The organism is Nitrosomonas ureae (assembly GCF_900108305.1).
GTDB lineage: Bacteria > Pseudomonadota > Gammaproteobacteria > Burkholderiales > Nitrosomonadaceae > Nitrosomonas > Nitrosomonas ureae_B.
Map to the genome: position 1 here is coordinate 1 of NZ_FNUX01000023.1, position 47,248 is coordinate 47,248.

43 protein-coding genes and 1 tRNA gene are annotated in these 47,248 nt (G+C 44.3%); 16 read left to right on the forward strand and 28 right to left on the reverse strand.

Features of this window, described 5'->3' with window-relative positions:
* Nucleotides 1–145 precede the first annotated feature (145 nt).
* The 5 genes from C4S39_RS11555 to sucC all read right to left on the reverse strand — a co-directional run bounded on the left by C4S39_RS11555 (nt 146) and on the right by sucC (nt 4,748).
* On the reverse strand, nt 146–736 hold the full coding sequence (locus C4S39_RS11555; RefSeq protein WP_103967149.1) for a CBS domain-containing protein: 591 nt from the start codon (nt 734–736) through the stop codon (nt 146–148).
* A 127-nt stretch (nt 737–863) separates the two neighbouring features.
* Complete coding sequence (gene dacB / locus C4S39_RS11560; RefSeq protein WP_103967150.1) at nt 864–2,306, reverse strand: D-alanyl-D-alanine carboxypeptidase/D-alanyl-D-alanine endopeptidase; 1,443 nt, start codon at nt 2,304–2,306, stop codon at nt 864–866.
* A gap of 24 nt (nt 2,307–2,330) precedes the next feature.
* Nucleotides 2,331–2,639, reverse strand: a complete 309-nt coding sequence (locus tag C4S39_RS11565; protein ID WP_103967151.1) for a hypothetical protein — start codon at nt 2,637–2,639, stop codon at nt 2,331–2,333.
* 28 nt (nt 2,640–2,667) lie between these two features.
* Entirely contained in the window at nt 2,668–3,543 is an 876-nt protein-coding gene (sucD, locus tag C4S39_RS11570) for a succinate--CoA ligase subunit alpha (protein ID WP_103967152.1), read from the reverse strand.
* A 44-nt stretch (nt 3,544–3,587) separates the two neighbouring features.
* Nucleotides 3,588–4,748, reverse strand: a complete 1,161-nt coding sequence (sucC, locus tag C4S39_RS11575; protein WP_103967189.1) for an ADP-forming succinate--CoA ligase subunit beta — start codon at nt 4,746–4,748, stop codon at nt 3,588–3,590.
* A gap of 255 nt (nt 4,749–5,003) precedes the next feature.
* Between sucC and C4S39_RS15360 the strand changes: the two genes are divergently transcribed.
* The 3 genes from C4S39_RS15360 to C4S39_RS11590 all read left to right on the forward strand — a co-directional run bounded on the left by C4S39_RS15360 (nt 5,004) and on the right by C4S39_RS11590 (nt 7,666).
* Entirely contained in the window at nt 5,004–6,368 is a 1,365-nt protein-coding gene (locus C4S39_RS15360) for a hypothetical protein (RefSeq protein ID WP_181023813.1), read from the forward strand.
* Between the two features lie 206 nt (nt 6,369–6,574).
* Entirely contained in the window at nt 6,575–6,952 is a 378-nt protein-coding gene (locus C4S39_RS11585) for a hypothetical protein (protein ID WP_103967154.1), read from the forward strand.
* 201 nt (nt 6,953–7,153) lie between these two features.
* Nucleotides 7,154–7,666 (forward strand): DUF1993 domain-containing protein, encoded by a 513-nt coding sequence (locus tag C4S39_RS11590; RefSeq protein ID WP_103967155.1) that lies wholly within the window; start codon nt 7,154–7,156, stop codon nt 7,664–7,666.
* Between the two features lie 186 nt (nt 7,667–7,852).
* Here C4S39_RS11590 and C4S39_RS11595 read toward each other — a convergent pair whose 3' ends face one another.
* On the reverse strand, nt 7,853–8,542 hold the full coding sequence (locus tag C4S39_RS11595; RefSeq protein ID WP_103967156.1) for a VIT1/CCC1 transporter family protein: 690 nt from the start codon (nt 8,540–8,542) through the stop codon (nt 7,853–7,855).
* 227 nt (nt 8,543–8,769) lie between these two features.
* Between C4S39_RS11595 and C4S39_RS11600 the strand changes: the two genes are divergently transcribed.
* Both C4S39_RS11600 and C4S39_RS11605 read left to right on the forward strand, forming a co-directional pair.
* Nucleotides 8,770–9,498, forward strand: a complete 729-nt coding sequence (locus tag C4S39_RS11600; protein WP_103967157.1) for a hypothetical protein — start codon at nt 8,770–8,772, stop codon at nt 9,496–9,498.
* A gap of 603 nt (nt 9,499–10,101) precedes the next feature.
* On the forward strand, nt 10,102–11,766 hold the full coding sequence (locus C4S39_RS11605; protein ID WP_103967158.1) for a diguanylate cyclase: 1,665 nt from the start codon (nt 10,102–10,104) through the stop codon (nt 11,764–11,766).
* 47 nt (nt 11,767–11,813) lie between these two features.
* Here the strand turns inward: C4S39_RS11605 and C4S39_RS11610 are convergent, their stop codons facing one another.
* The 6 genes from C4S39_RS11610 to C4S39_RS11635 form a co-directional block, all read right to left on the reverse strand.
* Nucleotides 11,814–12,761 carry an alpha-L-glutamate ligase-like protein gene (locus C4S39_RS11610; RefSeq protein WP_258039423.1) on the reverse strand — a complete coding sequence of 316 codons (948 nt, stop codon included), beginning with the start codon at nt 12,759–12,761 and terminating at the stop codon, nt 11,814–11,816.
* 28 nt (nt 12,762–12,789) lie between these two features.
* Complete coding sequence (locus C4S39_RS11615; RefSeq protein WP_103967160.1) at nt 12,790–14,340, reverse strand: inactive transglutaminase family protein; 1,551 nt, start codon at nt 14,338–14,340, stop codon at nt 12,790–12,792.
* Nucleotides 14,340–15,044, reverse strand: coding sequence for an ATP-dependent zinc protease family protein (locus C4S39_RS11620; protein ID WP_258039424.1), 705 nt, complete (start codon nt 15,042–15,044; stop codon nt 14,340–14,342). Before C4S39_RS11620 ends, C4S39_RS11615 begins: the two co-directional genes overlap by 1 nt.
* 178 nt (nt 15,045–15,222) lie before the next feature.
* Entirely contained in the window at nt 15,223–15,627 is a 405-nt protein-coding gene (locus tag C4S39_RS11625) for a hypothetical protein (protein ID WP_103967162.1), read from the reverse strand.
* Between the two features lie 64 nt (nt 15,628–15,691).
* The gene (gene lpdA / locus C4S39_RS11630; RefSeq protein ID WP_103967163.1) at nt 15,692–17,449 is read right to left on the reverse strand and encodes a dihydrolipoyl dehydrogenase; all 1,758 of its coding nucleotides are present in this window, start codon (nt 17,447–17,449) and stop codon (nt 15,692–15,694) included.
* Nucleotides 17,450–17,470: 21 nt separating this feature from the next.
* The gene (locus C4S39_RS11635; protein WP_374953032.1) at nt 17,471–18,709 is read right to left on the reverse strand and encodes a glutamate-5-semialdehyde dehydrogenase; all 1,239 of its coding nucleotides are present in this window, start codon (nt 18,707–18,709) and stop codon (nt 17,471–17,473) included.
* A gap of 281 nt (nt 18,710–18,990) precedes the next feature.
* Between C4S39_RS11635 and C4S39_RS11640 the strand changes: the two genes are divergently transcribed.
* On the forward strand, nt 18,991–19,854 hold the full coding sequence (locus C4S39_RS11640) for an HDOD domain-containing protein (protein ID WP_103967165.1): 864 nt from the start codon (nt 18,991–18,993) through the stop codon (nt 19,852–19,854).
* Nucleotides 19,855–20,325: 471 nt separating this feature from the next.
* Nucleotides 20,326–20,856 carry an FxDxF family PEP-CTERM protein gene (locus C4S39_RS11645; RefSeq protein WP_103967166.1) on the forward strand — a complete coding sequence of 177 codons (531 nt, stop codon included), beginning with the start codon at nt 20,326–20,328 and terminating at the stop codon, nt 20,854–20,856.
* A gap of 118 nt (nt 20,857–20,974) precedes the next feature.
* On the opposite strand, the gene C4S39_RS11650 is transcribed toward C4S39_RS11645, so the two are convergent.
* The 3 genes from C4S39_RS11650 to glk form a co-directional block, all read right to left on the reverse strand.
* Nucleotides 20,975–21,355, reverse strand: a complete 381-nt coding sequence (locus tag C4S39_RS11650; protein ID WP_103967167.1) for a VOC family protein — start codon at nt 21,353–21,355, stop codon at nt 20,975–20,977.
* Nucleotides 21,356–21,401: 46 nt separating this feature from the next.
* Nucleotides 21,402–23,954: an alpha-glucan family phosphorylase gene (glgP, locus tag C4S39_RS11655; protein ID WP_103967168.1), complete on the reverse strand. Its 2,553-nt coding sequence runs from the start codon at nt 23,952–23,954 to the stop codon at nt 21,402–21,404.
* An 81-nt stretch (nt 23,955–24,035) separates the two neighbouring features.
* Nucleotides 24,036–25,034: a glucokinase gene (gene glk, locus C4S39_RS11660; protein WP_103967169.1), complete on the reverse strand. Its 999-nt coding sequence runs from the start codon at nt 25,032–25,034 to the stop codon at nt 24,036–24,038.
* Between the two features lie 184 nt (nt 25,035–25,218).
* Here glk and C4S39_RS11665 point away from each other — a divergent pair, with 184 nt between their 5' ends.
* The 5 genes from C4S39_RS11665 to C4S39_RS11690 all read left to right on the forward strand — a co-directional run bounded on the left by C4S39_RS11665 (nt 25,219) and on the right by C4S39_RS11690 (nt 29,974).
* Nucleotides 25,219–26,733 carry a helicase HerA-like domain-containing protein gene (locus C4S39_RS11665; protein WP_103967170.1) on the forward strand — a complete coding sequence of 505 codons (1,515 nt, stop codon included), beginning with the start codon at nt 25,219–25,221 and terminating at the stop codon, nt 26,731–26,733.
* 436 nt (nt 26,734–27,169) lie between these two features.
* On the forward strand, nt 27,170–28,252 hold the full coding sequence (locus C4S39_RS11675) for a D-alanine--D-alanine ligase family protein (protein ID WP_103967172.1): 1,083 nt from the start codon (nt 27,170–27,172) through the stop codon (nt 28,250–28,252).
* Nucleotides 28,253–28,271: 19 nt separating this feature from the next.
* Nucleotides 28,272–28,742 carry a GNAT family N-acetyltransferase gene (locus tag C4S39_RS11680; protein WP_013647291.1) on the forward strand — a complete coding sequence of 157 codons (471 nt, stop codon included), beginning with the start codon at nt 28,272–28,274 and terminating at the stop codon, nt 28,740–28,742.
* A 28-nt stretch (nt 28,743–28,770) separates the two neighbouring features.
* A complete protein-coding gene (gene dapF / locus C4S39_RS11685) occupies nt 28,771–29,598 on the forward strand; it encodes a diaminopimelate epimerase (RefSeq protein ID WP_181023814.1) in 828 nt (275 codons plus the stop codon).
* Nucleotides 29,599–29,662: 64 nt separating this feature from the next.
* Complete coding sequence (locus tag C4S39_RS11690; protein WP_258039425.1) at nt 29,663–29,974, forward strand: hypothetical protein; 312 nt, start codon at nt 29,663–29,665, stop codon at nt 29,972–29,974.
* 95 nt (nt 29,975–30,069) lie between these two features.
* On the opposite strand, the gene hflX is transcribed toward C4S39_RS11690, so the two are convergent.
* The 12 genes from hflX to rnr all read right to left on the reverse strand — a co-directional run bounded on the left by hflX (nt 30,070) and on the right by rnr (nt 43,772).
* Nucleotides 30,070–31,419 (reverse strand): GTPase HflX, encoded by a 1,350-nt coding sequence (gene hflX / locus C4S39_RS11695; protein ID WP_103967174.1) that lies wholly within the window; start codon nt 31,417–31,419, stop codon nt 30,070–30,072.
* A 191-nt stretch (nt 31,420–31,610) separates the two neighbouring features.
* On the reverse strand, nt 31,611–33,716 hold the full coding sequence (locus C4S39_RS11700; protein ID WP_103967175.1) for a RelA/SpoT family protein: 2,106 nt from the start codon (nt 33,714–33,716) through the stop codon (nt 31,611–31,613).
* Nucleotides 33,717–33,759: 43 nt separating this feature from the next.
* Nucleotides 33,760–33,891: a hypothetical protein gene (locus tag C4S39_RS15875; RefSeq protein WP_258039426.1), complete on the reverse strand. Its 132-nt coding sequence runs from the start codon at nt 33,889–33,891 to the stop codon at nt 33,760–33,762.
* Between the two features lie 149 nt (nt 33,892–34,040).
* Nucleotides 34,041–34,247: a DNA-directed RNA polymerase subunit omega gene (gene rpoZ, locus C4S39_RS11705; RefSeq protein ID WP_103967176.1), complete on the reverse strand. Its 207-nt coding sequence runs from the start codon at nt 34,245–34,247 to the stop codon at nt 34,041–34,043.
* A gap of 91 nt (nt 34,248–34,338) precedes the next feature.
* A complete protein-coding gene (gmk, locus tag C4S39_RS11710; protein ID WP_103967177.1) occupies nt 34,339–34,956 on the reverse strand; it encodes a guanylate kinase in 618 nt (205 codons plus the stop codon).
* 39 nt (nt 34,957–34,995) lie between these two features.
* Nucleotides 34,996–36,612 (reverse strand): HDOD domain-containing protein, encoded by a 1,617-nt coding sequence (locus C4S39_RS11715; protein WP_103967178.1) that lies wholly within the window; start codon nt 36,610–36,612, stop codon nt 34,996–34,998.
* A 194-nt stretch (nt 36,613–36,806) separates the two neighbouring features.
* On the reverse strand, nt 36,807–37,277 hold the full coding sequence (gene msrA, locus C4S39_RS11720; RefSeq protein WP_103967179.1) for a peptide-methionine (S)-S-oxide reductase MsrA: 471 nt from the start codon (nt 37,275–37,277) through the stop codon (nt 36,807–36,809).
* A 10-nt stretch (nt 37,278–37,287) separates the two neighbouring features.
* Nucleotides 37,288–37,923, reverse strand: a complete 636-nt coding sequence (locus C4S39_RS11725) for a thiol:disulfide interchange protein DsbA/DsbL (RefSeq protein ID WP_103967180.1) — start codon at nt 37,921–37,923, stop codon at nt 37,288–37,290.
* Nucleotides 37,924–37,994: 71 nt separating this feature from the next.
* Complete coding sequence (locus C4S39_RS11730; protein WP_103967181.1) at nt 37,995–38,801, reverse strand: SPOR domain-containing protein; 807 nt, start codon at nt 38,799–38,801, stop codon at nt 37,995–37,997.
* Nucleotides 38,802–38,825: 24 nt separating this feature from the next.
* A complete protein-coding gene (gene argS, locus C4S39_RS11735) occupies nt 38,826–40,586 on the reverse strand; it encodes an arginine--tRNA ligase (RefSeq protein ID WP_103967182.1) in 1,761 nt (586 codons plus the stop codon).
* A 111-nt stretch (nt 40,587–40,697) separates the two neighbouring features.
* On the reverse strand, nt 40,698–41,438 hold the full coding sequence (rlmB, locus tag C4S39_RS11740; RefSeq protein WP_103967183.1) for a 23S rRNA (guanosine(2251)-2'-O)-methyltransferase RlmB: 741 nt from the start codon (nt 41,436–41,438) through the stop codon (nt 40,698–40,700).
* 108 nt (nt 41,439–41,546) lie between these two features.
* Nucleotides 41,547–43,772, reverse strand: coding sequence for a ribonuclease R (rnr, locus tag C4S39_RS11745; protein WP_103967184.1), 2,226 nt, complete (start codon nt 43,770–43,772; stop codon nt 41,547–41,549).
* 56 nt (nt 43,773–43,828) lie between these two features.
* Between rnr and C4S39_RS11750 the strand changes: the two genes are divergently transcribed.
* The 4 genes from C4S39_RS11750 (at nt 43,829) to C4S39_RS11765 (ending at nt 46,197) form a co-directional block, all read left to right on the forward strand.
* Nucleotides 43,829–43,913 (forward strand) — tRNA-Leu (locus C4S39_RS11750).
* A gap of 363 nt (nt 43,914–44,276) precedes the next feature.
* Nucleotides 44,277–44,873: a DUF2523 domain-containing protein gene (locus C4S39_RS11755; RefSeq protein ID WP_103967185.1), complete on the forward strand. Its 597-nt coding sequence runs from the start codon at nt 44,277–44,279 to the stop codon at nt 44,871–44,873.
* Entirely contained in the window at nt 44,870–45,820 is a 951-nt protein-coding gene (locus C4S39_RS11760) for a zonular occludens toxin domain-containing protein (RefSeq protein WP_103967186.1), read from the forward strand. Before C4S39_RS11755 ends, C4S39_RS11760 begins: the two co-directional genes overlap by 4 nt.
* Before the next feature lie 173 nt (nt 45,821–45,993).
* Nucleotides 45,994–46,197 (forward strand): cold-shock protein, encoded by a 204-nt coding sequence (locus C4S39_RS11765; RefSeq protein ID WP_103967187.1) that lies wholly within the window; start codon nt 45,994–45,996, stop codon nt 46,195–46,197.
* Between the two features lie 264 nt (nt 46,198–46,461).
* On the opposite strand, the gene C4S39_RS11770 is transcribed toward C4S39_RS11765, so the two are convergent.
* Nucleotides 46,462–47,142, reverse strand: coding sequence for a hypothetical protein (locus C4S39_RS11770; RefSeq protein WP_103967188.1), 681 nt, complete (start codon nt 47,140–47,142; stop codon nt 46,462–46,464).
* Nucleotides 47,143–47,248 lie beyond the last annotated feature (106 nt).

The window sequence follows — 47,248 nt, forward strand, 5'->3', positions numbered from 1 at the left end:
CAGCGCCATTTTAACATCTTCGGTCGCTATGATCACTAACATACAGTGCATTTATAACTAATATCAAATGCTTAAGGGTTTTTCAGAATCGACTAATTAAACAAACCAGCACAAACGAAACTGCTGACTGGTTTGTTTGTTTTTTCTAGCTTGCAATCAATGTTGATTCTATTTCCGCAAAACTCCGGGCTACATTGTTCTGTGGAATAACTGTATCGAGCTGTTTCTCAATTTGAGTCCAAGAAAAAATGCCGCATATTCTGGGCACCCCGATAGTGAGATCGTCGATTGCTAACGCATGCAAGCGACCGCTCTCGCGTAAACTTGTGACGATATTGCCTACTCTGGCGTGCATCACTTCCTCCAGTGGGATGGCTTCCAGCATATTTAATGGCGTCATCATGTCCATTACCAGGATTTCGCTGTGCTTTATACCTCTCTCTTGAATAAAACGCATGGGCTTCTCACCTAGAATATCAGTCGCAGTGATAATCCCTGCCAAAGAATTATCATCATTCATAACCAGCAATGTGCGCACACCGCGTTGCATCATGTATGTATTGGCTATTTCCATTGTAATACTAGGTGATATGACGGCTGCTTGCACGGTACGCAAATCGGTCATTACCTCGGAAGCTGGAGAATCATACGTTACCGGATTGGGTAATACGGGGTTGGAAATGTGTACCGTGCCTGTCAGATACTGCACAGCGAGAGACTTATATTCTTTCATCATTTTGTGCGCTCCTCAATCTTGGTTTGAAGGGAATCACCTGATTTCAAGATAGATCATTAATCTTGAGTATGCACTTTACGCCCAAAATAATTTTCAATCAATAGTGCTGATTCCATTAGGGGAATACCTATTTCCGGCGATAGATCCATTGTATCAATCTATCCATGACGGCATGTGATTGTTCGGCCTGATCATGATTAATAAAAAAAACGACAATAACGCGCCGTCCCATTTCGTCAATCAAATACCCTGCCAATGCACGCACGTTATTCAATGCCCCGGTTTTCATATGTGCCAGCCCCTTCACCGGCGTATCGGCAAAACGATTTTTCAGAGTTCCATCCACTGCGGCAATCGGCAATGATGCGATAAACTCCGGCATCACCGAACTATTGAAAGCAGCAAGTAATAATTTTCCCATATGCCTAGCGCTAATCCGTTCTCTGCGCGATAATCCAGAGCCATTCTCGATTACTAATTCTATAAAATTCATTTGCTTGCTGGCTAACCATCGTTTGACCGCTGCATCCGATTTAGCCAAAGTGGCTGGTGAGTTATCAATTGACGAATTTCCGGTGCCCAATGCAAGATACAATTGACGTGCTGCAATATTATTGCTGAATTTATTAATACCGCGGACGATTTCCGCCAACGGCGGTGATTGATGAATTTTGAGCGGGAGCAGGTATTGGGGCGCTTGTCCAAAGATGGCATTACCATTAAAGATGCCGCCTTGCTGTGTCCACAATTGCTTGAACAAATCACCGGTATAACTCGCGCTGTCTTGCAGACTCAATATATACGATTGCTTTCCGCAATATTGGGAGAAACTTCCATTCAGAACAACTGTAAAGTTATTTTCACTCTCTTTATTAGCAATCGCTTCAATTGTCATGGAATTCTGCCATGTACCGCATTTGTCTTGTGTAAGTTTTAAATTATTTTGTACTCGCAAGGATTCTGGAACCGGGTCAATCGCAACACGTACAGAATTTTTCTCAGGTTGTGGAAACAAATGGAAGGTAGATGCGCGGTAATTGATTAACAATGCTTCCGGAGGCACGTTATAGGTACGATAAGGTTGTCCGTCAAACTCACCGGGATCTTCACGAGGAATCTCATAATGTGAATGATCCAGGATAAGATTGCCTTTAATTTCACGCAATCCGGTTTGGCGCAGGCGATGAATCAACAGCCAGAAATTTTCCAGATCCAGCTTGGGGTCACCATAACCTTTGATAATCAAGTCTCCATATAAAACATCATCAGTAATTTTTCCATTGGCATAAAGAATGGTCTGCCAGGTATATGCCGGACCTAATAATTCCAGCCCGGCATACGTGGTCAGCAATTTCATCACCGAAGCCGGATTCATACCGGAATCGGCGTTGATCGTGAGCACTGGCTGGCTTGAGCCAATTTCATGTACATATACGCCAATCGCCGTTTCCGGAATGGCAAGTTGAAGGAGTTTTTGTTTAACTACGAAGGGCAATTCATCAGCGAATAGCGGGGTTGCTAATGCCGTCAGTTCGATTAGAAAGCCAAGACATAAACAGACTCTGGTCATTTTAATGGCTGAGATTCAGAATAATTACCGTTTATCTTTGCACATGGAAAATCCATCATCCCATCCCATTCGATATTGTCCATCCTTGTCATAGCGGTTCAGATCTTTAAAGGCCCAACTTGTTCTTTTGGCGGTTTCGCAGCCATCGATATAACCTTGTTGAGTACTCACCGGATAACCGGTCAAGTTGTATTTGGGTTTTACGCTCTCAGGGATAGGGCCTGCCGGTCTCTCGGGTTTTCTGACAGGGAGCGGTTGCTTGGTGGAGATTCCGCTACAGGCAGAAACAATGAGCATGGTTAGAATAATAAGGAATGATAAACAATAACGCATAGCAGATACCTTCAATAATCCCCCTGGACTACAAAACCGATTTTAATAACTTACCCATCTCAGCCGGATTGCGCGTGATTCTGATGCCGCACGATTCCATCACTTCAAGTTTCTCCTGAGCTGTTCCTTTACCTCCGGAAATAATTGCACCGGCGTGTCCCATGCGCTTACCGGGTGGAGCTGTCACACCAGCAATAAATCCGACCACAGGTTTACGCATATGATCTTTTACCCAGCGCGCGCAATCCTCTTCATCCGTACCGCCGATCTCGCCGACCATCAGCACGGCATCGGTCTCGTCATCGTCATTGAACAGCTGGATTACATCCAAGTGTTTCAAGCCATTTACCGGATCACCACCAATACCGATGCAAGTGGACTGTCCCAAGCCCATCTCCATTAATTGCGCCACTGCTTCATACGTCAATGTACCCGAGCGCGAAACTACCCCAATCCGGCCTTTTTTATGAATATATCCCGGCATAATTCCGATCTTGATCTCGTCCGGCGTAATAATTCCTGGACAATTTGGACCAATCAGCCGGGTTTTCTTACCTTGCATTTTATAGCGGGTACGGATCATATCGCGTACCGGAATACCTTCAGTGATGCAGATCACCAAATCCAGCTCAGCTTCAACGGCTTCGTCAATCGCTGCAGCAGCAAAAGGAGGAGGAACATAAATTACCGAAACATTGGCGCCGGTTTCTTGTTTGGCTTCTTTGACCGATGCATAAACGGGTATGCCTTCGAAATTCTCACCGGGTTTGCGCGGGTTCACGCCTGCAACAAAGCACGCTTTGCCGTTCGCGTAGTCGCGGCACATGCGCGTATGAAACTGACCGGTTTTCCCGGTAATGCCTTGCGTCATCACACGACTGTTACGATTGATCAAAATAGACATAGCAAAGCGCTCCTTATATTGCTGGCATTAATTAACATGCTGGCTTACCCGGCTGCATTAACCGCTTTTTGCGCCGCATCAGCCATATTATTCGCGGAAATGATCTTTAAACCCGAATCTGCCAGAATTTTCTTTCCAAGATTCACATTGGTACCTTCCAGCCGCACCACCAATGGCACCGTAAGCTGAACATCGCGCGCAGCTGCTACAATACCTTGTGCAATTACATCACATTTCATTATGCCACCGAAGATATTAACCAGAATTCCTTGCAGTTTTGGGTTGCGAAGCATTAATTTAAATGCCTCCGTGACTTTCTCTGCCGTCGCTCCACCGCCAACATCGAGAAAGTTAGCAGGATTACCGCCGTACAGTTTGATGATATCCATCGTTGCCATTGCCAAGCCTGCACCATTTACCAGGCAGCCTATATTTCCGTCCAGAGGAATATATGACAGTTCATGTTTTGATGCTTCGATTTCGATGGGATCTTCCTCATCCAGATCACGCAATGCAACGATTTCGGGATGGCGAAACAATGCATTTTCATCAAAATTAATTTTGGCATCGAGCGCCATTACCTGCTGTTCCGCAGTTAATACCAATGGATTGATTTCCAGCAATGATGCATCGGTTTCATCAAATGCCTGATATAAGCCTTGCAGCAAGGTGACAGCGCTTGACAAGCTTTGTTGAGGGATACCAATCTTTTGTACGACTTCTTCAGCCTGTTGTTGACTTAAACCTGTGATGGGATCAATAAGCACTTTATGAATTTTTTCGGGTGTTTCGGCTGCCACCTTTTCAATTTCCATGCCACCTTCCGAACTTGCCATCAAACAAACACGCTGGTGACCGCGATCTACAACCATGCCTATATAGAATTCTTTTTCTATCTGTACGCCTTGTTCGATAAAAAGTCTATGGACAATCTGTCCTTCCGCACCGGTCTGATGAGTTATCAAGCGCATGTTCAAAATTTCGGTAGCGCGCTGCCGTACCTCTTCCAATGACTTAGCCACTTTTACTCCACCGCCTTTACCACGCCCACCAGCATAAATCTGAGCCTTCACTGCCCACACATCGCCACCCAGTTGTTGCGCAGCTTGTACTGCCTCGTCAACACTAAAACAAGCAATACCTCTTGGGGTGATCACATTATATTTGCGTAAAATTTCTTTGGCTTGGTACTCATGGATCTTCATCGGCATGTCCTTATCAGAATGATTTAGAATATCAAGATTCGAAGTATAACTTAATCCGCAATAATGATTCGATTTCAGAATCTGATATAAAATAATACGTGTCAATTCATATTATTTATTATGAGCTTACTGTGCGTGGTGATAATTCTGAAATAGTGAATTTCCAGAATAGAAAATCTAATTATCTATTCAGCATCTATTCAGACTCTCGCTCTTAATATATCAATAAATGTGAAATCAATGGACGAGGGTTATATGAAAAAATTTAAAATGACATGTATGGTGATTGCGCTATGCGGCGTCTTTTCATTAAATCCTGCGGGAGCCGAAGACGGCGGAGGCTTCGATGGAGGTGGGTTTGATGGAGGTGGTTTCGACGGCGGTTATGACGGAGGTGGTTTCGACGGTGGTGGATTTGACGGCGGTTATGACGGAGGGGGAAGTGATGGTGGCTATTACGAAGGAGGGGATTTTGACGGAGGGGGTTACGATAGCTACGATAGTGGCGGTTATGACAATAATTATGATGGTGGAGGGTTTGATTCTGAGGGTTATTATGACCAGAATGGCGGGTTCGAAGAGAGTTATGATCAGGGTGATTTTGGACAAGGCGATGCATTTTCCTCAGATCAACAGGAAAGCGTCGATTTTTCCGATGATATAAACTCAGAGAGTGATTTTGATCAGGCAGGCGAATTTAATCAACCAGATGATTTTGGGGTTAATAATGACTCTGATTCAAATGCCGATGCTGCACAAAGTAGAGAAATTGCGCCCGAATCTTCCCAAGAAAATTTGGCGGTTCCCCCTAATGAATCGAGCGAAACCGGAGTATCCGTTCAAAACGATGGCGCTACTCAAGCCGATTCAGCTGTTCAGAACGCAAATGGTGAAATTAATCCTGAGGCTAAGCAAACTTCATCAGATCAGGAGGATTTAGCCGCACCAGATACTCCATCCAATGGGGTAAATTCATCGATTCAAGATAGTGCTGCTTCACCAGATGCCGAGGCCCAAGATAATCCAATCACTGAGAATAATGATTCAACCGGAACAGACCAATCGACTCAAGTCGATGGAACAAACCAAGATGGATCGAATACTCAAAATGTGAATGTTCAAAACAACGTGCAGACGGATCAAAATAATGCCAACAATAGCAATTCTGACCACCATCATGATCACCACCACGGACATCACCACCATCTGGATGGATTTGGTTTAGGATTTGGCCTGGGACTAGGACTAGGCTGGGGATTTGGTCCAAGTTGGGGTTGGGGCTGGGGACCTGGTTGGGGATTTGGTTATGCTGGTTTCGCACCTTTTAATAGCTTTGGTTTTTACAGCAATTGGAGAGGCGGTGGTTTCTATAATAACTACGCGTTTGGGCCATATCGGCGATTTGAAAGCTATTATCCATTAGGGGGTTATCCGGCAGGTGTTATTACCGCACCTATGGTGCAAAGACCAACGTATATTCAACAAAATCCTGCGCCTCGGCCAGCTGCTGTGCAAAGAAATAATTATTGGTATTATTGCCGTAATCCGGAAGGATATTATCCATATGTCAAGCAATGCTCTGGAGAATGGATAAAAGTGCCTCCCCAACCAGCATCCTGAAAATAAATATGAAACTTAATAAAATCATTTTTTTGGAAAAAAGCTAGTTAATAAATTATTTTAACAATAAAGGCTTTAGATCAAGATAGGCTATGAAAGAGATTGCTCGACGGTAAGCCAGTATGGCGGTGGAAGATTTAACTTGGATCTTAGCCTGATGTTTAAATTAATGCTTTGGTAGTTAAAAGAATAAAGACGAGATAAATATGAGAGAAGAACAAAAAGACGCAGGAGTTACAGCGGATGAATCACACAGTGTACGATTACGGGCTGTTATAAGCTGGGTTGTTGTAATTATCTTGATCTGTTTTGGAGCATTCATGCTGTACAAATTGACCAATTTTCATAATACGCCAGGTGACTACTGGAGAATCATGGTTAAAGAGCAATTTCCGGTTTTAGTGGGGCTGCCAATGGCTGGCCTCGGATCACTTTTCGTTACTCTTATTTTGCGCATATCGACAGGGCCAATAGAATTCGAAATCGGTGGTCTCAAATTCAAGGGTGGCGCGGCTCCAATTGTATTCTGGATTATCTGTTTTATGGTTATTGTTTTGTCTATTAATTTGCTTTGGCAAAATTAATCAGATTCAGAAGATTGACGCAGCTAAATGGGAAGATGATAGGCTTTGTAAGTAGTGGTCTTCGATTGGATGATTAAACTGTGCTAATGAGCTTAGTTAACTATATCTCGAGAGTGGCTCGTGCTAATCTGCATTTATCCATAAGGTACTCCATTTCAATATTCAAAAATAAACGTATCAATTAATTAACCGGGAAAACTTATGACTATTCCTTATATGTACAAAACATCCATACCCATTTTCAAACAACTATTAAACAGTTTGAGTGCCATTCTCACCAAAGCTGAAACTTATGCAACCGAGAAAAAGTTTGAACCGATAGTATTGCTGAATGCTCGGTTATATCCTGATATGTTTTCCTTGCTGCGTCAGGTGCAAGTTGCCACCGACTTTGCCAAGAGCGTATCAGCGCGGCTGGCAGGGGTTGAAGTACCAGTATATGAAGATAACGAACAGACTTTTTCTGACTTACAAGGCCGAATTAATAAGACTCTGACGTTTATTGAAAGTCTCGTGCCGACCCAGTTCGAAGGCAGCGAAACGCGTGAAATCGTGTTGCGCCCGGGCACACCAAAAGAGAAAAAGCTATCCGGACACAACTATTTAAATAACTATGGCTTACCGCAATTTTTCTTTCATGTAACTACCGCCTATGCGATTTTGCGGCACAATGGACTGGCAGTGGGCAAAGGCGATTTTATGGGCAGCTTCTAGGTTTTGTTGTAATGAGTTATCGTTATTGATCGATAAAATACCAATTTTTTGATGAAATCTATCACCGCGAATCACGCCGCAGAATTGATCGTGGCACTCCTTAAAGCTAATTCATGACGCAAGCTGCTTTGGTGATGTCAGTCAATCGATAGTCAGTGGATTCCTGTTGGATGCGTGGTTTATGAATCATACAGCTACACCCAATAATCTACCGACTGCTGCAGTCAGGCCCATTGCGAGCGCCCCCCAGAATGTAACTCTGATCGCACCAACAAACATTGCTGCACCTCCTGCGCGTGCGGCAAGACTGCCCAAGATTGCCAGAAATGCAAGTGATGATACTGCAACGATGGGAATAAGGTAGGTTCCTGGCATATTCCATGCCACCAACAATGGCAGAGCAGCACCCATAGTAAATGCGCCCGCCGAGAACAATGCCGCTTGAATGGGGCGGGCTCTGGCATGTTCCGCCAGACCTAATTCATCTCTTGCATGCGCACCCAATGCATCATGTGCCATTAACTGCCTTGCTACCCGCAAGGCTAAATCTGATTCCAACCCTCTTGCCTCATAAATATTGGCAAGTTCATTCAACTCAAATTCAAAGTCATTTTTTAAAGAATCTTTTTCAAGCTCAAGATCTGCTTGTTCTGTATCCGATTGAGAGCTGACCGATACATATTCACCGGCAGCCATGGACATGGCGCCTGCAACCAAGCCGGCAATGCCGGCAATAAGAATATCCGCATGCGCTGCCTGAGCTGATGCCACACCGATAATCAGGCTTGCTGTTGAAACGATACCATCATTGGCGCCGAGAACAGCGGCACGTAACCATCCCGTGCGGTGCGATCGATGTATCTCATAGCGGCTCATATATTCTCCGAGGTGTTTTTTAGGTATTTTTAAACAAACTGTTTTAATTTTTATCGTGGATTTATCAATCTATTCAGTTTTCATTTATCTTTATTGGCATAAATTAGCATCGATAGGAATAGACTTGTATCAACTATTTGTATGGAAAAGCGCATTGGAAGCTTGTTTATAGGTATATTCGATTTGTGCAATGGAAACTCGGCCCAAACCACGAGAACGTAACAATCATGATTAAATTACTCAAGTATCTCGGTATCAATGTAATGTTTTTATTACCTATGTTGATTTATGCTCCTGGATGGACTGCTGCCGGGCCGCTCCTGCATACTACGGAAGGTTACGCCTCCGGTCAATTAAGTAGAATAAGCCGTGATAATAATGTAACCAGAGCTTATGTCGGGGAAATTTCGCTCGGACATGAAAGTATGACTTTTATTAGTCTTGGAAATCAACCTCCGAACCTGGTTTCCAATCCATGGCAGTTTTGTTTTGAAAAGGATCGGTACGATGAGCTCGAGAATCTCATTGGTAATGATGTCGTGCTGGAGTTTAAAACACCTAAAAATAATTCGCTGTTATCTTGCGCCTCTGTAAGCGAATTGGTGGAGGTCTACCCGATCATTAAGGATCAACCACTGGAACAAAAACATTTCATTGGTAACATTTATACTATGGACCGGGAGATTTCCCATGGTGTCGAGTTCGGAAGAATAACAAATTTGATTAAAAACAAGGGCACCAATAGAAGCTACTTCATGACGATACAAGTGGGCACCGGCGGGAGTAAATTCCGCCATTTCGTCATCGATGATCATGACTTATATGATTTTGCAATTACAGCCTTAAAAAATGCCGCCATCGTTAAAGTACACTATAGCGATCGGCTTGCTTTTTTCACTAGTTTTTATGGATTTGGATTCAGATCGGTCGTTTCGGAAATCGAGGCTGTTGATTAGATTTCAAGTAATAAAGTGATTCTTACGACCGTGCGATCGAAGCGGATAATTCTTAATATGGTTTTAATATTAAAAGATAATTGCGGATTCCATCTGTTGGCAAAGTAAACCGGATCAATCTGAGTGACTCGCGAAACTACTTTGGATACGGCAAAAGCAAGGGTATTGTTGGCGATTTATCAATTGCAGCACATTCTCCGGAAAAATTTCAGGTAAGCACATAACACCTTGTTCTTTATTAGAAGATATATCTGAATTGCTACAAGTATAAGCGTATGAATGGTATTTACAACATAGCTTGATTAAGGCATCAGCTCCCGGAATGTGGTAATTTTGTCTTCTAATAACAACAACTTCCATGTAATTTTATTTATTGAGCTGGTAATCTTGTATATGATGATGAGAAAGTTTGGAACTAATTTAATTTAGTAATTGATTTTTATATGTTAGATTTGAATATTAAATTTTCTTGCTTAAGATGAATTAAGTAAATGTGGAGGAGTGAATCTAAGCGACTTTATCTTGACAACAACAGGCGGGGCTGAGAAATTCCATTCGCAGTAATTGATAGCTGAAATCTCATATCATTAGGTAGATAAAACTATGAACACAACAGAACACAGAGAATTCCGGGAAAGGATGCGCTTGTTATTGGCATTATTTGCACACGAGCTTCCAGATAGAATGGATGAAATTGAAGTCCTCTGGGATAAGTTACAAATCGAATGGGATATCAAAGTGCTTCAAGAGCTGCATCGTTCTGTGCATAATCTAGTCAGTAACGGCAAAACATTTGGCTATCCCGAACTGAGTATAGAGGCGAGAGCATTGGAGCAAGTTCTCAAGAGTCTGATGCAGAAAGATATACCAGCCGATGCTTTGCAATCCTCACGAATTTTGCAGCAGATTCTTGAATTGAAAAAAATTGCGACTGAAAAGGAATCCATATTAACCATTGAAGTTATTTCAAAGGCTACGGATGAACATGTGCTTGTTCCGGAAATTCCTGCATCTAATCTGATTTTTGTGGTGGAAGATGATGTCGAGGCAGCGCAAGAGCTTGCTTTGCAGTTACGTTATTATGGTTATGAAGTAGAAGTTTACAATCATCTCGATAAGTTCCGTGCCGCTGTTGAACAAAGCCCTCATGCGATTATCCTGATGGATATTGAGTTTCCCGAGAATGAAATGGGCGGGATTCAAATCATGGAGCAAATTCAGAAAGGGCGCACTCAACCCGTTCGAGTGATATTTATTTCAGCTCATGATGATATGGCGTATCGGCTAGGCGCAGTACGCGCCGGCAGTGTCGCCTATTTTACAAAACCCATTAACTCCAATGAATTAATTGATCAGCTGGATTTAATCACCGCATCGCAAATTCAGGAACCGTTTCGTATATTAATTGTGGATGATAGTCCAACGCTGCTTGCTTACCATGCGGCCATACTGGAGCAAGCTGAAATGCATGTAAAAACGGTATCCGAGCCAATGCAGTTATTGGAGAAACTGAATGATTTTAATCCGGATATTATTTTGATGGATTTGTATATGCCAGGATGCAATGGCTTGGAATTGGCAAGAATTATCCGGCAGATAGATGGTTTTCTGAGTACGCCTATCGTCTATCTTTCTTCTGAAAACGATTTCAATACGCAACCGGAAGCTATGAGCCTGAGCGGGGATGACTTTTTGGTTAAGCCCATCGATCCGGCATATTTGATTGCAGCCGTAACAACTCGCGTAACACGATCGCGGTTTTTACGGTCTTTAATGATCCATGACGGGTTGACCGGCTTATTGAACCATACCGCTATTAAGGAAGAGCTGGCACGTGAAGTGATACGCTCCGGTCGACTGAAATCTTCGTTATCGTTTGCGATGGTGGATATTGATTTCTTCAAGAAAGTCAATGACACGTATGGGCATGCAGCGGGAGATCGCGTAATCAAAAGCTTAGCGCGATTGCTGAAGCAACGCTTGCGGGAAACGGATATTGTCGGACGTTACGGCGGCGAAGAATTTGCAATTATTATGAATGATACTGATGCGACTTCGGCAGCAAAAGTAATTGACGAGATACGTAATGTTTTTTCACGGCTATTGCATTTGAGCCATGATGAAGAATTCTCGGTAAATTTTAGTTGCGGCATAGCGGATCTTGCGCATTTTCCCGATGCGGCAAGCTTGAGTGAAGCAGCCGATGCTGCGCTTTATCAAGCAAAACAAAGAGGACGGAACAAAGTGGTTGTTAATAAAAACGATTAGGATGCACACTTGTTAAGTTTGATTTTGCACGATAGTTCTTTTTTAGATCAAAGGTCATCGCTGCGTGTACGTAGCTGACGAGGTGGTTGAACATCTGCATCGACGGTGAAGTGAGTTTTGCTGAAAGCAGCGCGTAATTGTGGATCGGGATCAATGGTTTTAAGCGCCTCGATTACGGCAACACGTGGCGCCAGACCGGCGAAATTGGCCACTTGGATAGCCAGTCCGGGGCGCGCGTTGAGTTCAATAATCATGGGACCTTGATCTCTATCCAGCACCAGATCAGCGCCCAAATACCCCAAGCCGGTCATTTCATAACAAGCAGCGGCAAGCTGCAGTAGTTTATCCCAATGGGGAACAGTTAATTCTGAAAATGTCTTGCGTGTATCCGGGTGGTGCAAAATGGTATTGCCGTACTGCACCGCATGCAGCGCTTTGCCTGAATTTATATCGATCCCGACGCCTACTGCGCCTTGATGCAAATTGGCCTTACCATCCGAGACATGTGTCGTCAGCCGTAGCATTGCCATAATGGGGTAACCTCGAAATACAATAATACGAATATCCGGAATGCCCTCGTAACTATAGTCGGAAAAAACCGGATCCAGCTGTATCAATGATTCAATCATGACGGTATCGGGTTTGCCACCCAGGCTATGTAAGCCGCTCAGAATATTTGATACATGTCTTTCAATATCCACTAGCTGAATCGAATCACCACTGGGTTTAAAATAGAGATTATGATCATGCTCGGTAATGACCAGAATGCCTTTCCCACCGCTTCCTTTAACGGGTTTGATAACAAACTGATCATGTGGGCGCAGTAATTCTTTTAGTAATTTGACATCATGCTGATATTGAACAGTACCGAGTAGTTTTGGCACTGTAATGCCGGCTTTCTGCGCTAACAGCTTGGTTTTGAGCTTATCGTCAACGAGCGGATATAAATGGCGAGGGTTATAGCGGGAAATCAAACCGAAGTTTCTTTGATTCATCCCGATAATGCCCAAACTTCTGAGTTTTCTAGCGCTTGCCAGAAACATCGCGTCTTTCCAATGAATGAAAGCGATACAACTCGGTTAAACGATAACCGGTATATTGTCCCAGAACCAGAATGAGAGCCAAATTAACCAGCATCAATTCGGGAAAATTAAAAGACAGATATTCAACGGTCCGATTGGTCATGAATAAATAGGCAATTACCGCTGTCAACATGCTTCCGCCTCCCTGAATAAATACTTCCCGGGGACCATCTTCCTCCCATAATACCGACATACGTTCAATGGTCCATGACAAAATGATCATCGGGAAGAAAGTGACCGTCATAGCCTGATCAAGTCCGATTTTGTTGCTAATAATGCTGATACTGGCGATGATTGCGATCACTACGATGATTACAGCTGAAATGCGCGCAACAAACAGAAGATTTAAGCGCGATAAATATGATCTTATCAGCAATCCAATTCCGACCACTGTCAGAAAAATGATGATTCCGGTCAGCAAGGTTGTTTGTATCAAAGCTAATGCAATCAGGATAGGCATAAAGGTGCCGGAAGTTCTTATGCCGATCAGTAACCGCATGATAACGACGATTAAAGCGCCAATGGGTAATAACAAAATCATTTTGAACGCATTCTGCTGTTCAATGGGCAGGCTGTAGATGGAAAAATCCACCAGGCCGGCTTGCTTGTTCATGCCATCTCTAACCACCAGATTGCGGGTTGAATGAACATTCTTGATAATTGCGAAAGATATTTGTGAATTCTTGCCGCCTACTACATCGAGCAAAGATTGATCGCCTCGTTGCCAGATCAGAAAATTTTCCGGTTTTCCGTGTACGCCGGAATTCTGATTAAACAAGAGCCATTGCCCGCCAATATAAACTTCCACGAAGTTGATCAGTGATTGCCTGCGCCGGCCATCTTCCAGGTATAACCCGCGAACGATGCGCGCACTGATTCCTTCCATTGCCAAGAGATTGATAATCAAGTGCGTCTTATAATCTTCACCGGATTTTTCATTAAGTAGCAGACTCTGATTCTGGCTGGGTGTTTTGGAGTTTAATGTAGTGATCAACTCACGAGTGAAAATTTCAGTATTGGCAGATCTGCCATATACTTGTTCCAACAAAGTGATTGCCGCTGTTTTGATTACTTCATCAAATTCAGGCTTTTCAGGTTCTGATGGAAGGTCGTCTGTTATCTGAGCTGGAATAATTTGCTCAGTTTCATACAGACTGAGCCGGTAATAAGCTGTTTGCGGGCCGCTTGCGGTTCTTTTGCTCCACTCGGCACGACGCCCGGTAGGTGAAATACTTTCACTAAACCCGTAATCAGGAGAAGCAAAATCTTCTTTCATGAAAACAATATCCGGGGTCTGCGGAGGTAATGCAAAAGATACGACTATAGGATCGCCGCGCGCGACAAAATCTATCCGCGCCTCAATAGTCCAGACTGATTTCTTGTCATCTGGCAATAAGGGAAATCCTAAGGCAAAGTGCTTGTACAAAATCAGACCAATTCCAAATCCCATGATCAGGATAACCAGAATATAGAGTCTTAGTCTTGCATGCATTATTTGATCTCGCTCGTTGTATCCGGATTTTCGGTTTTGGGAGTTGCAACATTTTTCTTGCTGACATCGACAATAGCCAGATCCTGTAGTAAATTGCGTCCGATCAGTACTTGATGTTTGAAGCGGCTGCGATCTTCCAGCGTGAAATTGATCTGCTCATCGATATCGGCAAGCATTACACGAATTCTGACTACCGGACGGCGGTGCGATTCCCTGCTACCGCGCCCTTTAATACGCACGTGCCGTCGCAGTCGCCGGGTCAATTCCAGTTTATCTCCAGTTAATGGATGAATTAAACTGAATTTTACAAAAGGTTTCCCGTCCCTCTCAAACTCGATAATATCAAGCGCATTCAAGGATGAAGTCTGTGCCCCGGTGTCGATTCTCGCACTGAATTCCATACCAGGGGGATCAAGAAAAGCATTCTCTATGCCGCCCAATAATGTTTTAGTTTCAGCGATATTCGATGGTTCTTTTACGGTTTCTGCATCAAGGTCTGAATCGCAAGAGCAAGTTTTTTCCGCTGAATTCTTCATTGTATCGGGAAGATCATTGGAATCGTCCTTTTCTAACAATTTTTTTTGTTCGATCATCTCGGCAAACAGGGTAACTAGCTCTGATTCTCTAGCACTAACCATAGCTTCACGCTCTGTCAGCTGATTTTCATGCGTGTTGCAGGCTAATAAAACGAAAACTGCAAGCATTAACAGTAAATAACGGCAATAAGTTTTTGCGTAAGACCGGTGAACAATTCTCATAACTTTCTTATTTTTAATTATTTAAACAGAGACATTGCCGTTGCACGAATAATATCAGTTAATCTATTCATTTATTGGATTTATGTTGCGATGTTTGATAGCCATGCATGACAAACAATCAATGTTAGGGATTGCTTAACTGGATGGATAGTGTCTGATTTTTATAAGTACAAGCGTATCGATGAATTTCCAGACAATGCGATGTGACATTGAATTGATAAGTACCGGGGGGGTCGTTTTTGGTATCAAATTTGAATTCAAAATGACCTTTCTGATCACTGGGATAGGATTGATCCACTACTATCGATCCATCAGTATGGATCAGTTTGAAATTAAGTAAAACATCGGGTGCAGGCTGTGCATTGTATTCTACCCATCCTTTTAGAATCATGGTGTCGCCAATAGTGTAGTGTGTTTTAGGGTCGATCAAGACAGGTTGTGAAATATGTGTTGCAAACGAATTTTTTATTCCACTGCATAGAATGAGCAGGATGATGAATGAAATGAGATAAATTTTTTTAGCGGCCATTATAGAAATCAAAGTAATTATAAAGATTGTTCTGTCAACATAACCTATTGTTTTATTTATCAGGCTATTTCTTAGGTATAAAAAGATCAGTGATGGTTCCTTCCGCTATTTCAGCAGCAAATAAAACCGTTTCTGAAAGCGTGGGATGTGGATGTATTGTCAAGCCAATATCTTGCATGTCAGCACCCATTTCCAATGCCAGTACGGTTTCAGTAATCAGCTCACCGGCATTGACGCCTGTAATACCGGCACCGAGGATGCGGCGCGTATTTTTATCCAAGAGCAATTGTGTCAATCCTTCTTCACGGGCGATCGAGATTGCTCTGCCACTGGCAGCCCAAGGGAAACTGGCTTTCTCGTAATCAATGCCCTGTTGAATGGCCTCTTTCTCGGTCAAGCCCATCCACGCAATTTCGGGGTCAGTATACGCCACTGAAGGAATGGTACGGGCATCAAAAATAACCTTGTGCCCAGCGATTATCTCGGCTGCCAGTTTGCCTTCATATGTCGCTTTATGAGCTAGCATCGGTTCGCCGGCAATATCTCCGATTGCCAGGATATGCGGAAGATTGGTACGCATTTGTTGATCCACGGAAATGAAACCGCGTTCATTGATTTTGATGCCAATTTTCTCGGCATCGATCTCCCGTCCGTTAGGGCGGCGCCCGACCGCCATCAGAATGCGATCATAAATTTGAGGCTCCGGAGCATTTTTACCCTCAAAAGTTACGGTCAGTCCGGCTTTCCCAGTTTTAATCCGGGTTACCTTGGTTTCAAGGTAAATTGCTTCGTAGCGTTTCTTGATGCGGCGGTGTAATGGTTTCATCAGATCGGCATCGGCGCCCGGAATCAATTGATTCATCCATTCCACTACACTGATTCTGCTTCCCAACGCGTCATAGACTGTCGCCATTTCCAGGCCGATAATGCCACCACCGATAATCAGCATGCGTTGAGGTATATCGGTCAGCCGGAGAGCATCGGTGGAATCGATCAAGCGTGGATCATCATAAGGAAAACCTGGAATACGGGTTACGCTGGAACCTGCCGCAATAATGCAGTTGTCAAATGATACCGTTTTTACACCTTCACTGGTTTCAACCTGTATCAGGTGCGGTGTGGCAAATTTTCCGGTACCGTGCACGATTGTAACCTTGCGTTGCTTAGCCAGCGCTTTCAGGCCTTTGGTCAGCTTATCGATCACTGATTCCTTCCAGGTGCGCAGCTTGTCAATATCGACTTGAGGTTTACCAAATACGATTCCCTGTGCCTGCGCTTCTTCCGCTTCAGTAATGATTCTGGCGGTATGCAGCAGAGCTTTGGATGGAATGCAGCCAACATTTAAGCATACCCCGCCGAGCGCGGCATGACGTTCGATCAAAACCACTTTTTTCCCTAAATCAGCTGCGCGGAAAGCAGCGGTATACCCTCCAGGACCAGCACCCAGTACCACCACTTCAGCATGGATATCGCTTTGTGACCCGGGGTGGGTTGATGTTGTTGCGGGGACTAGGGGCGTAGCCGGAATTTCCTGGTTGACTTCGGTTTCTTCTTTTTGATTCTTTGTATCTTCGGGCTGTTCGTTTGCCGCCAAAGTGAGAATAACCGAACCTTTGGATATTTTATCGCCAACTTTGACTTTGATTTCTTGAATCACCCCGGCGTGAGGCGAAGGCACTTCCATTGAAGCCTTATCAGTTTCCAGCGTAATGAGAGAGGTTTCTTTCTCAACGGATGCGCCAGGCGCAACAAGCACTTCAATAACCGGAACATCTTTAAAGTCACCGATATCAGGAACTTTTATTTCAACGATTTGTGCCATAACACCCTTTTATTGACGAATTTATTGCCTTATCTGGCCGTTACCCAGCACGATAAATTTCTGGCTGGTCAATCCTTCCAGGCCGACCGGGCCGCGCGCATGAATTTTGTCGGTAGAAATGCCAATTTCTGCACCCAGCCCGTATTCAAATCCGTCCGCGAAACGCGGAGTAGTGTTGACCATCACCGAGCTGGAATCGACTTCGCGCAGAAAGCGGCGCGCACGAGTATAATTCTCGGTAATAATTGCATCGGTATGCTGCGAGCCATATTTCGTAATGTGATCAATCGCTTGATCCAATCCCGCTACAATGCGTATGCTTAATATTGGTGCCAGGTATTCTTCATACCAGTCCTGCTCAGTCGCCGCTCTCATTAGTGGAATAATGTCGCATGCTGTTTCATCGCCGCGTAGCTCAACACCTTTATCAATATAAATTTTTCCCAGCACGGGCAATATTCTCGGTGCAATCTCCGCGTGGATCAATAGCGTTTCCATCGTGTTGCAGGTGCCGTAGCGTTGAGTTTTTGCGTTATCCGCTATGCACACCGCCTTATCAAAGTCCGCTTCATCGTCAATGTAGACGTGACAAACACCATCCAGATGCTTAATCACCGGGACGCGCGCTTCTTTTGTAATGCGCTCGATCAAGCCTTTGCCGCCACGTGGTACTATCACGTCAACAAAATCTTTCATGACGATCAGCTCGCCAACAGCCGCGCGATCGATGGTTTCAATCACTTGTACTGCTGTTTCCGGCAATTCGGCTGAGCGCAATCCTTCTTTTACGCACGTGGCAATTGCCTGATTACTATTAATGGCTTCCGAGCCGCCACGCAAAATTGCCGCATTACCCGCTTTCAAGCACAAACCTGCAGCGTCAGCCGTCACATTCGGGCGCGCTTCATAAATAATGCCGATTACTCCCAGAGGCACGCGCATTTTCCCCACCTGAATGCCGGATGGACGGTAATTCAATCCACTGATTTCGCCCACCGGATCAGCCAACGCAGCAATCTGCATCAAACCTTCCGCCATCGTTGCCACGCCTTTGGCCGACAAAGCCAAGCGGTCGATCATTGAAGCTTCGAGGCCTTTCGCGCGCGCGCTTTCCAGATCTTTGGCATTGGCTGTTAACAATAATGATTCATCACGCCGGATGGCATTGGCCATGGCAATTAATGCTTGATTTTTAGTTGCAGTATCGGCCTTTGCAATCAAACGAGAGGCTATGCGCGCCTCCTGACCGACGAAATACATATAATTTTTGATGTCTGTGGTATTCATGGATTAAGTTTTAATCGAATTCGGAATCTGTAAATAGCTTGGAATTATAGTACAAGATAAGGGTTCTATTATAAGCCGCCACGGACGCAGTCGGTTGCAAAACTATTTTTTATTCAGTCATCACACACAAAATGTGTGAGAAATAGCTTCTATTAATTGCTTTTTTTGTTAATTTATTCTTTAACTTCTTAGCGTAGCCTGAAAGCCGGTCAGAATAACTCATACGTTGCCTGGTACAGTGGACAAAGGTATTTATGGAAAAAAATGCAATATTAGGTGTATTGGCAACCGAAGTGGAGCAAGGGCGATTGATTTTCCCGACATCCGCTGCTGCGGCGATCAAGATCAAGGAAAAATTAGAAGATCCCAATTGTAGTATGGATTCTATGGCGCGGTTGATTCAAGCTGAGCCGTTGCTGTCGACAAAAGTGGTTGCAATAGCCAATTCCCCTGTGTTTAATCGCTCGGGCAGGAAAATCACCAGTGTACGCTCAGCGGTTACATTAATCGGCATGCGAACGGTGCGAAATCTGGCAACAGCCGTGGTGGTACAGCAACTGGTAGGATCGTTAACCAAAAGCGAGCAGGTTGCCCAATTATGGAAACATTCCGTTTATGTGGCCGCACTGGCCCAGGTTATCGCACACCGGGTCACCTGGCAAGACCCAGAAACAGCCATGTTTGCCGGAATGATTCATGAAATCAGCTGGTTTTACCTATTGGCCCGGGAAAAGTATTATCCGGGATTAACTGATGAAAGCATGACGAGTTCATGGAACAGTGACGAAGAGCTGGAGGAAGACGAAGGTGAACTCAATTGCGAAATTATCATCGGCACTGCCGTCTTAAAAGCACTTTCAGTCCCGGATCCGGTATTGGAAAATATTATTTATCTGTGGCAAGGGTATTTAACATTTCCACCCAACTCACTCGGCGATACACTGCAAATTGCCAATCAGCTGGCTCCGGTCAGATCTCCTTTCACTTTACCCTCTGATCAGAGATATAGCGATGCCTCCGCTAACATTAATTTGTTAATCGATGATACAACACTGAGCGAGATCTTAAAGGATTCGGAAGATGAAGTACGATTATTGACTGAGGCTCTATGCGCGTAACCTGGCTTCGATGTACATAAAATCTATCGCTTAAACTACCCTGGTCAGGGAAGCTCAGGAAATTATCATTACGCATGAAGCAATCGGATGTTTTCATTCAATTGCTTCGGATGAAATCCGGCAACATATTCGATGGAGAGACGATTTCCGGCGCTACAAAACCTTCATGATTGGAAAAAATATTAAAAAGTGCTGTGATTGTTGCAGTGATCGTATTCAAAAATATTATCAGCTTTTTCGATATCAACCATCGGTTGAGAAAATATTACATATCTAACTGATTATATTGATATAGTATTGAGTAATCAGTACAAATGTACTATGCGGGGTTGTGCAGGCATAGTAAGAAATGAGTAGGAATTTCCTATAGATACAATCAAATAATGAACCTAGAATGCCACCCGTACCCAAGTAAGTCCAAGGCGGTTGGTTTTTTAATATTTTTCTTTATTTACTCTATTGGAGATTCAAATGAGAAACAGTTTTAAACTGAAACTATTAGCAGCTGCAATTCTGATGGTCAGTGGTGTTGCTCATGCAACACCGACCGTTATGGGCAATTGGGGTGTTCACGATGATCCTGTCGGGCATGCGAGTGCATTGCTAGGAACTGGTGCTGGAGCGTTTGATCATGTATTTACATTTAACCTAGCTAGCTGGAATGGTCTCGTGTCTATCGCGGTTACCAACGATTTTGGAAAATTTAATATTGATGGCTCTTCTTTGCAGTTGTGGAAAGAAACCAGTGCTGACGGCAACTACACTAATGACACTTCTTTGGGTTCATTTGCATTTGATTCTTCATCAGTGGGTATGGATTTTGGCAATCTTGGACCCGGTAATTACTATTATGAAATTACAGGCACTGTATTAGGCCTGAAGGGGGGATCTTATACAGTGGATTCTTACATTTCTCCAGTTCCTGAACCGGAAACCTATGCAATGTTATTGGCTGGGTTAGGGATGGTTGGTTTTTCTGTACGGCGCCGTCGACCAATCTAGAAGATTTGAAACAGCATAATAATAATTATATTCTGAGTAATGATCTTAAGCCACAGGGAAGATTTTCCTGTGGCTTTTTATTGATCTGGAGAGTGAGCGGTATTTGGCTGCATGCAAACTATCGCATGGAATGCAAGCCGATCATGTTGCCTTCAGTGTCACGAATCAGAGCAATAAAGCCATATTGTCCAATGGATACTTTTCCGCGTACAAGATATCCGCCCATAGCGGTTGCGCGATTGGCTTCAGCAGCACAATCCGCGCACGTGAAATAGACGAGCACGCCGTTACCCCCTTCCGGGCCATTTTCCATTTTCACCAACGCTCCGGATGCGCCCGTCTGGTCACTCTTCATTGGGAAACTCCACAACTCAATTTCCATTTCCGCAGGACTGTTTAAACGTTCCAGCTTTACTTGAAATACTGATTCATAAAAATATCTGGCCCGGTCCATATCCTGCACATAAATTTCAAACCAGCCGACAGGATTATTATTCATTTTCATTTCTCCTGAAGTAAATTAACGCTCTGAGATTTAACTCCTCTTACAGCCATACCATCAAACCCATTTCCAAAGGATGGGAGAGCAATGAATGGTAAGGATAAATGCGGATGAAATATTCCTGTTTACCGCATAATTCCGGAATCAGTTTAAGTTCGAACGAATGCTCGTGTGAATCCTGAGTGCCGGTGAATTCAAACTTGAAGTGATCAAAATTGCATAGCTTGGTGGTTTTAAACTGACGGCATATCAATAATTCAATAATGACGTCTTCCGGGGATAGGCCATTCAGATTTGCGGCCACCTTGAAATTCAGTGCTTCATTAAAATGAATTCGTTCGCAGGGCGTGTCCAGTCGACGTAGTGTAACTCCTTGCCACGCATGCTTTATTTTTGTTTTCCACGCAGCCACATCCTTTGCCACAGCAAAGTCGTTCGCCGCATATAACATACCTTTCCTGCTGGCCGGACTATAGAATTTTGTCACATACTCATCGACCATGCGGGTTGCGTTGTAACGTGGTAATAGGGATATCATCGAATGCTTGGCCATTTTTACCCAATTCGGCGAATAACCGAGTTTCCCATAGTCGTAATACAACGGAACGACCTGATCCTGCAAGATCTCATATAATGCGCGGCCTTCTTCTTGATCACGCAACGTTCCTTCCATATCCTCCGGACCGGGTTTGATCGCCCAGCCATTTTTACCATCGTAACCTTCCCCCCACCAACCATCCAGTACGCTTAGATTGATTGCGCCATTGATACCGGCTTTCATGCCGGAAGTGCCACTTGCTTCCAGAGGGTAGATCGGATTATTAAGCCAGACATCGACGCCTGCAACCAAGCGCCGGGCAAGCCGCAAATCATAGCCTTCGATTAATAAAAGCCGCCCTTCAAGTTCAGGAAGGCTTGCAATTTGACTGATGCGCCGGATCAGATCCTGTCCTGGAACATCGGCAGGGTGGGCTTTGCCGGCGAAAAGAAGCAATACGGGACGTTCCTGATCGAAAATAATATTCCGTAACCAATCGAGATTATCAAATAGCAATGCGGCGCGTTTATAAGTAGCGAAACGACGTGCGAAACCCAATGTAAGAATGCTCGGGTTGATGGGATCAACAAATTTCAGCAACCGATCGAGATGTGCTTCGGAGCCGCGATTCCTGCAATTCTGCTCACTGATGCGAGAACGAATACCATAAAACATTTGTGACTTTAATGATTGCCGTACACTCCAGAACAAATGATCCGGTATCGCATCAATACGCGACCAATAATCGATATCGCACATTTTGTTGCGCCATTCATGACCCAGGTATCGATCAAACAAATCGGACCATTCCTGCGCAAGGAAGGTGGGGACATGAACGCCATTGGTAATATAGGAAATCGGGTTTTCTTCCGGTTCGATTTGCGGCCACAAATCCCGGCAAATATTCGCGGAAACATTACCGTGTATCTTGCTGACGCCGTTATGAGTGCGTGAGCCGTGGATTGCCAGCGCGGTCATATTAAAATCCGGGCTTCCTGATGCATGTCCGAGCGCCATGAATTCCTCGCGTGTAATATTCAGGTTGCGATAAAAGCTGTCAAAATAGGTTTGCATCAGATCCGCATCGAAATGATCATGTCCTGCGGGAACTGCGGTATGTGTCGTGAAAACCGTATTGACTGCCACACTTTCCAAGGCGCTTGCAAAATCGAGCCCTTGCTGCACCAAAGAGTCAATGCGCTCCAGAATCATAAATGCCGCGTGACCTTCATTGATATGCCATATGGTGGGTTTGATGCCGAGGGCTTGCAAAGCACGCACTCCGCCCATACCCAAAATAATTTCCTGTTCTATGCGCATGACTTTGTCGCCGCCATAGAGATTACGGGTGATGTAACGGTCCTGAGGAGAATTTTCCAGCAAATCGGTATCCAGCAGAAACAAGGTGACATGGCCGATTTTTGCCTGCCACACTTTTATGGTGATCTCTCGATGCGGGAGTGGCACTTTAATTTGCAAACTCGAGCCGTCCTCGTGTAATACCGGTGTAACAGGTAAGTCGTCAAAGTCCGAAATGGTATAAGCGACTTGTTGATTACCGAGGATATCAATGGTTTGAGAAAAATACCCCTGCCGATAAAGCAAGCCAATCGCCACAAAGGGAAGATGTAAATCACTGGCTGCCTTGCAATGATCGCCTGCCAAGATGCCCAGGCCGCCCGAATAAGTTGGCAAGCTTTCATGAAAGCCAAATTCAAAACAGAAATAGGCGATCTGATCTTGCGAATCCAGCTCTTTATTAATCGGAACTGCAGAAGCATCGTGGTAGGAATCATATGTGGACAGGATGCTATTGTAAGTGGCAAGAAAATCACGATCTTTTGTGGCTTTTATCAGTATTGATTCATCCACACGTTTTAGAAATGTTTTGGGATTATGTCCGACTGCTTCCCATAAATGAGGGTCAAGGCGGGAAAACAGTGCGCGTGTAGCGCGATCCCAGCTATACCAAAGATTGTTGGCCAATTCCTCCAATCGTTTAAGACGATTCGGTATTTTAGGATTGACGGTAATAGTGAAAGCGGTACGCGGAAACATTCATATTCTCCTTAATAAGAATTATCTTTATATTGATTCGAATAGTAAGGTAAGCGGGTTAAGCCTGAGATAGTCAAATTTTCAACTTTGACTATTGAGCAAATGATGCGCCTCCTGTCTTGCACCAAGCAAGCTGACCTCAGGATTAGTAATTATATACACTGGGAATTCGTGCATTAATTCAGAAAATCTTCCTTTGGCATGGAATGCCCGCATAAAGCCGCCAAGCTTCAAAATATTGAGAATCTTAGGCGCGATGCCGCCAGCAATATATACACCACCTCGTGTAAGTCCGGTCAAAGCCAGATTGCCCGCATAGGCGCCATAAATATCGGCGAATATATTGATGGATTTTATCGCGATTGGATGTTGGTGAGTAAGCGCAAGTGTTGTAATAGTGGCACCGCTATCTTCTTCCAGGTGGATAGGCGCAAGGTTTGAGGCTGTTGCGGAATTCATTTGCAGGAATTTAAAAATATTGGTTAATCCGGATCCTGAAAGTAACCGCTCTACGGATACATGGCCGAATTTATTGTGGAGTGCTTCAAGTAACTGAATTTGTAACGTACTGGTTGGAGCAAAATCCATATGACCCGCTTCGGTAGGCACTGCAAAATAGCGGCCCTCCAACCAAGTGAGCCAGGCGACACCCATGCCGGTACCCGCACCCAGTACCACGCGCATCGAGTGTGCCAGTGATTTCCCAGTCTGCAGTATTGTCACATCGTCAGGCGATAAGCTTTCAATGCCCAAAGCAGCCGCTTCAAAATCATTAATCAGTTTGACGGAAGGGATTGAAAATTCGGCAGAAATGGTACTGCTGTTGATTTGCCAGGGTAAATTGGTTAGTTCCGTCTGTTGCGTGACAACGGGGCCTGCGACTGCGAAGCATGCCGCAAGCGGACGATTGGTACCTCGGGTTCGCTCCAGAAAATCCTGGAAAATTTGGGAGAAGGTTGCAAAATAATGATTGTCATAACGGTGTGTGAGTAACGCTCGCACCTTACCATTACTTATTTCTGCTGATTGCAGAATGGTTTTGGTGCCGCCGATATCTCCACAGACGAATTGCTTGTTCAAGTGTTGTTTATTCAGAAATTAATCAGAAGTATTATTTTGAGCCAGATAAACGACTTCAAAAAATCAATGAGTCGTATGCATCGAACGGGTAGTATACATTGATCTACATGTTTTCATTGTCTTTCCTGTTAATTGGCATACAATGGGACATTCAATAATTACTTCTAGTATTGCATAATTCAAAATGACTGAACCATTGATTATTGCCAAAACCGCCAGTGCTGAGTTGGAGCTTTTGCCTGAAATGTCTACCCGGCACGGTTGTATTACGGGCGCAACGGGGACGGGAAAAACGGTAACTTTGCAGAAACTGGCGGAAAGTTTTTCGAATATCGGTGTGCCGGTATTTATGGCCGATGTCAAAGGCGATTTAACAGGGATCGGCAAGCCTGGCTCACTGACGGATAAAATAAAAGATCGTCTGAGCATGATGCAGGTGGATACTCCTGAATGGAAAGGTTTTCCCGTTACCTTGTGGGATGTGCTGCAGGAAAACGGACATCCGCTGCGTGCAACAATTTCCGACATGGGACCGTTGTTGCTGGCTCGTCTGCTGAATCTCAATGAAACGCAGGAAGGTGTGATAACGCTGGCTTTTAAGGTGGCGGATGATCATGGATTGTTATTGCTCGATCTAAAAGACTTGCGCGCATTGCTGCAATTTGTCGGTGAAAATGCTGATAGCTTTAAAACTCAATATGGCAGCGTTTCATCTGCATCGATTGGCGCCATCCAGCGTAGTTTGTTGCAAATAGAAGAACAAGGCGGGGATCTGTTTTTTGGCGAGCCCATGTTGAATATTGAGGATTTGCTGCAGACTAGCGATGGCAAAGGTGTCATTAATATTCTGGCTGCTGACAAGCTCTTAAACTTTCCGCGGTTGTACAGTACCTTTTTGCTTTGGATGCTATCCGAGTTATACGAGAATTTGCCTGAAATCGGGGATCGTGATAAACCTAAGCTGGTATTCTTTTTCGATGAAGCGCATTTGCTGTTCAGTACCGCATCATCTGTCCTGCTGGAGAAAATCGAACAGGTTGTCAGGTTGATACGTTCCAAAGGTATCGGGATTTACTTTGTAACGCAAAATCCATTTGATATTCCGGAGAAGGTATTGACTCAGTTGGGTAACCGTATTCAGCATGCATTACGTGCATTTACGCCGCGTGATCAAAAGACTGTGAATTCTGTTGCTGACACTATGCGCCCTAACCCGGAACTGAATATCAAGCAGGCCATCCTTGAGCTTTCCGTGGGTGAAGCGCTGATTTCCTTTCTCGCGCGCGATGGCTCCCCAGGTATTACCGGACGTGCGTATATACTTCCTCCGGTCAGCCAGATCGGACCGATTACACTGGAAGAACGGCAGCAACTACTGCAGTCTTCTATTGTAACTGGTGTGTATGAGCAGGAAATTGACCGTGAGAGCGCCTTTGAATTATTACTGGCGCGTACGGATAAAAACATGTTGGATAGCACTTCGCAGGTTCCTGACGATAAGAACCTGAATAAACCTTCGGAAGAAGGGATTCTGAAAAATCTGGGTGATTTATTCTCGAAGCCATCGGGAAGACGAGGAGGGCAGCGTGAGGGAGTCATTGATGTCATGGCAAAAAGCGCAGCGCGTTCAATAGGCACGTCAATTGCCCGCGAAATCACTCGTGGTCTGCTCGGATCGTTATTGAGCAGGCGGCGTTAGCAGGCTGGCATTTAAAAACATAGCGGATTATTGTCCGCCATCTTCACCGGATTGCTCAATTTTTTGCCATTCCAATTAAATTAATATCCGCGGCGCACATACCATTACGCATTAAGCCCTCCCTACAACAAGAGCCGTTAATCGAACCCTAAAACGAGACGGTGCCGAGTGTCTGGAACATCATCCGCCAGATTCAAATCCAAAAACCTCATGATTGCAACTTCGCATTAACCATTGATTCAACTGATTCATTACTGAATAAGCACTATCAGATTTCCGTCCGTAGCTTTCCGATTGCACCTGTCAATCCGGAAAAAATTACTCAGCGCCGTGTAAACCGAACAATTGAGTTGGCGTTAATGAGCATGGTTTTGCTTAATTTAAATTTCTTATTGCATCGATTGATTAAATTTCCAGGGTTTCTATAAAACCGGCCATGCAAAAACTCAATATCGCTTATACCTGCAATATCCGCCAGCCAGGCATGGAAGATGAGCGCTACGGCGAATTTGAAAGCCCGGTGACCATTGCGGCAGTAGCAACAGCGCTTGAACGTATAGGGGCGGATGTTGAAGTGATTGATGTGGGTAAAGATATTTACCATCAGCTCGAGAAACGCAAACATCAAATCGATCTGGTATTCAATAACGCAGAGGGCCTGGAGGAGCAGGAGCTGCGCGAAGCCATTGTTCCCTTCTTTTGTGAGCATTTGGGTATTCCGTATACCGGCAGCAGCCCCAAGACTTTTATCAACAAAATGGATAAGGCAACGGCAAAAAGAATCGTTGCCTATGAAGGAGTGCCAACAGCGAAATTTCAACTCATGGTGCCGGGTGACCAACTCAAGGATCTGGCTTTTCCCTTAATGGTTAAACCTTACAGCGAGGGGACCAGTATCGGTATCAGCCAGAAAAGCAAAGTGCATAATGAAGCAGAGCTTAATGCCGCCATTGCAGCGGTTTATTCTCAGTGTGAGCAAGCTGCGCTGGTGGAAGAATTTCTGCCTGGAACCGAATACACGATCGGTTTGATTGGAAACTATGTGTTACCGATACTGGAAATTAATTTTGCCCATATTCCCGGGCATCCACAACTGCGCGATCCGCACGTAAAAAGTATTGAGAACCCGTATATTTCTCATCTGGCCTGGACAGATCAAGCCAGAAACTTTGCGAAGCTGGCGATAACGGCGCATGGAGCACTAGAGGCGCGTGATTATAACCGCATGGATTTTCGCGTGCGTGAGGGTCAGCTGTATTTCCTCGAGGCGAATGTCATACCCGGTATCCACCCGACAGATGCGGATCTCACCAACATGTGCCGACACGTTGGTATCGCGCACCAGGATATGGTCGCATTAATTGTCGATAAAGCGGTGAAGCGATTGGCATTGCGTTATCCCAGATTTCATGACAAAACCCAATTACTTGAAGACATAGCGGATTCAACTCTCAACAAGGTGGCGAAAGCCGGTTTTCTTACTCATCAGGGGCGGATGTATACCCTGCTCGGAAAATAATTCATCTATAAATGAAATCATGATTGTTCCCATTTCTAAAGACCTGTTTCCTGATCTTGTGAAAATTGCATTGCAAGATTTCAGCTCCCTATATCAAACCGAAGTTCATGCTGAACTGGAAGACATTGTGCATGGCCGCTGTTTCGGGCTGTGTGCCGTGAATGACGGTCGCCCGATTGGGTATGTGATCGCAAAAAGAACGGTTGATACCTATCATTTGCTGACGATCGCGGTGGATGAGAACCATCGGGGCAAAGGATATGGTTCGCGCTTACTGGATGGAATTTTTGCTGAGGTCGCGCAGCAAGGGGGAAGAATACTCAATGTCATTACCGATGCTGATGCCAGCGAAAGTCTGCGTTTTTATCTTAAAAACGGATTTTTCCTCACGGGCATCGTGCAGGATGAATTTATCTCAGGTGTGGCCCAAGTGCATCTAACCCGAAGGATGGGCTCAAGCCTGAAACAAATCAATTTTACAACCGCTTAACGTTAGAAAGGGCAAAGCAATGAGGATTATGGCAACAAAAATGGACGGTTGCGGCAACTCATTCCTGTTGGTTGATGAGATGAAGAACCCTGTGCCCGGATTCGATCGCGCGCGAATCTCACATGCCTTGGCAACACAACATGATACCGATGGGATTCTTTATGTGGATCAACAGCAGGGAATGCCTACGATGAAAATTTTTGATCGCGATGGTACCGAAGAAACCATGTGCGGCAATGGGCTGCGTTGTGCAACGCGTTATTTCCGCGATACTTATGTGCACAGTAATGTGTTCAACATCATTACCGGCGATGGTCTGAAGGAAGTGTTCGTCAATAACGACTGCGTTGAGGTCAATCTGGGTGCCGCGCGGGATTACCGGCAAATCGATCAGAATTGCCATTATGTGTATACCGGCGTGCCGCATGTCGTGGTTATCGGTTCCGAGATCAGCCTGGAAACCGCAAGGGCACAGGGGCAATCGTTGCGCAACGATAAATCCCTGTGCGAGTTGGTCGGCCACCCGGAAGGCGTGAATGTCAATTTCATTTGGCGCACTACAGATAGCATTACCCTGCGTACCTTTGAGGTTGGCGTGGAAGATGTCACGCAAAGCTGCGGGACCGGCAGTGCGGCAAGTGCTTATGTTGCAGCTGAGGTGTTTGGAATCGATTTGCCCATCCTGACGCATTCTCTGGGTGGTAGCCTACGTATCAGAAACGATGATGGTGGGTTGTCGATCAGCGGTCCGACGCGCTATCAAGGAAAAGTGATCGGATTTGACCATGCAAACTTTGCCAGATCCGTCGAGCCGGTCGACTTCTGGCAGCGCAATTATGCCTGGCAGGGAATGTAGACCGCTTGCTAACCCGTTTGTAGCTGAAAGATCGGTACGGTTTTTATTACTGCGGCATTGTTAAATGCCGGAAAATTTTTTCATAAGGCAGGATATGGAATTCTCATTCGTTACCTTCTTTCTCATCATGGCTGCAATGGCGGTGGCGGATGTTTGCTGGACGCTGTATTTTATCGATGTGGATGAAAGAAGGGCTCATGCTGCCGCGTTCTGGTCGGCAATGATCATACTGGTCACCGCATTTACCGTCACCAATTATGTCGAGAACAAGATTTATATCGCAGCCGCTTTCCTCGGGGCGTATTTGGGCACCTATGGCACGATTGAATGGAAGAAAAAAATGGAATCGAAATCAAAGCCTGAATTGATCGATTGAGTTTTTCCAACGCCTGCCCCGCATCAGCCGCGGTATTATATCTGCACTCCAAATAACAGTGGTTCAGCGATTTCTGAAGAATTAATCAACACTCATTATCGCACTTGCTCGAATCGTTGGCGCAAGCTTTTCACCACGCCGGATTCGCCGCGGACCCGGAAGAAAGCGCCTTCACCATCTGCACGTTCTTCCAGCACTTTACAATTGGCGTAGATTTGGCTGCGCAGTTGCTGCGCCGTCCAAGGCAGAAAAAGCTCGTCTTCCACGAGATCTTGCTGGAAGAATGCGACGATTTGCTGGTGTAAGCTGGCGATATCGTCAGGGCGGCGCGCGCTCATCACGATGCAAGCCGGGTACAGGGTTTTGAGCACGGCTTCGCATTCAGCTTGCGCTGCGGCATCTCCGGTATGATCGATCTTGTTAAAAATACGGATACGTGGAATATCCTGTGCATCAATTTCTTCAAGCACTTTGTCGGTGACTTCAAGCTGGCGCTCATAGCCGGAGTCGCTCGCATCGATGACATGAAGCAACAGTGATGCATCCAGCGCCTCGTCGAGCGTTGATTTGAACGATGCGACGAGGCCATGCGGCAGATTTTTTATGAATCCGACCGTATCGCTGACGAGCACGCGCGGCACACTTTCGGGGTGAAGGGTGCGCACGGTGGTATCGAGCGTGGCGAAAAGCTTATTGGCCACCAGCACTTCGCTGCCGGTGAGTGCGCGCATCAAGGTGGACTTGCCTGCATTGGTGTAGCCGACGAGCGCTACGCTGGCGTTTCCCCGCCGCTCCAGCCGGCGTGCGCGCTGAATCTGGCGTTCGGCATCCATCGCGACGATTTCCAGTTGCAATTCTGCGATGCGGTCACGGATCTTGCGCCGATCCAGTTCAGTGTGCGATTCTCCGGCACCCCGTCCGCCGGTGCCGCTGCGTTGCCGGCCTTGCGGTCCCGCCAGCTTGGCCATTTCGCGCAGGCGCGGCGCCATGTAGCTGAGACGTGCGATTTCCACCTGGGCACGCGCAGCGGGGGAACGTGCATTACGATGAAAAATCTCAAGGATGACCATCGTACGATCCATTACCTCGCAACCGGTTTCTTTTTCCAGGTTGCGCGCTTGTGATGGCGAAATCTCGTGGTCAACCAGAATCACGTCAATAACCTTTGTGTCAGATTTGGCATTTTGCGGTGTTTCCTGTCCATCACCATCAAATTCGTTGTTTACAAATTGGCGGATCTCCTGACGTTTCCCGGCTCCTAAATATGCTGCCGCGTCAAAGCCGGAACGTTTCTGCATGAATCTATGCACGACTTTAAACCCCAGTGTCTTAGCCAGTTCGCATAACTCGGTTAACGATGCTTCGAACTCCGCGTCTGTCACGCTGGACAGCTGTACAGCCGCCACAACCGCGCATCTGGATTTTTCTTGGGATTCGTTTTGCATGTGCTAATAGCCTTTGTTTGGAAAATTAAGCCGGGTGACCATTATTGTTGATAAAGATCATCAGCAGAAAAAATATGCATTATGAGAATATTCTGCATTAACAGTTAGAGCACATAACTGAGGATTATTGTCTGTTCACTTATGCGCTGATTCAGAAGGATGCGGCTGGGTATCAAGTGGTGAATGCGAGTTTAATCTTCTATGCGGCTGATGGTGGAAATTTCGCGAAGGTGTCTGAGGCCGCGGATAACTTGTGAGAGATGAAGTCTGTTGTTAACTTGCAGAACGAAGCGCATGTGCATGTAATCATTTTCACTTTCCATGACAATATCGTCAATATTTGAATCGGCTTTGGCTATTTCAGCGGCAACCCGCGCTAATACGCCTTGTTTATTGACCGCAATGATTTTAATCGCGGCTTCAAAAGTGCGGGTGATATCTTTTCCCCAAGTAACGTTCAGACAATTTTCCTGACTTTTGGCGTTGTGTGAGATGTTACTGCAATTCAGCATGTGAATGATCAGGCCGGAATCTTTTTTGATGATGCCGACGATGGCGTCTCCCGGTATCGGACGGCAACATTTGGCAAATTGGACAACCAGACCCTCAGTTCCCATGATGGTAATAGGAATAGCCGTTTGTTCATGGGAAATGGATTCTGCCGGTGTTGTCAGCCGTTTCGCTACAATAGCCGGAAGCTGTTTTCCTAGGGCCATTTCCGTAAATAATTCTTCCCTGGATTTGACGCCGCTATCGCGCACTAACTTATCCCATTGTATCGCGGTAATAGAATCCGGATCGATATTGAATGAAGTTAGCGCCTGATTTAACATGCGCTCACCTAATTTAATCGATTCTTCGTATTGTATCGTCTTGAGAAAGTGGCGAATATGGGAGCGTGCCCTACCGGTTGCGACATAGCCGAGCCAGGATGGATTGGGCTTGGCATACGGCGCTGTAACGATTTCTATGCGGTCTCCACTTTTCAGTTTTGTGCGTAACGGCGCATTTTCACCATTAATTTTGGCGGCAACGCAGCAGTTTCCGACATCGGAGTGAACGGCATAGGCAAAGTCGACGGCGGTTGATCCCCGTGGTAGTGTCAATATCTTACCTTGCGGGGTGAAAACAAAAACATCGCTAGGGAATAAATCGATTTTCAGATGTTCCAGAAACTCGGATGAATCCGTTGAGCTGCTCAATGTTTCCATTAAATTCTGCAGCCACTGGCTGGTTTTTAAATGCAGCTCATCAAAATTTCCATCCAGATTTTTATAGAGCCAATGAGAAGCCACGCCATTTTCAGCAATTCGATGCATTTCCGCCGTGCGGATTTGTATTTCGATGGGGATGCCGAATGGACCCAGTAATGTGCTATGCAAGGATTGGTAATCGTTATTTTTGGGAATTGCTATATAATCCTTGAATTTCCCTGGAATCGGTTTGTACAGGCTGTGCAGCATTCCTAATGCAACATAGCATGAGGGAATGTCTTTGACGATTACACGGAAACCGTAAATATCAAGTACTTCAGAGAACGATAAATGCTTCTCCACCATTTTGTTATAAATGCTGTAAAGATGTTTCTCGCGCCCGGTTACTTCCGCTTCCAAATGCACTTCTTTTAGTTTCAGCGAGATGGTTTCCAGAATTTTTCCAACAACTTCACGGCGATTGCCACGCGCTGCTTTGGTCGCTTTTACCAGTACTTTATAGCGCATGGGATAGGAATATCTAAAACCCAGTTCCTGTAGTTCCTGGTAGATATTGTTAAGCCCCAGCCGGTGGGCGATGGGTGCATAAATTTCCAGTGTTTCACGGGCGATGCTGCGCTGCTTTGCCGGAAGCATGACCTCCAGCGTCTGCATATTGTGCAAACGGTCTGCCAGCTTTATCAGAATGACGCGGACATCTCGGGCCATAGCCAGCAACATTTTGCGAAAGTTTTCAGCCTGAGCTTCTTCTTGCGTTTGGAATTGAATTTTTGCAAGTTTGGAAACACCATCAACTAATTCCGCAACTGGTTCACCGAATCTTTCGCTGATTTCCGCCTTGGAGATATCGGTATCTTCTACGACATCATGCAATAAAGCCGCTGTCAGGGTAGGGGCATCGAGATGCAGTTTGCTTAGAATTCTTGCGACTGCTACGGGATGAGAAATGTAAGGTTCCCCGGACTTGCGGAATTGTCCTGAATGAGCTCCTAAACCAAATGAATAAGCATTTTTGAGTTGAATAATATCTTCTGGTTTAAGATACTTCGATGTTTCTGAAAAAAGAAAATCTGCTTCTGGCATTGAATTTAATTCATTGAGTATGCATCATCAAATTACATAATATTTAAGCGATGGATTCTAGAAAGCACTGATTAATTGGCTGCACGAACGAATCACTTCGTTGCGCGGCGCCCGCACCTTCGCCTATCTCGTTGATATGTCTCAGTTGCTGTGTTCCAGGCATCTCGTGTTTCATCTCGTTCGCCGAATGAATCGGCGCTTCCCTAAGTTTAAATCAAAAATTGATACTTTGTGACTTTGGATTTGGTATCCGGCAGATTGATGAAGAGTAGCCAGGCCTAAGAAATTACCAGGATTTATGGGTCTTATATTATTGAAGTCGATTTACATATTTCTTGGGTTGAGAATCTCCATGCCCACTTTGCCATGCGCAACTTCACGCAGCGCCACGACCGTAGGTTTATCGCGTGCGGCTTCAACCAAAGGAGCAGAGCCAATCGCCAGTTGTCTTGCGCGCGTTGTTGCAACAAGAGTCATATCAAATCGGTTAGGTATTTTTTTTAAACAATCATCAACAGTAATTCGCGCCATCTCATTCGCCTCCAGTTATGATAATAATGTGCAAATTTTACAGTAAAAAAGATGAAATGATGGCGTTTATTCGTTCATTAATAAATGCCTGTTATGATAGCTGAGCAACCAAAGCTTGGTGTCTCATTATTTGCCGTTCTGTCTTCAAGCATTCAGCTTTGACAATGCAGATTAAATCGCTGAGTGCTTCATCCAGGTTGTTGTTAACAATGATGTAATCAAACTCTGCGATATGATTGACTTCCTCCCGGGCCGCCATAAGCCGTTTTTTGATGACTTTGGAATCATCCTGCGCGCGAGTTTTTAGCCGGGTTGCCAGCGCTTCGACTGAAGGCGGGAGAATAAAAATGCCGACGGAATGAGGAAAAATTTTCTGTATTTGTTTTGCTCCCTGACAATCTATTTCAAGCAAAATATCCTGCCCGGATGTCATGGCGTCATTGAGCCAGTGTTGCGAGGTACCGTAAAGATTGCCATAAACTTCTGCGCTTTCCACAAATTCGCCATCAAATAGCATTTGTTTGAATTTTTCTTCATTCACGAAATGATAGTCGCGGCCATTGATTTCTCCATTGCGTGGTGGCCGGGTGGTGTGTGAGATGGATAAACTAAGATTCAAGCCCGATTGCAGTAATTCTCGAACCAGACTGGTTTTTCCGGCTCCTGATGGTGCACTGATAATAAATAAACAACCTGGAGTTTTAATCATGGTACTTGTGCCCAATCAACTTTATACGTCAATAATTTCTTATTTTGAGTTAAGAGCGATCAGTATTTGCCCTTTCAGAATTCTAACAAGCTTCGCTTCATCGTGGGTTATTCCTTCAGGTGATTCTGTCTCACGATCTGCATAAATTAAACCAATGGGTTTTTTATTCACTACCAAGGGAAGCACAAGGATGCTGCACGCATCAGGTAATAAAGTTGTATGCCACAGCGGCATGAGTTTACGAATTCTGGGTGTAAAAGCGCTTGCAATGACGATGTCTATATTTCTTTGCATTGCAAGATGAAATAAATCATTAGTTGGTACAGTAGAGAAATTGAAGCCTTTTTGATATTCCAGATTCTTTTTTCCTAACGAACTACGTGCGCGAAATGAATTTATTTTAGAATCTTTTAAGCATAATGTAATAAAACGAAATCCAAATGCGGAATAAAGAGAATCCAAACCCAGATTGATAAGATTATCGAGCCTATAATCACCCGATGCCATCATCTCCGTTGTTTTCTGAATACCATTTAATAGTAATGAGGATGCATTATAGGGTTTGTTGCATGCATAGCGCTCAGTAATTTGCAGATTATGAGGTTCATTGTCATTGATCGTCAGCTCATTGATTAAATTTTCTTCCGCAGCAATATCGAATTCACAATGCGTTGAATCCTGGCTGATTTTATTATTCTTATCCAAAGATTCCAAATCTGCGCTAACGAGAAGTTCGCGCGTTTCCAAAGTAGCTTTACTGATTAATTCATTCAGTACGGGCATAGTCAGATTAAACACTTTGCCAAAACGATTAAGCAATTTTTCCTTTAGCTCGATTTCCTCGGTGATTAAGTTAGTATTTAAAACAAGCGGTGCGGCTTTTTCACAAAATTCTGCAGCTATCTGCATCCATTCTTGTTTATTCCTGGGTGTGATCAAGGCACCGGATGGTTTTGCGCTGAGGGCCTGAATCACATTGGAAGGTACGTTCCATTCTTCTAACAAGGCTTCTGTCAAGGTATCAAGACTGAAGCCAAGTACCTGCATGGACGCCTGTGCTGGCGTGTGCTGACCTTGAGTGACAAGCGCCATCATTGAGTGATAAAGATCCGGCTCATAAGTAGCTAGCAAAATACGCCCAAGATTTTTGAATAAAGCAGCAATGGAAGCTTCTTCAATATCTTTGGTAAATGACACAGCTAATTTACGACTAATCACGCTTGCTGCCAGTGCATGAATTAATTCGATACGTACATGTGCTGCATGTTTTGCGGGCATTCCATCGACTAACAATATAGCCAAGGCGCTGGTTTTGACAGCATCGAATCCTAGCAGGAATATCGCTTTATTGATGCTGGAAATTTCTTTATTCGTAATTGCTTTAAACGCTGCCGAATTGGATAAGCGCAGGATCTTTTGCGTTAATGAAACATCGGATAAAACATAATAAGATAATTGTTGTATCGATTGATCATCCGATGAGGACAGCTTTACAATGCGCGCGATGGAACTGCCAAGCGCCGGAAGATCGGGATCATTGGCGACGGCATCGATCAACCGGTCTTTTAAGGTCTTGGCACCGCTTTTTATTATTGCCGTAAAAACAAAGGAATTTGATGAACCTTGGGGAAAATAAGGTTTTTGTATAGAACCCATCGTAATGCTCTTTTCTATAAGATGCTGATGTATATAAAATAATTATGTTTCTGGCTATTCATATCAGATTCTTTATCTGAATGCTAAAAAAATGAAGTTTTTCTGTTTTTAAGTTATCGACACGAATAGGAATTGGTTGATAATAAAGTTAATCTCTATCAGGTTTAATTTGCCGCTCCCAGGGACTGGGCTGTTTACTTAAACACCACGCCACGCTTGGCAAAATAATTCTGATGATATTCTTCTGCGTCATAGAATTGGCTGGCAGGTAAAATTTGCGTTACGATCGGATCTTGCCAGCGTCTGCTTATCTCGAGTTTATCCTTGAATTCTCTTGCGGATCTTTCTTGCTCCGGTGTGAAATAAAAAATGACAGAACGGTATTGCTCTCCAATATCGGGACCTTGCCGATCTTTCGTAGTAGGGTCATGGCAGTTCCAGAATTCGTTTAGCAAGGCTTCAAAAGAGATTTCATCGTCATCATATTTCACTAATACTACTTCAATATGGCCGGTAGTACCGGCGCAGACCGCGGCATAAGTCGGATTGGCGGTGTGCCCGCCGGAATAACCGCAGGTGACGTCTGTAACCCCTTTATTGCGCCGGAAAGCTGCTTCGACCCCCCAAAAACAACCTGCTCCAAAAATGATCTTGTCTGTACTCATTAATTTCTCATTATTCCTTGCGTGCTTTTTCTATGAGTCTTTCTAGGGTTTTAATGGTATCTTGCGGCGTCGCACCCATCCTACCGCTGGTGAGATACTTTCCATTAATAACCAGAGCGGGGACACCATTAAGCTGATATTGACGGGTCATTTGCGTCGACCTTGCGACCTGATTTTGTACGGCAAATGAATTGTAAGTGCTTTCAAATTTTTTTCTATCGATACCCTGTTTTTCGATCCAGTCGAATAAAACAGATTCATTATGCAAATCAATTTTGTCGCGATGAATGGCATCATAAATCTTATCGTTCAGCGTATCGGCTTGTGCCATGGCTTCAATGGCATAATAGATTTTGGCGGCGGATGCCCAGTTCGCGCGAAGAATAGCGGGTACGTAGCGGAAGCTAACATCATTCGGGATATTCATCAGCCAGGTTTTAAGATGTGGATGCAGGCTATAACAATGCGGACAGCCGTACCAGAAGAATTCCAGAACTTCGATTTTGGCGCTATCCTCGGTAGGCTGAGGTTTAGCCAGGACAATATAATCCTTGCCTTCAACAATATCAGCTTGCGCACTGGCTATATTGATAAAACCTAAAGTCGACACTAAGAGCAGAACTGCAAGGAACTGATAGCGATTCATTTTAATCTCCTAATAAAAAGCGCTTCGTTAAATACTGGGGAAAGCTCGATTAAACTAAGCTTAAACCTGTTTTATTGTATTTTGATAAGGTGGGTGTCTATACCGTTTTCTTTCAGAGAACTACTGGTTTCATGGCTATCCGATTGGTTTGTAAAAGGACCAATCCGTACTCTATACCAGATTCCTTTTTCGGCTAAATCAATCGATTGTACGGACGCAAACACACCGAGCAGCGCGAGCCGTGCCTTAAGGTTTTCCGCATCATCATTTTTTCTGAATGCGCCAGCCTGTAAAAATATTTTTTCTTTCACGGCTGGGAGGGGGTTAATTTGAGGTGATATAGGCTGTTGCGTTTGTGGAATGGATTGTTTGGGTTCAGCGGGAAGTGTGCGTGATGGAATGGTCACAATCTGTTGAGGAGATGTAGGCGTGCTGCCAGAACCCGGAAAAGCTGGCCGTGATGGGATTTCCGTTGGCCTGTTACGGACATCCGGTGTTCGGACGGGCACTTGCGGTTGCGCTGGCAGCTCAGCGCTTCTTCGATACTCATGATCGATCTCAGGTTCATCAATACCCGGCAATATCTTGTAAAAATCAAATCGGGGTTTTTCTTCCACCAATTTTTCCGGTTCTTCCTGTAAAGGCATTGCAGGTGTTTTGAGTGTTGCAGTAGTTGGCTGAGTTGTGCTCCTTTCAGATGTGCTGGCTGTTTTTTCAGTAGGTAAGAACGGACTGGGCGCATAGGTAAGATATAGCCATATGCCAATTGCGCTTGCAAGACCTAAAGCATAACCGACAAATCCACCCAGGAATGCTGAGCCTCCTCTTTCATTTGCGGATTTGGTTGAAGATTTGCGAGTTTTATAATCCCGACTCATGAGTGTCCTTAATTAATTATCAGGTTACATTTTATCAGGTGCACTCACACCCAGTAACGTCAAACCGTTACGTAATACCTGATGAATTGATGCAATCAACGCCAATCTGGCATGCTGCAATGGAATTTCAGGTACCAGAAAACGCGTTGAATTATAGTAACTATGGAATTCGCTGGCTAGTTCTCTGAGATAAAATGCGATGAGATGAGGTGAAGATTCTTTGGCAGCTGTTTCGATTGTATCGGGAAAGTCGATTAGTTTCTGCAGCAGAGCCAGCTCAGCCGGACTGGATAATGTATCCAGGTTAACTTCTTGCAGATCGTCGATATTACCCTCCCATTGCGTTAATACGCTGCATACGCGAGCGTGAGCATATTGGACGTAATAGACCGGATTTTCATTGCTTTGCGATTTGGCCAGATCCATGTCAAAGTCTAAATGCTGATCGCTTTTACGCATCACGTAAAAAAATCGCGCGGCATCCTTGCCGACTTCCTGGCGTAATTCGCGTAATGTGACGAATTCGCCGGAGCGGGTAGACATCGGGGCCTTTTTGCCATCGCGGTAAAGTACGGCAAATTGCACCAAGGCGATTTGCAATCTTTCGGCATCCAGTTCCAGTGCCTGCAGCGCGCCTTTTACTCGCGTAATATAACCATGATGATCTGCGCCCCAGATATTGATCACCTGATCAAAGCCGCGTTCAAATTTATTCAGATGATAGGCAATATCTGAGGCGAAATATGTAAATTGACCATTTTCCCGCTGCACAACGCGATCTTTCTCGTCGCCAAAATCTGTAGAACGAAACCAGATCGCACCGTCTTGTTGATATAAGTGATGTTTCTTTGCCAATAAATCAATTGTGTGTGCTACCAGACCATTGTCATATAGCGATTGTTCTGAAAACCAAGTATCAAATTCAACGCCGAACTCCATCAAATCATTGCGGCAATCGCCTAATTGCTCAGTGAGCACAAAATTATGTATATACATATAATCCTGACCCAGTATTTTCTTTGTATTGGCAATCAGCCTGTCCAGTTGCTCATCGGTGTTTACCGCGGTTGCTCGCACAGCTTCCGGCAAACTGTCCAGCAAGAGCTCGGGCTGGTGAACATAACGTTGCGCATGCGCCTGAAAAATCAATTGCGCCATGGTTTTAACGTATTCCCCTTGATATGCATTTTGCGGAAAAGGGATATGGATGTGATTAAGTTCGAGATAACGCAGCCATGTTGATAGTGTCAGGATATCCATTTGCCGCCCCGCGTCATTAACGTAGAATTCCCGGGAAACATCAAATCCTGCTGCAGCCAGGATATTGGATAAACTCGCTCCAATCGCTGCGCCACGGCCATGACCAACATGCAGGGGGCCTGTCGGGTTGGCTGAGACAAATTCCACCTGGATTTTTTTCCTTTGGCCAAAGGTGCTATTTCCAAATGTATTTTTGCTACGTAATATCAGATGTAGAAATTGTTGTTTGGCGGAATCTTTCAGATACAGATTGATAAATCCCGCGCCTGCGACTTCCACTTTTTCCAGATAGGGTGACGGTGGCAGTGCATTAATCAATAATTGTGCAATTTCCCGCGGGTTTTTGTGTAACGGTTTGGCTAGCTGCATGGCTAAATTGCACGAATAATCGCCATGACTGGCTTGTTTGGTGCGTGTCAGTTCAGCACTTATAGCTACGGTTTCGAGAGATGTAATAGCATTGGATGCTTTTTCGATAAGCTCGATAAAATGGGTTTTGAAGTTGGGGAAATCAGATAATGTCATAGTTGAGAGCAAGCAATAATATTAGTTTATTGCGCTGAATTAAAGCGCATTGCATATAGATTTATATTTGGATCGTTTGAATGTCAGACACATTTTATCAGGTGCGTGGCTTCAACCCAAAGATTGCTGACGATGTGTTTCAAAGAGGCAGATTCCTGCGCTAACGGCGACATTCAAGCTTTCGATATTGCCCTGCATCGGAATTCGAACCAGCTGATCACAATTTTCCCGCGTCAAGCGCCGCAACCCTTTTTCTTCAGAACCGAACACCCAGGCAATAGAACCGCTAATTTGGAAATGAGTTAAATCGTGTTCAGCGTCTTCGGCGGTACCAAAAATCCAAATGCCTTGTTCTTTTAATTGCTTTAGTGTGCGTGCCAGGTTGGTGACAGATATGTATGGTACGGTATCAGCCGCCCCGCTGGAAACTTTGTACACAGTGGGTGTTAATCCAACAGCCCGGTCTTTCGGGGCAATTACTGCATGTACGCCAAAAGCATCGGCGACGCGCAGGCACGCACCCAGATTGTGTGGATCTTGGATTCCATCCAACACTAGCAATCGTGCAGGCTCGGTTAATTCATCGAGGATGTCATCAATGCTGGCATAATTGCCCATACTATCGATATTGGCCACAATCCCTTGGTGGTGGTCGTTGCCTGACATGCTGGTGAGTTTTGATCCATTGCAGGGGATTATGTGAATCTTCTTGTTTTCTGCCAGTTTGATTAATTCCTGGGCGCGTTGATCTGCACGTGCAGCATCGATAAAAATTTCCCTGATACTATTCGGGTTTTGTCGTAATCGACTGGTAACCGCATGAAAACCAAATATAAAGCGAGTGCTGGACACGTTCTAATTAAACCTGAGACAATGATGAGACATTATGTGAGAATAGAAATAGGGCAGGTTGCACAATGGCGTTTTGTGTATACGGGTATTGTAAAGCAATTTCAAATACTAAAGCGATTTCTTGTTTTTGGCTGGCCCCTTTGTTCTGGGCTGCCTTGTTTTCTTTTCCGGCTCAGCTATAACAAAATCTATTTTACTGGTTTCCAGATCAACTCGAACCAGCTTGACGTGTATCCGGTCGCCAAGACGATATTGTTTGCCGCTGCGCTCTCCCAGTAAAACGTGCTTGATTGCATCAAAATGAAAATAATCACTCGGCAATTCGGAAATATGCACCAGTCCTTCTACAAAAATGCCGTCTAGTGCGACGAATAAGCCGAATCCGGTCACACTGCTGATCACTCCGTCGAAACATTCCCCGATTTTATCCTGCATATAATAGCATTTTAGCCAGGATTCAACGTCGCGCGTGGCGTCATCGGCACGCCGTTCGGTCATTGAGCAGTGTTGCCCAAACTCCTGCCAATCACCGGGTTGATAAGTTTCTCCTTTTAATGCCGCTTTAATTGCACGATGCACCAGCAGATCAGGGTAGCGCCTGATGGGCGAGGTGAAGTGTGTATAAGCATCGTATGCAAGCCCGAAATGACCGGTTAGATCAGGACTGTAGATAGCTTGCTTCAGCGATCTCAGCATTACGGTTTGAAGCAATTGCGCGTCCGGCCTATCTTTTATTTTGAGTAAGGTCTGCGAGTAATCCTGCGCACCAGGTTTGTTTTTTCCTCCCAGTTGAATGCCGAATTCTTTTAGGAATTTGCGCAACGTATCAATCTTTTCCGGGGTAGGGCTTTCGTGAATGCGATAGAGTGTGGTCTGGCCGTGTTTTTGCAGAAAATCCGCCGCGCAGACATTGGCAGCCAGCATGCATTCCTCAATCAAGCGGTGTGCTTCGGTGCGTTGCACTGGTAAAATCTTTTCGATTTTCCCTTGATCGTTGAAGAACATCTGCGTTTCGGTAGTTTCAAAGTCGATTGCGCCGCGCTTCTTGCGTGCTTTTAATAAGGATTTGAAAAGTGTATAGATTAATTGCAAATGGGGTAACAATTCTGCATATTCCTGTGCTTCGCAGCTTTTTGCGTCATCCAGCATTGCAGCAACTTGGGTATAGGTTAAGCGCGCGTGTGAAAGCATTGTAGCCGGATAAAAAGAATAATCCTGTATGTTGCCATTGGCTTGGAATTGTATTTCGCACACCATGCATAGACGTTTTTTGTCAGGATTGAGTGAGCATAATCCATTAGATAAAACCTCTGGCAGCATCGGAATGACACGACGTGGAAAATAAACCGAATTTCCTCGATTGAATGCTTCCCGGTCAATCAAATCGTGCGGTTTGACATAGTGACTGACATCCGCGATAGCAACATACAATCGATATCCTTTGCCGTCATTTGTGCAGAAAACGGCATCGTCAAAATCCTTTGCAGTCTCACCGTCAATGGTTATCAGCGGTAAATGACATAAATCCTTGCGTCCAGATAGTTCTTTTTTTAATACATTTTTCGGAAATTGGGTTGAGAGTTTCTGAACATCGGGCGGAAACTCATAAGGTAAATCGTGTTTACGCAAAGCGATCTCAATTTCCATTCCGGGTGCGGTATAGTTGCCGAGAATTTCAATAATTTTACCGATGGGCTGAGTGTGCTTGCTGGGTTGCTGAATGATTTCCACCATGACAACTTGACCAGCTTGGGCCTTCAGCGAGTGTTCCTGGGCGATTAGAATATCCTGACTGATGCGCTTATTCTCTGCTGCCACCGATAGAATTCCGTGATCAATGTGTAACCGGCCTACTAATTGCTTATTGCAAGATTCTAATACTTCCACGATCGCGGCTTCTCTGCGTCCGCGTCGATCCATGCCAGTTTCGCGTACTACAACATGGTCGCCGTGCAATGCTTTTTGCATTTCCTTTGCGCTTAGATACAAATCCGCACTACCATCATCCGGAATCAGAAAACCGAATCTATCGGCATGACCCTGGATTCTGCCTTTGATCAAATCCAGTTTTTCCATCACGCAAATATCGCTTTTGCGGTTACGGAAAATCTGGCCTTCGCGCATCATTGCCGATAAGCGGCGATTAAACAAATCTTCTTCTTTTTTTGTAATGGATAGCAGTTTCTGTAATAAGCGCTCAGCGACTGGTATACCTTGCTGTTTTAGAATCTGCAAAATATATTCCCGGCTAGGCAACGGGTGCCCGTAGCGATTCTTTTCGCGTTCATAATGTGGATCCAAGCTCCGCAGGCTTTGTTTCTTCTTATTTGACAAAGTAGTGATTTCCTATAAAATTACGCGTTCTATGGCGGCCTATCCGGCCGTTTTTTGCCCAGATGGCGGAATTGGTAGACGCGCATGGTTCAGGTCCATGTGCCTTCGGGTGTGGAGGTTCGAGTCCTCTTCTGGGCACCATATGACACACCTATTATATTGACAATAAACAAAATTATTATTCAATATAAGAAATATATGCCTAAATAATTTTGCTGGCTGATTTCTAAGCACTAAATTATGTCAGTTGTTCTTAATTTTGATTTTATATCACATCTTCTATTTTGATACCCAAGTATCAAGGTAAATTCAATACCCCCGCTCAAAACTCCCGTACATAAAAATCTGATTAGGTGAATGGCCTTGAAGAAATAAAGTTGAGGTTGCCCCCTTAGAACGGACACATTATGTTCAGTGATATGTGCTGTCAAAAATGGAATCCATTGATTTAAGCAGCCGATTGTTGAGAACCACACCACCAACAATTACAACACCAATAATGAATTGACCGGATCAACCACCACCATATCCGGAGGAACCGAACAGCAACAACCGCAAAGCCAAAGTGTTGAAATTGAAATTGACAACATACAAGCAACGCCATTGCAAGAAAGGGCTGTTCCATTCCCTTTTGAAACTGATTCATGGAGTTCGGGTTCATGTCCCTCTGACAGATCGGTTAATTATCACTATGGCACTTTGAATCTTACCTTTGAACCGGCTTGTCAGTTTGCTGAGGGAATTCAGCCAATTGTTTTGATTCTGGCCGGATTTATTGCAATGTTCATCATCATGGGGGTACAAAGGATGCTAACTAAAATTTTATTGCCGCTCGGTAAATTCTTTGAGGGCAACATCGGAGCGATTATTACTAAAGCACTGTCATTCATCGGTGTAGGCGTTCTTACTTATGGCGCACTAACCACGGCATTCAATGCCGCCTTGTCATTCACACAATCACACTATAACGGATTGGCTCCTGACATTTTGTCGCTTGTCGGCCTGGGTGGATTTGGTGAAGCTGCAGGAATCATCGTCGGTGCCATGGCCGGAAAAATCGCCATGCAATCCATCAAAAAATTAGGACTGTTACCATCATGAGCATAAACCTTTTAACTTCTGTACCTGGTGGCGGTAAAACCTCATATGCGGTTTGGAATATCATCAAAAAAGCGCATGAAGAAGGCAAAATCATTTATACGGTTGGAATTCCAAAGCTGACACTCCCAACCATCGAATTAACCTATGACCAGGTGAAAAACTGGTTTAAGCATGATATTAATCAAGAGTCCGGATTGCCTGAATTACAAAACATTGAACATGGTTCAATTATTGTGATCGATGAAGTTCAAAAACTCTGGCCAGCCTTGGGAAGTAAAATATCTGAGGATATCAAGGAACTGAGCGTACACCGGCATTACGGCTTAACATTCTTTCTAATTACCCAGGCACCGAACCTGATTCATAGAAACGTCTTGGCATTGGTTGATAAACACTTGCACATTCGTGTCACTTGGGCCGGAAGAAAGATTTATGAATGGCCTGAATTCACTAGGTCGCCATCCACTGAAAGCGCTAGAAGAAATGCCGTTGTATTTAATTACAAGCTACCAAAAGAATCATTCGAGCTTTATCACTCAGCAACGCAACACGTAAAGCCCAAAAAGAACGCCCCAATGGCTTTTTTTGTCTTTGTGGTTGCTCTGCTGTCAACACTTTCATTTGGTGCGCTCTCCTTTCAACGTGTCATGAATAAGGGTGATATCCAACTTGAAGAAACACCACAAGAAGAAATAACCGCAGAAGAGGAAATTGATTTTTCAACTGTTCCGCTTGCTGTACCTGAACCGCAGCCAGTACAGCAACCAATCAAACAATATTTCAATACGCAGTTACTTTCAGAAGATATTGATTGGTCGAATGTTTCTGCATGTCTATCAAACTCCGGCTCATGCGTTTGCTATGGTCAATCAGCACAGCGTTTAATAATTCCAAAGGAAACCTGTGAATTAGCGGTTCAGAATGGATGGATACGAAAGGCGGGGTAAGTTTAAGACGACTTATATTTCCGTAATATCTTGACTGTTAGCTTTAATTAGCGTAGAACAAATTAACACAATGAATTTGTTTCAAAGCTTTTGCAGTACTGGTATTCCATGTGCAATCTTCGATTCAAATAGCTTTACGGAAGCTTTTCCGTTTTTTTATAGGAAGTAATCACATGGCAACAGGTACAGTTAAATGGTTTAACGATGATAAAGGTTTTGGGTTTGTTACACCCGATGATGGAGGTGTTGATTTGTTTGCGCATTTTTCCGCAATTAATATGGGTGGCTACAAGACACTAAAAGAAGGTCAAAAAGTTTCTTTTGACGTAACACAAGGTGAAAAAGGCAAACAAGCAGCCAATATCCAAGCTGCTTGATTTCGACTTCTGAACTAACAAAAAACTCAACTGTTTTGAGTTGGGTTTTTTGTTGTGCGGAACTGCTAAACACGTTTTTTTAACCAATCAATCTGAATATGTATGGATTAAATTAAAAGACTAGTAGCAAATCTTGAAAGGAGGCTCCGAGGCTTTGCCAAAGGCAAAATGTAGGAGTTCTCAAGTTTGCGTAAACGGGTCATCACTAATCTGTAACTTTAATCATGTTCATTAATTTCACTTTACACATATTAATGAACGCACTTATTGTGGTTTTTTATTAGGTTTTATAATTAGACTATCTTCTTGAATTTTATTCATGTCTAATATTTTATTTTCTAATTGTAAATTTTTTTCTTTTTCTAAACGCTGTAATTCTCTTAATTCTTTATTAATATTGTAGAGCTGAATTTTCCGCAAATTATCGTCAGCATTCTGATTATATGATGAAATTGTATATATAAGAGTTGCAAATGACAGTAATGCAGATACTCCTAGGGTATAAAGCGCAATTTTAATTTGCTTTTTGATATGAATGTCTGATTGTTCACTACGTAAATCAAACCGTTCTAAAAATATTGCCGCTACTTTTGATAGGTCTTTTAGTAGCATAGCTGATTGCTGGGTCATTTCTCCTATTACACGATTTAATTGCAACATTTCCTCACGTTCGCGATTTTCTTTTTCCTTCATCTCTAATTGAAGGTTAAGATGGGCTGCAGATTTGGGTAATTTACTTTCGACTTTACTAAATTTGGGAGTATTTAGTGTGTCAATAGTATTTTTGTATATATCAAGGTTTAGTGGATTATCTAATGCACTAGAAGCTAATTTATTATATTTATCTATTGATAGCCCTAAAAGAGCGCTATTCTCCATTAATTTTTTTAGCTCATCTGTTGCAAGATGAGCCTGTTTATCTTTTTCAATTAATAATCGATCCAAGTATTGAACCGCCCCGGGTTTATCGGAGACTCCATTTCTTGAGAGAATGGAGCTATGAATAAATCGATAAGATACTCACCTGAAATCCGTGAACGAGCAATTCGCA

Coding starts and splice junctions, on each gene's coding strand:
- argS (WP_103967182.1), bottom strand. CDS start 40,586: ATGACATTATCTGATTTCCCCAACTTCAAAACCCATTTTATCGAGCTT.
- C4S39_RS11625 (WP_103967162.1), bottom strand. CDS start 15,627: ATGGCCGCTAAAAAAATTTATCTCATTTCATTCATCATCCTGCTCATT.
- C4S39_RS11650 (WP_103967167.1), bottom strand. CDS start 21,355: ATGAATAATAATCCTGTCGGCTGGTTTGAAATTTATGTGCAGGATATG.
- lpdA (WP_103967163.1), bottom strand. CDS start 17,449: ATGGCACAAATCGTTGAAATAAAAGTTCCTGATATCGGTGACTTTAAA.
- C4S39_RS15360 (WP_181023813.1), top strand. CDS start 5,004: ATGAAAAAATTTAAAATGACATGTATGGTGATTGCGCTATGCGGCGTC.
- C4S39_RS11675 (WP_103967172.1), top strand. CDS start 27,170: ATGCAAAAACTCAATATCGCTTATACCTGCAATATCCGCCAGCCAGGC.
- C4S39_RS11600 (WP_103967157.1), top strand. CDS start 8,770: ATGATTAAATTACTCAAGTATCTCGGTATCAATGTAATGTTTTTATTA.
- C4S39_RS11760 (WP_103967186.1), top strand. CDS start 44,870: ATGAGCATAAACCTTTTAACTTCTGTACCTGGTGGCGGTAAAACCTCA.
- C4S39_RS11605 (WP_103967158.1), top strand. CDS start 10,102: ATGAACACAACAGAACACAGAGAATTCCGGGAAAGGATGCGCTTGTTA.
- C4S39_RS11590 (WP_103967155.1), top strand. CDS start 7,154: ATGACTATTCCTTATATGTACAAAACATCCATACCCATTTTCAAACAA.
- glgP (WP_103967168.1), bottom strand. CDS start 23,954: ATGTTTCCGCGTACCGCTTTCACTATTACCGTCAATCCTAAAATACCG.
- C4S39_RS15875 (WP_258039426.1), bottom strand. CDS start 33,891: ATGAAACACGAGATGCCTGGAACACAGCAACTGAGACATATCAACGAG.
- C4S39_RS11635 (WP_374953032.1), bottom strand. CDS start 18,709: ATGTATTTCGTCGGTCAGGAGGCGCGCATAGCCTCTCGTTTGATTGCA.
- dapF (WP_181023814.1), top strand. CDS start 28,771: ATGGCAACAAAAATGGACGGTTGCGGCAACTCATTCCTGTTGGTTGAT.
- C4S39_RS11765 (WP_103967187.1), top strand. CDS start 45,994: ATGGCAACAGGTACAGTTAAATGGTTTAACGATGATAAAGGTTTTGGG.
- sucC (WP_103967189.1), bottom strand. CDS start 4,748: ATGAAGATCCATGAGTACCAAGCCAAAGAAATTTTACGCAAATATAAT.
- C4S39_RS11715 (WP_103967178.1), bottom strand. CDS start 36,612: ATGGGTTCTATACAAAAACCTTATTTTCCCCAAGGTTCATCAAATTCC.
- msrA (WP_103967179.1), bottom strand. CDS start 37,277: ATGAGTACAGACAAGATCATTTTTGGAGCAGGTTGTTTTTGGGGGGTC.
- C4S39_RS11680 (WP_013647291.1), top strand. CDS start 28,272: ATGATTGTTCCCATTTCTAAAGACCTGTTTCCTGATCTTGTGAAAATT.
- C4S39_RS11565 (WP_103967151.1), bottom strand. CDS start 2,639: ATGCGTTATTGTTTATCATTCCTTATTATTCTAACCATGCTCATTGTT.
- C4S39_RS11595 (WP_103967156.1), bottom strand. CDS start 8,542: ATGAGCCGCTATGAGATACATCGATCGCACCGCACGGGATGGTTACGT.
- C4S39_RS11640 (WP_103967165.1), top strand. CDS start 18,991: ATGGAAAAAAATGCAATATTAGGTGTATTGGCAACCGAAGTGGAGCAA.
- sucD (WP_103967152.1), bottom strand. CDS start 3,543: ATGTCTATTTTGATCAATCGTAACAGTCGTGTGATGACGCAAGGCATT.
- C4S39_RS11645 (WP_103967166.1), top strand. CDS start 20,326: ATGAGAAACAGTTTTAAACTGAAACTATTAGCAGCTGCAATTCTGATG.
- C4S39_RS11615 (WP_103967160.1), bottom strand. CDS start 14,340: ATGCATGCAAGACTAAGACTCTATATTCTGGTTATCCTGATCATGGGA.
- C4S39_RS11730 (WP_103967181.1), bottom strand. CDS start 38,801: ATGAGTCGGGATTATAAAACTCGCAAATCTTCAACCAAATCCGCAAAT.
- dacB (WP_103967150.1), bottom strand. CDS start 2,306: ATGACCAGAGTCTGTTTATGTCTTGGCTTTCTAATCGAACTGACGGCA.
- C4S39_RS11725 (WP_103967180.1), bottom strand. CDS start 37,923: ATGAATCGCTATCAGTTCCTTGCAGTTCTGCTCTTAGTGTCGACTTTA.
- C4S39_RS11610 (WP_258039423.1), bottom strand. CDS start 12,761: ATGAATCAAAGAAACTTCGGTTTGATTTCCCGCTATAACCCTCGCCAT.
- gmk (WP_103967177.1), bottom strand. CDS start 34,956: ATGATTAAAACTCCAGGTTGTTTATTTATTATCAGTGCACCATCAGGA.
- C4S39_RS11620 (WP_258039424.1), bottom strand. CDS start 15,044: ATGCTTGCAGTTTTCGTTTTATTAGCCTGCAACACGCATGAAAATCAG.
- C4S39_RS11700 (WP_103967175.1), bottom strand. CDS start 33,716: ATGCCAGAAGCAGATTTTCTTTTTTCAGAAACATCGAAGTATCTTAAA.
- C4S39_RS11690 (WP_258039425.1), top strand. CDS start 29,663: ATGCCGGAAAATTTTTTCATAAGGCAGGATATGGAATTCTCATTCGTT.
- C4S39_RS11585 (WP_103967154.1), top strand. CDS start 6,575: ATGAGAGAAGAACAAAAAGACGCAGGAGTTACAGCGGATGAATCACAC.
- rpoZ (WP_103967176.1), bottom strand. CDS start 34,247: ATGGCGCGAATTACTGTTGATGATTGTTTAAAAAAAATACCTAACCGA.
- hflX (WP_103967174.1), bottom strand. CDS start 31,419: ATGCAAAACGAATCCCAAGAAAAATCCAGATGCGCGGTTGTGGCGGCT.
- C4S39_RS11555 (WP_103967149.1), bottom strand. CDS start 736: ATGATGAAAGAATATAAGTCTCTCGCTGTGCAGTATCTGACAGGCACG.
- C4S39_RS11665 (WP_103967170.1), top strand. CDS start 25,219: ATGACTGAACCATTGATTATTGCCAAAACCGCCAGTGCTGAGTTGGAG.